At 70.6% G+C, this 52196-nt stretch carries 70 protein-coding genes and 1 tRNA gene (2 of these 71 only partly in view); 14 read left to right on the top strand and 57 right to left on the bottom strand.

Annotated elements, in window-relative coordinates; all coding sequences use genetic code 11:
* The 25 genes from AWQ70_RS05345 to AWQ70_RS05230 form a co-directional block, all read right to left on the bottom strand.
* Positions 1-499: the 5' portion of a peptidoglycan recognition protein family protein gene (locus AWQ70_RS05345; protein ID WP_067171228.1), read on the bottom strand. It extends 302 nt beyond the left edge of the window; only the first 499 of its 801 coding nucleotides appear in the window; it begins with the start codon at positions 497-499; its stop codon lies off the left edge, out of view.
* A complete protein-coding gene (locus AWQ70_RS05340; protein ID WP_067171225.1) occupies positions 496-1227 on the bottom strand; it encodes a DNA-methyltransferase in 732 nt (243 codons plus the stop codon). The genes AWQ70_RS05345 and AWQ70_RS05340 overlap by 4 nt, the downstream gene beginning before the upstream one ends.
* Before the next feature lie 133 nt (positions 1228-1360).
* Positions 1361-1672, bottom strand: coding sequence for a hypothetical protein (locus AWQ70_RS05335; protein ID WP_067171222.1), 312 nt, complete (start codon positions 1670-1672; stop codon positions 1361-1363).
* A complete protein-coding gene (locus tag AWQ70_RS41050) occupies positions 1672-3789 on the bottom strand; it encodes a glycosyl hydrolase family 28-related protein (protein ID WP_245646753.1) in 2118 nt (705 codons plus the stop codon). The genes AWQ70_RS05335 and AWQ70_RS41050 overlap by 1 nt, the downstream gene beginning before the upstream one ends.
* On the bottom strand, positions 3708-4223 hold the full coding sequence (locus AWQ70_RS05325) for a hypothetical protein (protein WP_067171217.1): 516 nt from the start codon (positions 4221-4223) through the stop codon (positions 3708-3710). The genes AWQ70_RS41050 and AWQ70_RS05325 overlap by 82 nt, the downstream gene beginning before the upstream one ends.
* Complete coding sequence (locus tag AWQ70_RS05320) at positions 4224-4676, bottom strand: hypothetical protein (protein WP_067171213.1); 453 nt, start codon at positions 4674-4676, stop codon at positions 4224-4226.
* Positions 4677-4678: 2 nt separating this feature from the next.
* Positions 4679-7069 (bottom strand): LamG-like jellyroll fold domain-containing protein, encoded by a 2391-nt coding sequence (locus AWQ70_RS05315; protein WP_067171210.1) that lies wholly within the window; start codon positions 7067-7069, stop codon positions 4679-4681.
* A complete protein-coding gene (locus tag AWQ70_RS05310; RefSeq protein WP_067171207.1) occupies positions 7066-10098 on the bottom strand; it encodes a phage tail tape measure protein in 3033 nt (1010 codons plus the stop codon). Before AWQ70_RS05310 ends, AWQ70_RS05315 begins: the two co-directional genes overlap by 4 nt.
* Before the next feature lie 36 nt (positions 10099-10134).
* Entirely contained in the window at positions 10135-10401 is a 267-nt protein-coding gene (locus AWQ70_RS05305) for a hypothetical protein (protein WP_245646752.1), read from the bottom strand.
* Between the two features lie 89 nt (positions 10402-10490).
* The gene (locus AWQ70_RS05300; protein WP_067171202.1) at positions 10491-10817 is read right to left on the bottom strand and encodes a hypothetical protein; all 327 of its coding nucleotides are present in this window, start codon (positions 10815-10817) and stop codon (positions 10491-10493) included.
* The gene (locus AWQ70_RS05295; RefSeq protein ID WP_067171198.1) at positions 10804-11148 is read right to left on the bottom strand and encodes a hypothetical protein; all 345 of its coding nucleotides are present in this window, start codon (positions 11146-11148) and stop codon (positions 10804-10806) included. The genes AWQ70_RS05300 and AWQ70_RS05295 overlap by 14 nt, the downstream gene beginning before the upstream one ends.
* A 1-nt stretch (position 11149) precedes the next feature.
* Complete coding sequence (locus AWQ70_RS05290) at positions 11150-11689, bottom strand: hypothetical protein (RefSeq protein WP_067171195.1); 540 nt, start codon at positions 11687-11689, stop codon at positions 11150-11152.
* 2 nt (positions 11690-11691) lie between these two features.
* The gene (locus AWQ70_RS05285; RefSeq protein ID WP_067171192.1) at positions 11692-12126 is read right to left on the bottom strand and encodes a hypothetical protein; all 435 of its coding nucleotides are present in this window, start codon (positions 12124-12126) and stop codon (positions 11692-11694) included.
* Positions 12123-12404 (bottom strand): hypothetical protein, encoded by a 282-nt coding sequence (locus AWQ70_RS05280; protein ID WP_067171190.1) that lies wholly within the window; start codon positions 12402-12404, stop codon positions 12123-12125. The genes AWQ70_RS05285 and AWQ70_RS05280 overlap by 4 nt, the downstream gene beginning before the upstream one ends.
* Before the next feature lie 10 nt (positions 12405-12414).
* Positions 12415-12783, bottom strand: a complete 369-nt coding sequence (locus tag AWQ70_RS05275; RefSeq protein ID WP_157529896.1) for a hypothetical protein — start codon at positions 12781-12783, stop codon at positions 12415-12417.
* Positions 12780-13331 (bottom strand): hypothetical protein, encoded by a 552-nt coding sequence (locus AWQ70_RS05270; RefSeq protein ID WP_067171185.1) that lies wholly within the window; start codon positions 13329-13331, stop codon positions 12780-12782. Before AWQ70_RS05270 ends, AWQ70_RS05275 begins: the two co-directional genes overlap by 4 nt.
* The gene (locus tag AWQ70_RS40165; RefSeq protein WP_067171182.1) at positions 13297-13539 is read right to left on the bottom strand and encodes a hypothetical protein; all 243 of its coding nucleotides are present in this window, start codon (positions 13537-13539) and stop codon (positions 13297-13299) included. Before AWQ70_RS40165 ends, AWQ70_RS05270 begins: the two co-directional genes overlap by 35 nt.
* A 2-nt stretch (positions 13540-13541) precedes the next feature.
* The gene (locus AWQ70_RS05260) at positions 13542-14804 is read right to left on the bottom strand and encodes a phage major capsid protein (protein ID WP_067171179.1); all 1263 of its coding nucleotides are present in this window, start codon (positions 14802-14804) and stop codon (positions 13542-13544) included.
* The gene (locus AWQ70_RS05255) at positions 14801-15568 is read right to left on the bottom strand and encodes an HK97 family phage prohead protease (RefSeq protein WP_067171176.1); all 768 of its coding nucleotides are present in this window, start codon (positions 15566-15568) and stop codon (positions 14801-14803) included. Before AWQ70_RS05255 ends, AWQ70_RS05260 begins: the two co-directional genes overlap by 4 nt.
* A complete protein-coding gene (locus tag AWQ70_RS05250) occupies positions 15568-17490 on the bottom strand; it encodes a phage portal protein (RefSeq protein WP_067171173.1) in 1923 nt (640 codons plus the stop codon). Before AWQ70_RS05250 ends, AWQ70_RS05255 begins: the two co-directional genes overlap by 1 nt.
* Positions 17490-17687 carry a hypothetical protein gene (locus tag AWQ70_RS05245; protein ID WP_067171170.1) on the bottom strand — a complete coding sequence of 66 codons (198 nt, stop codon included), beginning with the start codon at positions 17685-17687 and terminating at the stop codon, positions 17490-17492. Before AWQ70_RS05245 ends, AWQ70_RS05250 begins: the two co-directional genes overlap by 1 nt.
* Positions 17688-17698: 11 nt before the next feature.
* The gene (locus AWQ70_RS05240) at positions 17699-19468 is read right to left on the bottom strand and encodes a terminase large subunit (protein ID WP_067171168.1); all 1770 of its coding nucleotides are present in this window, start codon (positions 19466-19468) and stop codon (positions 17699-17701) included.
* Positions 19437-19892 carry a phage terminase small subunit P27 family gene (locus AWQ70_RS05235; protein WP_067171165.1) on the bottom strand — a complete coding sequence of 152 codons (456 nt, stop codon included), beginning with the start codon at positions 19890-19892 and terminating at the stop codon, positions 19437-19439. Before AWQ70_RS05235 ends, AWQ70_RS05240 begins: the two co-directional genes overlap by 32 nt.
* A 214-nt stretch (positions 19893-20106) precedes the next feature.
* Complete coding sequence (locus AWQ70_RS42355; protein WP_084516538.1) at positions 20107-20460, bottom strand: HNH endonuclease; 354 nt, start codon at positions 20458-20460, stop codon at positions 20107-20109.
* Between the two features lie 449 nt (positions 20461-20909).
* Entirely contained in the window at positions 20910-21290 is a 381-nt protein-coding gene (locus AWQ70_RS05230) for a hypothetical protein (protein WP_067171163.1), read from the bottom strand.
* A gap of 120 nt (positions 21291-21410) precedes the next feature.
* Between AWQ70_RS05230 and AWQ70_RS40405 the strand changes: the two genes are divergently transcribed.
* On the top strand, positions 21411-21803 hold the full coding sequence (locus AWQ70_RS40405; RefSeq protein WP_218004423.1) for a hypothetical protein: 393 nt from the start codon (positions 21411-21413) through the stop codon (positions 21801-21803).
* 14 nt (positions 21804-21817) lie between these two features.
* On the opposite strand, the gene AWQ70_RS05220 is transcribed toward AWQ70_RS40405, so the two are convergent.
* The 21 genes from AWQ70_RS05220 to AWQ70_RS37340 all read right to left on the bottom strand — a co-directional run bounded on the left by AWQ70_RS05220 (position 21818) and on the right by AWQ70_RS37340 (position 31906).
* Positions 21818-22051, bottom strand: coding sequence for a hypothetical protein (locus AWQ70_RS05220; protein ID WP_067171161.1), 234 nt, complete (start codon positions 22049-22051; stop codon positions 21818-21820).
* Complete coding sequence (locus tag AWQ70_RS05215; RefSeq protein ID WP_067171158.1) at positions 22048-22959, bottom strand: hypothetical protein; 912 nt, start codon at positions 22957-22959, stop codon at positions 22048-22050. Before AWQ70_RS05215 ends, AWQ70_RS05220 begins: the two co-directional genes overlap by 4 nt.
* A 97-nt stretch (positions 22960-23056) precedes the next feature.
* The gene (locus AWQ70_RS05210; RefSeq protein WP_067171155.1) at positions 23057-23587 is read right to left on the bottom strand and encodes a hypothetical protein; all 531 of its coding nucleotides are present in this window, start codon (positions 23585-23587) and stop codon (positions 23057-23059) included.
* Positions 23588-23801: 214 nt separating this feature from the next.
* Positions 23802-24320, bottom strand: coding sequence for a hypothetical protein (locus tag AWQ70_RS05205; RefSeq protein WP_067171153.1), 519 nt, complete (start codon positions 24318-24320; stop codon positions 23802-23804).
* Positions 24317-25021 carry a hypothetical protein gene (locus AWQ70_RS05200; RefSeq protein WP_157529895.1) on the bottom strand — a complete coding sequence of 235 codons (705 nt, stop codon included), beginning with the start codon at positions 25019-25021 and terminating at the stop codon, positions 24317-24319. The genes AWQ70_RS05205 and AWQ70_RS05200 overlap by 4 nt, the downstream gene beginning before the upstream one ends.
* A 15-nt stretch (positions 25022-25036) precedes the next feature.
* On the bottom strand, positions 25037-25384 hold the full coding sequence (locus AWQ70_RS05195; protein ID WP_067171147.1) for a hypothetical protein: 348 nt from the start codon (positions 25382-25384) through the stop codon (positions 25037-25039).
* Between the two features lie 18 nt (positions 25385-25402).
* The gene (locus tag AWQ70_RS05190; RefSeq protein WP_157529894.1) at positions 25403-25645 is read right to left on the bottom strand and encodes a hypothetical protein; all 243 of its coding nucleotides are present in this window, start codon (positions 25643-25645) and stop codon (positions 25403-25405) included.
* A complete protein-coding gene (locus AWQ70_RS05185) occupies positions 25642-26589 on the bottom strand; it encodes a hypothetical protein (protein ID WP_067171141.1) in 948 nt (315 codons plus the stop codon). Before AWQ70_RS05185 ends, AWQ70_RS05190 begins: the two co-directional genes overlap by 4 nt.
* Positions 26590-26628: 39 nt before the next feature.
* Complete coding sequence (locus tag AWQ70_RS38590; protein ID WP_067171139.1) at positions 26629-27234, bottom strand: hypothetical protein; 606 nt, start codon at positions 27232-27234, stop codon at positions 26629-26631.
* On the bottom strand, positions 27231-27413 hold the full coding sequence (locus AWQ70_RS05175; RefSeq protein WP_067171136.1) for a hypothetical protein: 183 nt from the start codon (positions 27411-27413) through the stop codon (positions 27231-27233). The genes AWQ70_RS38590 and AWQ70_RS05175 overlap by 4 nt, the downstream gene beginning before the upstream one ends.
* Positions 27410-27715, bottom strand: a complete 306-nt coding sequence (locus AWQ70_RS05170; RefSeq protein ID WP_067171134.1) for a hypothetical protein — start codon at positions 27713-27715, stop codon at positions 27410-27412. The genes AWQ70_RS05175 and AWQ70_RS05170 overlap by 4 nt, the downstream gene beginning before the upstream one ends.
* Positions 27712-28323, bottom strand: a complete 612-nt coding sequence (locus AWQ70_RS05165; protein WP_067171131.1) for a hypothetical protein — start codon at positions 28321-28323, stop codon at positions 27712-27714. Before AWQ70_RS05165 ends, AWQ70_RS05170 begins: the two co-directional genes overlap by 4 nt.
* 226 nt (positions 28324-28549) lie before the next feature.
* Positions 28550-28924, bottom strand: coding sequence for a hypothetical protein (locus AWQ70_RS05160; RefSeq protein WP_157529893.1), 375 nt, complete (start codon positions 28922-28924; stop codon positions 28550-28552).
* On the bottom strand, positions 28921-29634 hold the full coding sequence (locus tag AWQ70_RS05155; protein WP_067171125.1) for a hypothetical protein: 714 nt from the start codon (positions 29632-29634) through the stop codon (positions 28921-28923). Before AWQ70_RS05155 ends, AWQ70_RS05160 begins: the two co-directional genes overlap by 4 nt.
* Positions 29631-29843, bottom strand: coding sequence for a BldC family transcriptional regulator (locus AWQ70_RS05150; protein WP_281196840.1), 213 nt, complete (start codon positions 29841-29843; stop codon positions 29631-29633). The genes AWQ70_RS05155 and AWQ70_RS05150 overlap by 4 nt, the downstream gene beginning before the upstream one ends.
* Positions 29840-30139: a hypothetical protein gene (locus tag AWQ70_RS05145; RefSeq protein WP_067171122.1), complete on the bottom strand. Its 300-nt coding sequence runs from the start codon at positions 30137-30139 to the stop codon at positions 29840-29842. Before AWQ70_RS05145 ends, AWQ70_RS05150 begins: the two co-directional genes overlap by 4 nt.
* Positions 30136-30432 carry a hypothetical protein gene (locus AWQ70_RS05140; protein ID WP_067171119.1) on the bottom strand — a complete coding sequence of 99 codons (297 nt, stop codon included), beginning with the start codon at positions 30430-30432 and terminating at the stop codon, positions 30136-30138. The genes AWQ70_RS05145 and AWQ70_RS05140 overlap by 4 nt, the downstream gene beginning before the upstream one ends.
* Entirely contained in the window at positions 30432-30566 is a 135-nt protein-coding gene (locus tag AWQ70_RS41915; protein ID WP_281196839.1) for a hypothetical protein, read from the bottom strand. Before AWQ70_RS41915 ends, AWQ70_RS05140 begins: the two co-directional genes overlap by 1 nt.
* A 67-nt stretch (positions 30567-30633) precedes the next feature.
* On the bottom strand, positions 30634-31305 hold the full coding sequence (locus tag AWQ70_RS05135; protein WP_067171116.1) for a hypothetical protein: 672 nt from the start codon (positions 31303-31305) through the stop codon (positions 30634-30636).
* Positions 31306-31319: 14 nt separating this feature from the next.
* Positions 31320-31646, bottom strand: coding sequence for a hypothetical protein (locus AWQ70_RS05130; protein WP_067171112.1), 327 nt, complete (start codon positions 31644-31646; stop codon positions 31320-31322).
* Positions 31643-31906: a helix-turn-helix domain-containing protein gene (locus AWQ70_RS37340; RefSeq protein WP_084516535.1), complete on the bottom strand. Its 264-nt coding sequence runs from the start codon at positions 31904-31906 to the stop codon at positions 31643-31645. Before AWQ70_RS37340 ends, AWQ70_RS05130 begins: the two co-directional genes overlap by 4 nt.
* A gap of 146 nt (positions 31907-32052) precedes the next feature.
* Between AWQ70_RS37340 and AWQ70_RS05125 the strand changes: the two genes are divergently transcribed.
* From AWQ70_RS05125 to AWQ70_RS05115, 3 genes are all read left to right on the top strand, one after another.
* Positions 32053-32448, top strand: a complete 396-nt coding sequence (locus AWQ70_RS05125; RefSeq protein WP_157529892.1) for a helix-turn-helix domain-containing protein — start codon at positions 32053-32055, stop codon at positions 32446-32448.
* 94 nt (positions 32449-32542) lie between these two features.
* The gene (locus AWQ70_RS05120) at positions 32543-33058 is read left to right on the top strand and encodes a hypothetical protein (protein ID WP_157529891.1); all 516 of its coding nucleotides are present in this window, start codon (positions 32543-32545) and stop codon (positions 33056-33058) included.
* A gap of 5 nt (positions 33059-33063) precedes the next feature.
* Positions 33064-34641 (top strand): site-specific integrase, encoded by a 1578-nt coding sequence (locus AWQ70_RS05115; RefSeq protein WP_067171103.1) that lies wholly within the window; start codon positions 33064-33066, stop codon positions 34639-34641.
* Between the two features lie 30 nt (positions 34642-34671).
* Here AWQ70_RS05115 and AWQ70_RS05110 read toward each other — a convergent pair.
* Both AWQ70_RS05110 and AWQ70_RS05105 read right to left on the bottom strand, forming a co-directional pair.
* Positions 34672-34745: transfer RNA gene (locus tag AWQ70_RS05110), tRNA-Pro, on the bottom strand.
* 81 nt (positions 34746-34826) lie between these two features.
* Complete coding sequence (locus AWQ70_RS05105) at positions 34827-35729, bottom strand: metallophosphoesterase (RefSeq protein WP_067171100.1); 903 nt, start codon at positions 35727-35729, stop codon at positions 34827-34829.
* Positions 35730-35811: 82 nt separating this feature from the next.
* On the opposite strand from AWQ70_RS05105, the gene AWQ70_RS05100 reads away from it, so the two are divergent.
* The gene (locus tag AWQ70_RS05100; protein ID WP_067171097.1) at positions 35812-36267 is read left to right on the top strand and encodes a GatB/YqeY domain-containing protein; all 456 of its coding nucleotides are present in this window, start codon (positions 35812-35814) and stop codon (positions 36265-36267) included.
* Positions 36268-36418: 151 nt separating this feature from the next.
* Here the strand turns inward: AWQ70_RS05100 and AWQ70_RS05095 are convergent, their stop codons facing one another.
* Positions 36419-38641, bottom strand: coding sequence for a transglycosylase domain-containing protein (locus tag AWQ70_RS05095; RefSeq protein WP_067171094.1), 2223 nt, complete (start codon positions 38639-38641; stop codon positions 36419-36421).
* Between the two features lie 258 nt (positions 38642-38899).
* On the opposite strand from AWQ70_RS05095, the gene AWQ70_RS05090 reads away from it, so the two are divergent.
* Complete coding sequence (locus tag AWQ70_RS05090) at positions 38900-39196, top strand: WhiB family transcriptional regulator (protein ID WP_061253934.1); 297 nt, start codon at positions 38900-38902, stop codon at positions 39194-39196.
* Between the two features lie 30 nt (positions 39197-39226).
* Here the strand turns inward: AWQ70_RS05090 and bagB are convergent, their stop codons facing one another.
* Positions 39227-40378, bottom strand: a complete 1152-nt coding sequence (gene bagB / locus AWQ70_RS05085; RefSeq protein ID WP_067171091.1) for an ATPase BagB — start codon at positions 40376-40378, stop codon at positions 39227-39229.
* Positions 40379-40439: 61 nt separating this feature from the next.
* On the bottom strand, positions 40440-41444 hold the full coding sequence (bagA, locus tag AWQ70_RS05080; RefSeq protein ID WP_067171088.1) for an ATPase BagA: 1005 nt from the start codon (positions 41442-41444) through the stop codon (positions 40440-40442).
* Positions 41445-41665: 221 nt separating this feature from the next.
* On the opposite strand from bagA, the gene AWQ70_RS05075 reads away from it, so the two are divergent.
* The 5 genes from AWQ70_RS05075 (at position 41666) to AWQ70_RS05060 (ending at position 45072) form a co-directional block, all read left to right on the top strand.
* Entirely contained in the window at positions 41666-42610 is a 945-nt protein-coding gene (locus AWQ70_RS05075; RefSeq protein WP_067171085.1) for a slipin family protein, read from the top strand.
* 56 nt (positions 42611-42666) lie between these two features.
* Positions 42667-42819 (top strand): Sp36 family protein, encoded by a 153-nt coding sequence (gene sp36 / locus AWQ70_RS38585; RefSeq protein WP_157529890.1) that lies wholly within the window; start codon positions 42667-42669, stop codon positions 42817-42819.
* Complete coding sequence (locus AWQ70_RS05070) at positions 42819-43280, top strand: RidA family protein (RefSeq protein WP_067171082.1); 462 nt, start codon at positions 42819-42821, stop codon at positions 43278-43280. The genes sp36 and AWQ70_RS05070 overlap by 1 nt, the downstream gene beginning before the upstream one ends.
* A 137-nt stretch (positions 43281-43417) precedes the next feature.
* Positions 43418-44266: an NUDIX hydrolase gene (locus tag AWQ70_RS05065; RefSeq protein WP_067171079.1), complete on the top strand. Its 849-nt coding sequence runs from the start codon at positions 43418-43420 to the stop codon at positions 44264-44266.
* Positions 44263-45072, top strand: coding sequence for an MBL fold metallo-hydrolase (locus AWQ70_RS05060; protein WP_067171076.1), 810 nt, complete (start codon positions 44263-44265; stop codon positions 45070-45072). The genes AWQ70_RS05065 and AWQ70_RS05060 overlap by 4 nt, the downstream gene beginning before the upstream one ends.
* On the opposite strand, the gene AWQ70_RS05055 is transcribed toward AWQ70_RS05060, so the two are convergent.
* Positions 45069-45749: a Crp/Fnr family transcriptional regulator gene (locus AWQ70_RS05055; RefSeq protein ID WP_067171073.1), complete on the bottom strand. Its 681-nt coding sequence runs from the start codon at positions 45747-45749 to the stop codon at positions 45069-45071. The two genes, AWQ70_RS05060 and AWQ70_RS05055, sit on opposite strands and share 4 nt — an antisense overlap.
* Positions 45750-45831: 82 nt before the next feature.
* Here AWQ70_RS05055 and nth point away from each other — a divergent pair, with 82 nt between their 5' ends.
* Positions 45832-46551: an endonuclease III gene (gene nth, locus AWQ70_RS05050; protein ID WP_067171069.1), complete on the top strand. Its 720-nt coding sequence runs from the start codon at positions 45832-45834 to the stop codon at positions 46549-46551.
* Between the two features lie 91 nt (positions 46552-46642).
* A complete protein-coding gene (locus tag AWQ70_RS05045) occupies positions 46643-47335 on the top strand; it encodes an NUDIX hydrolase (RefSeq protein WP_067171438.1) in 693 nt (230 codons plus the stop codon).
* Between the two features lie 10 nt (positions 47336-47345).
* Here AWQ70_RS05045 and AWQ70_RS05040 read toward each other — a convergent pair whose 3' ends face one another.
* A complete protein-coding gene (locus AWQ70_RS05040) occupies positions 47346-47897 on the bottom strand; it encodes a HEAT repeat domain-containing protein (RefSeq protein WP_067171066.1) in 552 nt (183 codons plus the stop codon).
* A 71-nt stretch (positions 47898-47968) separates the two neighbouring features.
* On the opposite strand from AWQ70_RS05040, the gene AWQ70_RS05035 reads away from it, so the two are divergent.
* Entirely contained in the window at positions 47969-49153 is a 1185-nt protein-coding gene (locus tag AWQ70_RS05035; protein ID WP_067171062.1) for a MarP family serine protease, read from the top strand.
* Positions 49154-49175: 22 nt separating this feature from the next.
* Here the strand turns inward: AWQ70_RS05035 and AWQ70_RS05030 are convergent, their stop codons facing one another.
* The 4 genes from AWQ70_RS05030 to nhaA form a co-directional block, all read right to left on the bottom strand.
* Positions 49176-49688 carry a DUF309 domain-containing protein gene (locus AWQ70_RS05030; RefSeq protein ID WP_067171059.1) on the bottom strand — a complete coding sequence of 171 codons (513 nt, stop codon included), beginning with the start codon at positions 49686-49688 and terminating at the stop codon, positions 49176-49178.
* A 67-nt stretch (positions 49689-49755) separates the two neighbouring features.
* Positions 49756-50676 (bottom strand): alpha/beta fold hydrolase, encoded by a 921-nt coding sequence (locus AWQ70_RS05025; RefSeq protein ID WP_067171055.1) that lies wholly within the window; start codon positions 50674-50676, stop codon positions 49756-49758.
* A complete protein-coding gene (locus AWQ70_RS05020) occupies positions 50666-51181 on the bottom strand; it encodes a phage holin family protein (protein ID WP_067171051.1) in 516 nt (171 codons plus the stop codon). Before AWQ70_RS05020 ends, AWQ70_RS05025 begins: the two co-directional genes overlap by 11 nt.
* A 25-nt stretch (positions 51182-51206) precedes the next feature.
* Positions 51207-52196 carry the 3' portion of a Na+/H+ antiporter NhaA gene (nhaA, locus tag AWQ70_RS05015; RefSeq protein ID WP_067171047.1) on the bottom strand. It continues 210 nt past the right edge of the window, so only the last 990 of its 1200 coding nucleotides appear in the window; its start codon lies off the right edge, out of view; the stop codon is at positions 51207-51209.

Here is a 52196-nt window from a genome sequence, read left to right as displayed (position 1 = left end):
TCAGCGGCGGTTCTGGCGCCGGCGTCTGCTCCTGGTCGAGCGGCATACCGGCGTTGACCCAGGCCTGCAGCCGTGGCCCGGGGCAGCTGGTCGAGAAGAGCTGACCGTGGCCACGCTTCCGCAGCGCCCGTCCGGCCCGCCGACACGCCTCGTCATACAGGCCCCGGATGCTCTGCATCGCGGCCGCCGTGGGGTTGTTGCTGCCGATGAAGGCAACCCCGATCCCGATCCGGTTGTGGTCTGGGCAGTGCGCGCCGACGACGAGCCAGCCGCGGCCCTCGTAGATCGCGCCCTCCGCGTCGACGAGGAAGTTGTAGCCGATGTCGTTCCACCCGCGACCCGTGATGTGGAAGTCCTGGATCGCGCGAACTCGCTGCCCCTTCGGCCCGGCGGTGTGATGAACGACGAACTCCGTGCGGTCTGCCCAGCTGACCCGGACAACATCGCGAGCGTTGCGTGGGGCGCGGGCGCCCCAGCCCTCGCGCGTGATGATCTTCATGCGCTTCCTTCCTGTTCGACGGCCGCGGCGATCCGCTCCCGAGCGATCGCCGCGTAGTGCTCGGTGATCTCGCTGCCAACGAAGCTGCGGCCCTCGAGCACCGCGGCGACGCCGGTGGACCCGCTGCCGGCGAACGGATCCAGGACGACGCCAGCGGGCGGGCACACCTGCACGAGCTGGCGCAGGATGTCGACAGGCTTCTGGGTGATGTGGACACGCCCGCGGCCGCGCGGCTGTGAACCCTGCACCAGGCCGGGTAGATAGATCGGTTCGGCGTGCCGGTACGGCTGGCCGTTGCTGCCCCACAGCACGTACTCGCACTCGCGCCGGAACCCGTCGCGCTGTGGTCGGCTGATCGGCTTGCGCCAAGGAATGATGCCGCGCCAGGTCCACCCGGCAGCCTGCAGCGCGTCGGAGGTCGCGGGTAGCTGCCGCCAGTCGCAGAAGACTAGGGCCGAGGCCCCTGGGCGGCTGATGCGTAGGCATTCGATCAGGACGAGGGCGAGCCAGCGGGTGTAGGAGCGCTGGTCTCGGTTGTCGCCGGCGAAGTCTGCGAGGTCGTGGCCAGCGGTGCCGGTGACGTACTTCCCGCGCGCGCCCTGGGCGGTGCGCTCGGCGTTGGTGCGGCCGCCGCTGTTGTACGGCGGGTCGGTCAGGACGAGATCAGCGGAGCCGGTGGTGATGGTGGGCAGGACGGCGAGCGCGTCGCCATGATGAACGTGGAACAACGTGTCTCCCTGGGCCGCGTGCGCCCGGAGGTGATGGGCGAGCGGGTCGGTAGGGAGGGGGTCGGATGCGGTGGTGCGCCCTGGCCGTGGCCACCCCCCGAGGCCAGGCCAAGGAGTGAGCCAAGGAGCCCTCTTACGGCTTGAAGAAGGTGATCACCAGACTGGCCGCGGTGAGCATCAGGCCGATGATCGCGAGGAGCCGGCGATTCCGCTCGGCGTGCTCGTCCTTGGTGACGAACTTCTGTTGGCCCTTCCCGAGTTCGTCCAGTCGCGCCTCGTGTTCGGCGAGCTCGGTCTCCATCCGGCGGACGAGCTCGGCGTGCCGCGTATCGACGTACTCCAGGCGCTGGATGACGACGGCGTACTGGCCGCGGATCTCGGTAAGGCCGGTGACCACGACGACGCGTAGGTCTGTGAGCGCGGCCGCGAGGTCGGGGTCGGTCATTACGTGCTCGTGTCGTCGGTGATGAGCCCCAGGGTTGCCAACGCTGAAAGCAGGGAGGCGAGAGCGGCGTTGCCGCCCCGGGAACCGGAAACGCTCGGCTTCCAGACCGGTGCGGCTCCGAAGAATCCGACGCTTCCGCCGAAGGTGACATCGCCCCAGAACGCGGCCTGCTTGTCGAACGTCACGTTGCCGTTGAATTCGCTTCCGGCGTCTGTGTACAGGAAGCCGTTCAGGGTGACGCCGTTGGCGCCGTCGTTGAGCACGTTGGTGGTGCCGGCCGCCAGCTCCAGCCGAGTCGTGTTGCTGATCGCGTGCAGGTTGATGCCGATACTGCCGGCGTCGACGGTCAGCGAGCTGATCGCCCCGGCGAGCGGGGTGTTCTCGACCAGGCCGATGAGGTTGATCGAGTAAGCCCCGCCGGTGATCCAGTACGCGCGGCCGCGGCTGTTCAGGTCCCAGCACGAGATGATCGCGTGCCCGAAACCGCCGTCGATCTTCAACCCGGTTCCGCCTTCGGCCATCATCTCCGAGCCGCAACCGTTAAGCGTTACCGACTGGCATTTCTCCAGGAGGTAGTTCGTGGCTTGCCCTTCCGATGCGCAACCCACCAGCGCCGCATACGCCATGTTGAAGATGCGGAAACCAGCGACGCCGTTCGTGTTCGCGTAGCACGAGGTCATGGCGAGCGACGTGCCGGCGGGACCGTTTGGGACGCCGTGGAAGTTGAACCCGTAGCGGCCGTTCGCCTCGCAGTTGACCGACGCGAACGAGGAGACGATCCCGTTCGATATCTCGATGCCGTCCACGCCGAACGAATGGATGTAGACGTTCCGCATGTTGATGTACGGCGTGGCGTCCGCTGCGGACCGGAGCAGCCGGAGGCCGGTTCCCGTTCCCTCGCCGGGGCCGAACACCTGAAGGTCGTTCACGGTGATGCTGCGGACGTCGGTGGCCGCGAGCGCGTCGGCTGAGGTGGACGACTGGTAGAGGATCGTCGACCCGAGCCCCGCCCCTGTGAGTGTCAGCGAGGAGCACAGCGTGAGCGGGCCGGTGAGCCGGTAGGTCCCGGCCGGGAGGTAGACGGTCCCGCCTTGGGCCGGGACCGCGTCGATCGCGGCTTGGATGGCGGCGGTGTCGTCGGCCACGCCGTCGCCGGCCGCGCCGTAGTCGGTGACGATGTGCCAGCCGAGCTGCGTCCCGGGCGCGCCTGGGTCTCCCTGGGGGCCCTGCGGTCCCATCGGGCCTTGGATGCCCTGTTCGCCGGGGTCGCCCTTCGGCCCTTGCGCGCCACGCGGTCCTTCCGGGCCGGTGTCGCCCTTCGGGCCTTGCGGGCCGTCGAGGCCTCGCTCACCCTGCGGTCCCTGTGGGCCTCGCTCGCCGGGGTCGCCCTTCGGCCCCTGCGGGCCTTCAATACCGGCCGGGCCCTGATCGCCGGGGTCACCTTTCGGGCCTCGAGGGCCGGGATCGCCCTTGTCGCCATTCGGCCCCGGAATGCCCTGATCGCCGCGTGGTCCCTGGGGTCCTTCCGGTCCCTGGGGTCCTTCTGGGCCGGGCGGGCCCTGGTTGCCTTCCCCGCCGTGCTCGGCGACGTACTCGGCCACGTACTGCTGGGACGTGGCAGGTGTGCCGTCCTGCAGGACGAGCGGGCCGGTCAGGATGCCACCCGCCAGAGGGAGGTAGCCGTACGGCAGCTCGGGCGCCTCGCCGGGCAGGCTTACTCGCAGATCGCCCGCCCAGCGCGGCTCGGCCGACTCGGGCACCTTGATGAAGTAGACGGCGGAGGCCCCGGCCGCGACGTTGGCCATGACCCGGTACAGCGTGGGGCCGCGCGGCGAGACGATGTCGTCGTTGGGGACCAGGTCGGCCTTCCACGTCCCGCCCTCACCAATGGGTACGCACGTCCTGCCGACGACCTCGTGGCCGGTGGTGAACCCGGGTACGGCGATTCCGGCCTGGTCGACGAGGTCGATCGCGAGCTCGGCGCCGTACGGGCGGCCGCCGCCGGCCGCGGCCAGGGTGCCGATAACGGTTGTGGTCACGTTGACACCCACCGGATAGCGAAGCGTGTGCCTGTGGAGTCGAGCGTCTTGCTCCCGCCGGTCGTGTGCCGCACCCATGCCTGGATGTAGTCGCCCACCGACATCTGCAACGTGGTGCTCAGCTGCCCGGATAGGCGGTTGAGGGCCAGTGGGAACCCGCTTCCGGCCGCCCAGCTGACGTTGGCGTTCTTCGTGAAGCCGAGGAAGAGGATTCCGCTGCTCTGCCCACCGAAGATGAAGGCCGAGAAGTCGAAGTCGTACCAGCCGGCCGTCTGCGCGGTGTACCGGGTGTTGTTGGTGGTGTTGTCGTGCCCGCCGTCCCGGTCCAGGGCCTCAGAGCTCCACCGCACGACCGTATCGGTGTCATTCGCATACTGGCCCCCGTCAGGCAGCAGCACGGCCATGGGCGGGGACAGGAGGAAGTTGATCCCGTCCCGGACGTCGTTGTTGAGCTTGGCTGCTGTGACGAGTTCGCCGACCGTCCAGGTGCGCGGGGCGGGGAGCACAGCCACCTACGCCACCTGTCCTTGCATCCCTCGGCAGGACTCGCACATGTCCCGGCCGGCGAGGAAGCGGGGGCGGCAGTCGCTGCACGGCCAGAACTGCAGGGCGGCGGGCAGGCTCTCCAGGTTCACCGTCAGCTGGTCCATATGCTGCGGCCAGACCAGGCGGGCCGTGCGGCCCAGTCCTGCGCCCGCGCACTCCGTACACCAGAACCAGTCGACCCCCTGGGGGAGGTTGAAGGCGGCGCCGCACATCCATGGGCAGTCCGCGATCCAGCGCCCGTCATCCACCCGGGCGAACGCCGTAACCGTGGGGTCGTGGCCTGTTGGCCGAGGGACCGGAGGCTGACCGCCGAGGGCCTTGCGGGAGTCCGCGAGCTGCCAGTACGCCTCCCACGAGCGAAGTGGCGCCGGAGCCGGGAGCGCCTGTTCCAGAAACCGCAACTGCGCGCGAACTGCCACATTCACCATCCCAGGTAGTTGTTGTCGAGCGTTCCGTAGGCGGGGTCGTCCAGAATGAAGAGCGGCATCTGCCGCACTGGTGAGGCGTCGAACGTGACCCGCCAGGTGGAATCGCTGATCTCGTCTTGGATGCCCTCGCACCACAACTCCAGCGTGCTGGCCGATGCTTCGGGCGGCAGGCCGGACAGCCGCATTCGCTGGCCGATCTCGCTGCCGAGCAGTTGGGGCCACATGTCCAGGTGGTGGGCGTCCACAACGATCTGGCCGGCCCGCGGGTGTGGATGCCCGTAGGTCGCGACGGTGTAGGCGGCCCGGTCCAGCGCTTCGGTGTCGGTGTAGAGCAGCGTGTCGATTGAGCCGGTGTAGACACCGCCGCTCTCCTCGATCGACGCCTGGTCGATCACGCGGGTGGCCGTGCGCCCGGACCTGTTGACCGTCACATCGTTGACGAGCAGCTGGTCATCCATCGTGAACCCCAGTTCGCCGGCGCAGTCGTCCGCGGTGAGCACGATGGACGGCGGTCCCGGTAGTTGACGGCGGCCACGGCCGTGCAGGGTCACGGAATCATCGCCGGCGACGAATAGGACACCCGCCTCCGACACTGCGATGAGCTTCAGCGCCGCCAGCGGGCTCTGCTCGCGGTTCGGGTGGCGGTCCATCATGCTGGAGCCGGTGTCGGCCGATATCGCCGGGATGCCCGCCCAGGCGGCGATTCGTCGGGCCCGCGCGCCGGACAACTCGCCGGCGAATCCGTCGCGCGCGTTGCTCAGGGTGGAGGCCTGCGTCTGGGTCAGCACGCTGCGCCAGGCGCCCACCATCGCCAGAGCGCCGGACATGAGCTGGGGCGGGTCCAGCGCTGAGGCGGGAACGCCGCCTGCGCGCAGCCGCTTCAGCGACGGCCAGGTGGTGACGGTCGCCGCTCCACTGGTGTTGATGACGGTGTCGCCGTCCACGTACGCACGGATCGCCAACGTGCCGGCGGTGAACTGGAGTGTGACCACCACCAGGTGCAGGCCGGTGCCCAGCGGCGTGGCGGCGGTGGCGACATAGTCGCGGCTGGGGTGGCGGACGCCGACGGTCAAGGTGTTGTTGGACGGCTGGTAGTTGACGCGTACGTGCACGGTGTCGCTGCCGTCGTCGACGTAGAGGATCCGCTGGTCGGCGGTGACGTCGGTAGTGAACCGCACCCATGCGGCCAGGGAGATGCCCGCCACCCCGCCGAGCGGTGTGTGCAACAGCGGGACCGCCAGGAATTTGCCGACTGCACCGCTGCCGATCGGCGTGAGGAACGCGGTGGCGGAGTCGTCGGGTCCGCCTTCTTTGCCGAACACGAGCGCGCCGCCGTTGCCGACGCTTTGAATCACCATGTCCGGCTGGGAGGTGGCGGCGACGTTGCCGGCCTGGCTGGCGTTCTGTGGTTCGGACAGCGGGTACAGCGCGATCGGGCCGGTGGCGAGTGTCTCCTCCATCAGCGCCCCTCTGATCGTGGCGCGGGACAGGAGCTTTTGCCGGTCTGTCGCCGTGACCTGCGCGCGGCCGTGCCAGTTGTCCCAGGACAGCGGCCACCGGTCGACGAACCCGGTGAACCGGATGTGCTGGCGGCCGGGATCCATCCACCTCGAGGGCGCCGCCGCCCGCTCGGCCTGCCACGCGGAGGTGTAGATGACGGCCGCTCCGCTTGAGCTGGTCGTCGACACCAGCATGAGACGCGCCCATGCGGCACCCGCGGGCACGGTCGGCGAGTAGACGATCGGCTGCCAGGCCGTGGTGAGCGTGACTGCGGGGCCGGTCGTGTCCCCCAGCTGGCGGGCGGCCTTGTCGTACCAGCGGACCCGTAGCGCCATGGTGGCCGCGACGGTGTCGCGGCGGGCCTGGCACTGGAACGACCAGATGTCGCCAGGCTTGACGTGGAACGCCTGATCGGTCGGAGAGGACGTCGATTTCGCACCGACGCGCAAGATGGTGCCGTTGGACAGGGTGCTGGCCGCCCATCGGATCGAGCTGGTCTGGCCGGGCGGGAAGGTGTTCGTATCGATGGTCACGCTGCCCTGGCTGCCGGAGAAGAGGCTGGCGTCGCTCGCTGTGGCCTGGCCGCTGGCCAGGCGGTTGGGGCCTCCGGGCCAGCGGGCCCGCACGCGGATCATGCGGTTCAGCTTCACGTTCGGGTAGTTCGCGCCCGCGGCGTTGTCGGCGGTGTATCGGCCGTCCTCGTTGAACAGGGTGAGCGCCAGCGTGCCGGGGGCCACCTCGTCGAGCTCGTGGCTGCGGCGGCGGGAGATCCGGATCTTCTGGTCCCAGTCGACGTCGTCGGTGACGTCCTGCCACAGTGGCGTCCCGTCGTCGGGGTCCCGGGTGAAGGCGATCTCCACCGCGATCTGAGGCATGTCGATCATCGAGGCACCGCCGCCAGGTTCCCGAGGTTGAAGCCGCGTGCCTTGGCCTGGTTGAGCGCGGCGATCAGCAGCCGGAAGATGTCGTCCTCGCTCACCAGCGGGCGGCCGGCGAAGTTGACCTCGAGTGTGCCGCCGCCGATGCCGGCCCCGGCCTGCGCGAGGGCCAGGTCGTGCGGGCCGGTGGAGCGTCCGCCCACGGCAACGGTCGGAGAAACGGCGACCGCGGCGGAGGATGCCAGACGGTCCGCGGCCGCGGTCACCAGGCTTTGCCCGTCGTCCAGGCCGGCGGCGAGCAGGCGGGCGATGGACCGGCCGGAGTAGAGCGGGTTCCCCCACCCGGAGAAGGGGCCCTCCTTCGCCGGCGAGAACGGCAGGAATCCCTTGATCTTGTCCACGATGGCCGCGGCGGTGTCGCCGACCGCGCCGAGCATCGACTTCAGGCCGTCGATCAGGCCTTGGACGATCTTCTTCCCGGAGTCGACCAGCAGCGAGCCGAGGTTGCCGAGCGCGGTGATGATCTTTCCGGGCAGTTCCCGGAAGAACGTGATCACACCGTCCAGAGCCTTGCCGGCGGTGTCCTTGATCGAGTTCCAGTGCTTGATGATCAGGCCCGGGAGGGTCCAGTTCAGGAACATGTCCAGCAGCCACTTCACGGCGGCCTTGACGATGTCGACGATCCAGTCCCATACCGCCTTCACGGCTGCGGCGATCAGATCCCAGGCGGCGCTCAAGATGCTCGCGATGATCTTGAGGGCGCCTTCGACGATTCCGCGGATCGCCTTCCAGACGCCCTCGAAGATGTCCTTGATGCCCTGCCAGACCTTGTCCCAGTCGCCCATGATGATGCCGGTGACCACGCGGATCACGCCGAGGATCACCTGGAGGACGCCGGTGATGATGCCCTGCACGGCGGTCCACACGCCCTGGATGACGCCCCAGATCAGCTCCAAGGCCGTGCCGATGACGCTGACGATCAGATCCCACGCGGTCTTGATGACCGACACGATCGTGTCGCCGTGCTCCCGCCACACCCAGCCGATGAACTCGACGACCTCGGACACGATGTCGCTGATGGTGCCGACCACCTCGGAGATGAAGTCGCCGATGCCACCGAAGGTGTCGGAGAACTCCGAGCCGCCCTCGGTCATGCTGGAGAAGAAGCCGACGACCGCCTCGACCACGGGCCCGGCGGCGTCGATCAGCCACTGCCAGCCGCCCACGACGACGGGCCACAGGGTCTCGGTGAACCAGCCGGCGACGGCCATGGCCTGTTCCAGCAGCCACACCAGCGCGTCGATCACGGCCGGTAGCGCGGTCCCGCCGAGCCAGGACAGCACCGGCCCGGCCGCGTCCATGAGGCCGCCCCAGATCTCGACCACTCCGGGCAGGAACTCATCCTTGAACCAGGCGGCGATCGGCTTGGCGGCCTCGACCAGCCGGCCGAACCCGGCCGACAGCTTGGGCCAGATGCTGCTCTCGAACCAGTCGACGGCCTGGGTAGCGGCGTCCAGCAGCCAGTTCCAGCCGTCGATCAGGACCGGCCAGACCGTCTCCTTGAACCAGTCGACGGCCGGGCCCGCCGCCGAGACGATGCCGTCCCACAGGCCGGTAACCGCGTTCCGGAACGTCTCCGACCGCTGCCAGGCCTCATACAGGCCGTAGGCGAGCAGGGCGATGAGCCCGACCACCCAGCCGATCGGGCTGGCCAGCAGCACGGTGCTGAGCAGCCGGACGCCGGTGATGATCGATCCGATGGAGGAGACCGCGTGACCGGTGACGATCAGCAGCGGGCCGAGCGCGGCTACGGCCCCGCCGATGGCCACGGCCCACTTCATCGTCTCCTTGTCGGCCTCGCCGAGGGTGGACACCCACTCGGTGAGCTTGTTGACGGCCTTGGTCGCCCAGTCCAGGAGCCCGGTATCGGCGACGGCGATCATCAGGCCCTCGAAGGCCGACTGCAGGTTTTTGACAGCGCCGTTGAAGCCCTCCATCTGGACCGCGGCGATGTTCGCTGCGGTACCGCCGGAGTTCTCCAGCTCTTTCGTCAGGTCCCGCAGCGCGGCCGACCCTTGGGAGACCAGGGCCTGCATGCCGGGCCCGGCCTCCAGACCGAAGATCGTGAGCATGTCGGCGGTGCTGGCGCCGGACTTCTCCAGCTGGGTGATGATGTCGATCAGTGGCAGCATCTTGCCGCTGGAGTCGGCCACCGACACGCCGAGCCTGGTGAGGGTCTCTTGGACCTCGTTCGTGGGCTTCAGCAGCCGGCCGATCGCGCCGCGCAGCGCCGTACCGGCCTCCGACCCCTGGATGCCGGCGTTACCGAGCAGACCGATGGCGGCGCTGACCTCTTCGAATTGCAGGCCGGCCGAGGCTGCGACGGGGCCGACGTACTTGAACGACTCGCCCAGCATCCGCATGTCGACGTTCGTGCTGGTGAACGTTTTGGCCAGGATGTCGTTCACACGCCCCAGCTCGGCCACCTGCATGCCGTAGCCAGACAGGATGTTGGAGGCGATGTCGGCCGCGGTCCCCAGGTCGATCGCGCCGGCGGCCGCCAGGTTCAGCACCCCGGGCAGGGCGCCCATGATGTCGGTCGTTTTGAAGCCGGCCATCGCCAGGAAGCCCATGGCGTCGGCCGCCTCGCTGGCCGAGTACTGGGTGGTCGCGCCGAGCTCCTTGGCGAGGTCACGCAGCTGCGTGAACTCCTCGCCCGTCGCCCCGCTGATGGCGCGGACCCGGTTCATGCCGGCCTCGAAGTCGCCCGCCGTCTTGATGGCCAGGCCGCCGAGAGCGGCGACCGGCAGCGACAGGTGGGTGGTGACCGTCTGCCCGACACCGGTGACCGCCTGGCCGACGCGGGAGAAACCGCCGGCGAGCGAGTCGAACGCGCCGGCGAAACCGCGGCCGGCCTGCTCGCCCGCCAGTACGCCTGCGCTGGCCGCTGGCCCGACCAGCTGGTCGCGCAGCTGAGCGCCGATGCCCTTCACCGAGGGGATGACCTGCAAGGTCGCGTAGCCGACGCTCGGCACAGCACATCACCCCCGCTGTGAATTTGTGGATCGGTGTCAGGCGATCTGGCCGGCGACGATCGCGGCCTGGCGCGCCGCCGCTCGGCGCCGCGCGTCCGCCAGGCGCGCCTCACGCTCCGGTGAGGAAGCCGGCCGCTGCGCTGAGGGCTTGGGCCTGGCCGGGTGCGGCTTGCCCGTCAGCGCGGACCACACGTCCATGATCAGAAGGTCTGTCGTGGTGTGGCCGCTTTGGCCGACGGCGCGCGCGGTGGCCGAGTCGGCCGGAAGGTGCTTGAGCAGGACCTTGAACCTGCGCCAGGTCATCTCGCCGCGCAGCAGCGCGTCCAGTTGGTCGGCGTCGCGCGGGTAGTAGTGGGCGAGGTCAGCCTCGACGGCGTCGCCGTGGCGGCGGATCAGCTCGACGAGGCCGAGGATTCCCCCAGATCCGCGTCACTGTGCTTGCGGTAGGCCTCAAACAGGCCGGACAGGCCCTTGCGGGGCATCGGATGGGATCGGAACTCCTCCCACCGGTCGCCGAACGCGGCCTTCAGCACGACCTGCACCACCGCGAGGTCGCCCTGCGGAGCGGCGTCCAGCATGGGCCACACGTCCAGGTCTCGCATCGCCGGCAGCGTCCAGGGCTTCCCCTTGAAGGCGAACGTGAACGGCGCTCCGGTCGCCTCGGCGATCGCGGCGTCGAGGTTGAAATCGATCGTCGGGGGCGTGTCAGGCTTGGCCACTGGTCTGGTTCTCCTTCTGATGAACGGTGATGGTGCGGGCGGCGACGGTCAGGCGGATCGTGGCCACCTCCCCGTGCAGCACCACGTGGATCGGGTCGGCGTCGAGTACCTGGAGCGGCAGCGCGTGACCGTCCAGGAGCACGCGCCGGTCAGGGGTGAGGACGAGGTGGCCGACCTCGAGGGCAGGCTCGGCCGGCTGCTGCTGCTGGAGGGCGGCGGCCAGCGCCTTGACGGCCTTGGACCGCAGGTTCGCCGGCAGGGCCTCGCCATCGGCGATCAGCCCGAGTTGGACCGCCTTCGCGGTGATCTCCGGCTCTGCGAACTGGTACACCTCACTCGCCTGCGCCGGGCTCGTCTTCTTCGGTGTGCTGGCGGTCGAAAAGCACACCTGAGGAGTCGGGGAAGATCGTCGCGACGAGGGTGACCGCGGCCAGGTCCTCCTCGTTCTCGGTGATGTCGCCGTCGACGGAGACCTCGGCGTACCGCCGGGTGATCAGTCGCTTGATCTTGTCGCCCTCGCGGGCCTCGAACGCGAGCTTGACCGGGGTCGGGCGCGGCACGATGATCTGCGTCGCTGTCGAGCCCGGCCAGATCAGCTTGCGCGTCTGCTCGTTGTCCTCCAAAACGGTGAACGACCTGGTCAGTTTGAAGCGCGAGCGGGAGGTGCGGACCAGGATCCCGCCCCACGCGTAGTGGTCGGACACCTGTTCCTCACGCTTCTCGGTGAAGCCCTTGCCGCCGTCCAGGAGGCCGACCAGCCCCCAGGTGGCGGGGAACGGGTCGGTGACGCTGGTGGGATTGACCGCGGTCAGCGGGCCCACGTAGACGTCGGCGTCGGTCCAGATGGCTGCTGCCTCCGGGTTACCGGCCATGGCTACTCCTCACGTGTCGGGGCGACCACCTTTGGTCGCACGTTCGCGGCCACGGTGAACGTGGCGAGATCGATGGCGGTCAGCGGGTCAACCGCCGGGACGGGGCCGGTGAGCGGCCGCACGCCGCGGATCACCGGACCGGAGTGCACACACAGCAGGCCCTGGCACAGCTGCGCGAGGTCGACGGCGTCTTGCGAGGTGCGGTGCCAGACCGTGACGCGCACGGTGGCCCGGCTGTTGACCGGGTACTGCGGCAGGTCGACGTCGAGGGCGACGAGCACGAACGGCAGCCGCGGCCGCTCCGGGCCGCGGTCGACCGGCGGCCGCGCACCGTACGTCACGCCCTTGGCGTACGGCTCCGGCCGTCCGGCGAGGCCTGCGCGCAGCACGTCGACCGCGGCGGCGCGCGCGTCGCCGAACACCACGAGCGGCTTCACCGCGCGCGCACCTCGAGGCCGGCTGCGCCGGCGGCGCGGGTGAGCACGCCGTCGCGCGCCTGCCAGCCCATCCCGCGCCGGTCCTTGATCACCACTGCGGCGGCGCCGCGGTCGGTGGTGTAGGACTCCACCACGACCTCGGTCCGGCCGGGCAGCGCGGCGCGGACGGTCGCGGCGATCTGCCCGGCCAGGCCGTTGATGACCGCGTGTATCTCCGGCGAGGCGAGGACCTCACCGACGCCCTTGTGGTCCAGCTCGAACGCTGCGAAACCGGCCACGAGATCACCTCTATCCCTGGACGCGTTCGATGGTGAACTCGATGTGGTGCACGCCGCCGCCGAGCGGGTTGGGCCAGCGGGCGACCTCCCCGACGACCTCGAAGGTCAGGCCTTGCCACTCGATGCGGTCGGTCGCGAGCACGTCGGCGTCGGTGCCCGGGGCGGTGTAGACGCGCCAGTGGGTCATCCGTACGTCACGCCCGTCGCTGCCGATCTGCTCGTTGGCGACGAGCACCTGGGCGGACGGCTGGATGCACAGCCCGGACAGCTCGCGCCGTTCTGCGGCGGACCAGTCGGGGATCTGGTCGCCGTACCGGTCGGCCTGCCAGGCGGGCCGAACCAGGGTCGCCGTGGCGTTGAACATCTGAGGCCAGCTCATGCCCGGTCTCCGCGGTTCAGTGTGTACCGGGTGACGGCATCGGCCCATTGCTGGGTGACCCCGATGGCGGCCGCCGCGCCGTAGGAGACGGTCATCCCGCCCACCTGCATGCTGCTGACCCCGGGCACGGACCGGAACGCGGACTCGGCCTGGGCCAGCACGGCGGCCTGGATATCGACGGGGATCGGGTCGTACCCGTGGTCGTAGACCACCCGGACGCAGCGCAGCCGCCGCGGCCAGCACCCCCGCCGCCGCTCCAGGATGCCCTTCTCCGACCAGTCGAACTCGCCCTCCTCGAGGGCCTGGCCGTCGAGCTCGACCCGTGGGCGGGCGAGTACCGGAGCGGCGGGCAGCAGCAGGGAGGCGCTGCCGTCGCAGTCCAGCCACACCTCGTCGCTGGTGACGAGCGCGACCGGGTGGCGGACGTCGCCGATGAACCGGCGGGAGGCGTTCCGCAGGGCGTCCAGCATCCGCCGGTTGTCGGCAGGTACGCCGAGGGTTTCGGCGAGTTCTTCAGGATCGGCCAGCAGTCCCGGCGGGATCGGCATCGGTACCGCCCTTCGGACGCCGCTTGCGGCTGGTCTTCTCCGGCTCCGACTCCGGCTCCGGCTCCGGGTCGGGCTTGGGCTCCGGGTCGGGCTTGGGCTCCGGCTTCGGCTCCGAGGCGGATCCGCTCGGGGCTGTTTCGACCACGCGGGGCGCGTCCTCGATCCGGTAGCGCACCCCGCCGATGGTCACCATCTTGTGCTCGGCCATCGTCAGCTCCCGCCGCCCGCGGCCGGCTTGACGACGACGAGCCGGTTCGGCTTCCAGATGACCTGCGCGGCGCGCAGCTCGGCGCGGACGTAGGTCATGTTCTTCTGGGCGTAGTCCTTGTGCTGGTTGAACGCCATCACCGACAGGCCCTCGCGGTCCAGCAGCGCGATCTGCCGCCAGTCGCCCAGGATGCACGTGCCCGGCGCCAGCCGCTGCGACAGCGCCCGCGGCCGCCCCCAGCTGGTGGCGGGACCTGAGCCGAACGGGCCCTGCCCCATGAACCGGTCGGTGGTGTCCTGCAGCAGGTCCCACGCCTCGTCGTCCTCCGGGCTCATGAGCACCGCGGTGACCTGCCCGCCGGGCAGCGTGGTCACCTTCGTGATCGCGTGCCGGATCGCCTTGACCTGCTCCATCGCGTCCGAGCCGGGGGTGTAGGTGACCTCCTGCACGCCGGTGGTGTGCAGGAGGCCCTTCGGCTCGCCGCCGGTTCCGGTGCCGTTCAGCAGCTTGTCCTCGACCACGTAGTCGAGGGAGTACGCCAGCTCGCCGTTCATGTACGAGGCGAACGCGGGCGCGTCCGCCAGGAGCTGGTTGGTGACGTCGTAACCGTCGGCGTAGGTGTACACCTTCGCATCAGCGATGGTGGTCTTCATGTCGCTGACGGGCTTGAGTGCTCCCTCGGCGACGATTGCCGCGTTGCGGGTGACCTCCGTGACCTGTACGTACTCGAAGTTGCCGCCGGTCTGGCCGCGGCTGATGAGGTCCAGGATGGTGAGTGCCTGCCGGTCGACCATGTCGACCATCGGCATCCGGATGGGCTGGATCCGCGCCACCGTGGTGTCGAGGGTGGCCTTGCGGCGGGCGAACCAGTCGTCCATCGTGCCGACCTTGACGCGGCCGATGTTGATGGGCGTGCCCTGGCCGACCCCGCCCGGGTGCGCCTCGCGGAACGCCTTGTACGCGGCGGACTTGGTGAACTCCTCGCCGAACGACCGGGCCATCTGCCGGTCGGTCCGGTCGGCCGTCTTCAGCCGCGGCACGCCCTCGTCATCGTCGTCCGGCGCGTCGGCGTCGGTGTCGGCGAGCTCCTTGAGCATCTTCTGGGACGCGTCCGCCTTGGCGATCTTCACCCGCAGGTCCTTGACCTGCCCGTCGAGGGTGGCGACCTCCTCCAGCTCCTCGTCGGTAAGGTCGCGCTCGGCAAGGGCCTTGGCCAGCTCGGACGCGCGCGCCAGCGCGGCCTTCAGCTGCTCACGCAGTGTCATGAGTCTCCGTCCGTGATCGTCATCAGGGTGAGCCGTGCGGCTGCCTGGGCGGTCCGTGACTGCGGCCGATCGGCGGACGACGACTTCGGCGCGCGGGCCGCATCGTCGTTGTCGGCGGCAGGCGGCTGGCCGGCGTCGCGCGCGGGGGTCTTGGTGGGCCGCGCGTCCAGGACGCCGGTGATGGCGTCCCGGGCTCGCGCGAGCCGCTCATAGTGGGCGTCGGCCAGCGTCCGGCCGCCCTTGACCGCCTCGGCCAGCGTCGCGGCCTTGGCGGCGAGAAGTTCGGTCTCCTGGTTCGCGCCCACCAGGCAGGGGCCGACCTCGTGCAGCCGGAGCTTGCGCAGCTCGTAGTAGCTGCGGCCCTCCTTCGCGTCGACCCACGCGCCCTCGTCGATGTCGTAGGCGAAAGAGAACTGGGTGACGCGGCGGCCCTTCAGCAGCCGGTACACCTGCGCGGCCTTCGCGTTGGTGTCCAGGTCCTCGATCTGGGCCTTCACCACCAGGCCGTCGACGGTCTCCTCGGCCTCCAACACGGTGCCGATGTGGCTGAAGGGGTCGCGCCAGTCGTGCGACCAGATCACCGGGATCGGGTCGCCCTTGGCCACCCATCGGGCCAGGTCATCGGCGAACGCGCCCGGCACGACGACGTCGCCGACGCTGTCGATGTTGCCGAACACCGACACGAGCGCGACGAACTGGCCCTCGGCGAGCCCGTCGGCGGTGCCGGCCGCCTTGATGCGTGCGGGACACTCCTTGGTCAGCATCACTCGCTCCTCGAGTAGGTCAGATGGCACCGGCAGCGCGCGGTCTCCTTGGCGCCGGCCCGCCGGTCCCCGGGCCAGCGCGCCCCGTTGCCGAACACGTCCCAGATCTCGACGCTCGTGCCGGACAGGGCCGCGTGCGTCGGCCGGCTGCTACGGCCTCGCGCGTGCCAGGTCTTGCGGGCCAGTCCGGAGGCCTTGGCGGCGTCGTGGCCACCGAAGCCACGGAACTCCGTGCTGGCGGTCAGCGCGTGCAGCGCGGCGACCTCCGCCCAACCGGCCAGCGCGTCGCGGATCGCCTGATCCCCCTGATCGGCCGCCTCGGCGACCCGGTCATAGGTGGCCTGCTCGATCTCCGCGGCGTAGGTGGCGGCGGCCTTGGCCAGCCACGCCAACATCACCTCGGCCGACCAGCCGTCCGCCTCCGGGTTCCAGCTCGTGAGGACCTCCCACGCGCCGACCTGAGCGAGGCGATACCCCCACGCCAGCACGAGCTCGGCCAGCGCCGCCTCGCGCTCCGCGCGCTCGGTGCCCCACACCTCCGCCAGGTCGTCGGCCGCCTTCAGCTCCAGGCGGCGGGTGAGCTCGGCGGCCAGGCCCTCCAGGTGGTGGGTCAGCGCGCGCTCGAAGGCGTCCCGCTCGGCCGCGAACGTCCCGAGATCGTCAGGCCTCGCCGCCTTGGCGAGGCGGCCCGCTTTTGGGGGCGGCGCCGTGTCCCTCGGCGAGGCGAGCCCGCCCACCGTGACGTTCAGCGGCACCACGAGCTCGTCAGCGTGCTCGATCGCCGGCAGGTTCGCCCGGGCCCGGGCCTCCGAACGCAGCATCCACGGCGCGCCCACCGCGCTCGACAGGACGCGGGCCTGCTCCTCGAAGCTGCCGCGGAGCTTGGCCTCGATGTTGGCCTCGACGTACAGTGCGCGGCCGCCGGCGAGATCGGGCGTCAGCATCGCGTTCAGGACCTGCTCGACCGCGACAATCAGCGGGCCGAGCGCGTCCCGGTAGAGCATCTGCCGGTACGCCTCGATGTTGCTGTAGGTGCCCGCGCGGGCGCCGACCAGCTCCGGAGCGATGTGGTACGCGCTGGCCACCTCGGCGTCGGTCAGCCGACGGCCCTCGAGGTCCCCGGTGTCGCGCGGCGAGAACGCATTGACCACCTTCATGGTCATGCCGTCCTCGAGCACCGGCACGCCGCCCTCGCGGCCGCCCTTACGGATGAAGGCGCGCATGCTGGAGACGAAACGACCTCGAGCCGTGTCGTCCCACGACGGAGCATCAGCCGGACGCTCGATCACCGCCGGCACCCGGGCCCCGTTGGCCCAGACGGCCCGCCGGTACTCCACCGCTTCGCGGGCCTCGGCGAGCAGGTCCCGCAGGGTCTCCATCGGGCTCGTGCCGTTCGCGCCGCGCTGGGAGTACCCGTGGTCGTAGACGAAGCCGTCCGGGTCGTGCTCGTCGTAGTGGCCCTCGCGCGTCCAGATCGCGATCTTGGCGACCTGGTCCAGGCCGTCGTCGACGAACCGGAAACGCCGCGCCGGCACGCGGACGAGCTGCAACACGCCGGTGTCGGTGATCTTCTTGGCGGCGCACCACCGGTCGTAGATCAGCCAGTCGGCCAGGAGCGCGTGCCAGAGCCGGAACGGCACCATGCGCGGCGCCGGCGCGGCGAGCAGCCGCGCGAGCGGGTGGTCGATGACCCGCTGCCGGTCGAGGTCACTCACCCGCTCGTACACGTGCAGCGGCACGCTGGCGACGTTGCGCGCGACGAAGTCGACGACCTTCCGGACGCTGGGTTGGGAGCGCCACACGTCGTAGGCGCATCCGTCGTCGGCCAGGTCTGTCAGCGGGTAACCCGGGTCGACCACGCGGACGCCGGCGGCTTCCAGGTAGCTGCCCAGCTCCCCGAGACTCTGGAACGTGCGAGCCATCACGGCACCTGAGCCCAGGCGATGCGGGCCCGCTCGATGACGACCAGGCCGTCGATCGGCGTGCGCCGGTCCCCGGCGACGAGGGCGGTCTCGCGCAGGGTCAGCGTGCGCCGGTCGGCGCGCTGCAGCACGCCGTCGAGCGTCTCGCCGTCCAGCTGCACGATCAGCCGCCGGCCGACATGCCGTCGATAGCCCACATCGGCCCCCTTCAGATCACGATCAGTTCAGCGTTCTCATCGGCGTAGGCCGACGTCTTGACGGGCTCGCGCACCATCGCCTCGGCCATCGCGGTCACCATGGCCGCGACCGCGTCGATCTTCTCCGCCGAGCTCGCCTTGTCCGGCTTGACGTTCTCGCTCGGGTCCATGGCCACCGCCAGGTTGTCCACGCACCAGCGGGCGACTGGGTTCCCGCCGTGCCGGACCAGCGGCTCCTCCGCGCTGCCCTTCAGCAGCAGCCGCTGCAGCTCCTTCAGCGGCGGCGAGAGCGTGATGAAGCCCTGCCGGACCTTGATAAGCGGGGCGCCGGCCGCGGCCAGGTCGTTGGTGAGCTGCGTCGCGTTCCACGGGTCGAACCCGACCGACCGGACGTTGAAGGCGGACATGTCCCGGTCGATCTGCTGCCGGATCCAGTCGTAGTCGGCGACGTTGCCCGGCGTGGCGGTCAGGTAGCCCTGCCGCACCCACACGCTCGCCATGCCCGCGGTCCGCTTATCAAGGGCCTCGAGGTTGGCCTCCGGCGTCCAGATCCGCCACAGCACGTCATAGCCGCCGGTGCCGTCGTCGGGGAAGAGCCAGCAGAGCGCGGACAGGTCCGAGGTGCTCGCCAGGTCGAGCCCGCCGTACGTCTCCCGCCCGGCCAGCGCCGCCTCGTCGACCAGGCCGGCGTTGCGGTCCCAGGACTCCAGGCTGATGTAGCGGGTTTCCTGCTTGGTCCGGATGCCGAGGTGCAGCCGCAGGAACTTCGCCAGGTCCGCCGGCGACTGCCGCGCCTCGGTCGCGGCCCGCATCATGTACGCCCGGGTCGGGGAGATCCCGTACCCCGGGTTGGCCTTGCGCCAGGTCTCCTCCTGGAATGGGGCCTCGCCGTACTGGTCCTCCCAGTCCGCGCACCACACCACGCCGTACGTGCTCGCGTCGGTGAGCACGCCGCGGGCGAGCTGCTCGATCCGGCGCCGCTTGCGGTCGTAGATCGTGTTCCGCTTGCCCTTGTCGGCCGTCGTGATGATCGCGATCAGCGGCTGCGTGCGTGAGCCGGTGCCGGTCTCAATCGTCTCGACGAGTTCGGGGTCCTTGTGGACGTGCAGCTCGTCGATCACGCCGCCGTGCAGGTTCGCGCCGTGCTGGGCGTCGGCGACGGCCGCGACGACCTCGAAGTAGCTGCCGGACTTCGGATGGACGATCCGCTTCTTGAACGGCTTGACGTGCTTCTTCAGCGCCGGAGCGCGCTCGGCAAGCTGCTTGATCGGCGCGAAGACGAAACCCGCCTGACGCTCGTTGGTCGCCGCAGCGACGACCTGCGCGCCGCGCTCACCATCAGCCGCGGTGAGGTAGATCGCGATCCCGCCGAGCAACGTGCTCTTGCCGTTCTTGCGCGGCAGCTCCACGTACAAGCTGTTGACGATCCGGACGTAGTCGCCGGCGTCGTCATCCCAGCGCACCCACCCGAACACCGGCGCGAGGATGTAGGCGATCTGCCACGGGTCCGGCCGAAGCGGCTGCCCGGCCCACTGCCCTTGCGTGTGCCGGAGCATCGAGAAGGAGACGAGTACCTTGTCGACCCGGGCCGGGTCGAACCGGGCGCCGGGCACGGTCCGCGGCTCCGGTGTCTTCCACCGCGGCGGGCAGTCCGGCAGCGGGATACCGCGCGACAGCAGATACCAGGCGACCTCGGGCGAGAGCTTGAGCCGCTCGAGCTCCTCGGCGTCCGGCAGCTCGACGTCGGCGTCAGGCGAACGGGTTGTTGTCCTCCTCGCCATCGTCGGCCCCCTTCGCCACCGCCCCCTCGCTCGCCGGGGTCAGACCGAACTGGACAGCGAACGCGCGCAGCTCCCGGCCGGCGGACCGGGCGATCGCCACCGCGGGATGCGCGAGCAGCCCCTGTTTCGCCTCGATGGTCAGGCCCTCGCGCTGGATCGTCCGGGTGGCCTCGACGAACCGCGCCCACGTCTCGCAGTACACCGCGAGCGTCGCGCGGTCACCTTCCTTGAGCAGGTCCAGCCGGGTCAGCTCCGGGGCGACACGCCGCCACTCCGCGCGGGCCTCCCGAGTGAGCCACGTCGGCGGCTTGGGTGGCAGCCGCCGGAACGCCGGAGGCGGTGTGACCTTGCGGCCGCCGGAGTCGCGCCCCTCGGAGGTGCCGTTCAGCAGCTTCAGCGCGACTGGCCGCGGGGTGCGACCCATGGCAGACCCCCTATCGCTGATTCTGACTGGGGAAAAGCGGAATTACCGCGCCGGTGTCCGTTCCTCCGGGCGCGTGAAATCCGAACTCCCCTTCCCCCGGGAGTTCGCGGCGGGCGCCCCTCGGCGCGGCGGCGCCGCTGCTGAACGTCGCTGCGCTGACGCTGACGAAGCAGCCGCTCGTCTGCGCGATGCTGATGCTTCGCCTTGCGATCGTTCAGCGCTGTGCGCGCGCACGCGCGCTGCGATGGTCCTCAGCCGACTTGAGCTGATGACAAGGCGCGCACAAGCTCTGCAGGTTGCGGTGATCGAATCGCGCGCCGCCGTCTTCGAGCCGCACGATGTGATCGACCTCGTCAGCTGGCGCGCCGCAGCGGCGGCAGGTGGGCTCGGCTCGCAAATGCTGTCCCCGGACCCGGCGCCACCGGCGGGTGGAGCCGCCCGCCCATGCACCCTGCTTGCCCTGCCATGGCTTGCGCTGATGGTCGCCGCAGCGGCCGTCGCGCTCGGCCAGGGCCGGGCACGGGGGCGACTGGGGGGCGGTGCACCGGGACGGGGGGCTGACCGGCACGGGGCCCTCCTCTCCAAGCGGGGCCCGCTTCTCCCGTCCACGGAGGGCCTCTGAGGGCTACGCCGCCCCCGGGGGGCGGCGCGGGTGAGGCGGCAGGGGCCGCCGACCCCTGCCGCCCTCCCCCCTGCGATCTCCGGATCCACTTCCCCATGTCCCGGAAATACGAAAGCCCCGCACTGGCGGGGCTGGCTGCGGGCATACGTGTGTCCGCGGATCTTCAGCATGACAGGAGTGATCAGGGGCCGCAAGTCGGCAGGCCAGCGGTACGATGGCGGCTGAAACTCCTCTCGGAGTTTTCAACCTGCGGACCGGCGAGGTTCCGAATCAGAGTGCCCTTTGGGGCGCTCCGCCTCGCCGGTCCTTTTGTCTGCAGATGCCAGGCCGAGGCTCAAGAGCGGGAGACGGTGGGGCCACCGCCCCGAGCTGGCTGCCCGGGGCGGTGGGGTGGCTCAGTCCTCGTAGGGTCGGAGCCGGGATTCCGCGAGTTGCGCGAGGGACGTGATCCTGCTGAGTGCGTAGGACAGCGCCTCCAGTCGCCACCGGTCACGGCCGACGACTTCCGTGATCACGCCCAGATCGTGGGCGGTCAGCCACTCCAAGAGCAGCTTGTCCATGATCGACGCGGTGAGGGAGTCCAGGGGAAGGTCCCTCACCGCGATCCTCGCCCGGTCGATGGCGGCGACGGCGACCAGTCCGTCCCAGTCCTCCTCGTCGATCGGGGGGAGTCCGATCGGGAGGGGGAGCCAGCCGAGCAGCTTGCCGATGAGGACGTAAGCCCCCAGCAGTGCGTGGCCCAGCGCATCGAGCGGGTCCTCGTGGTGGTTGTCCACCGTGTTCTCCTCTCTTGAGTTTTCAACCTGCTTGCCGGTTCGGGGTCCGACCCCCTTGCCGACATCTCCATTATGGCATAAACCCTTGCGATCCTGCAATAGTTTTGCCATGCTGGATTCATGAGTAACGAGAACCTCAGCCACTCCCACGCCATGCTCAACGCGGCCCGACGCGTCGCCGTCGCCCTCGGCTACGACGACAGCGAAGCCGCCCGTCTCGCCCACGAGCTGGAACAGGAAGGCCGCGAGGACTGGAACACCACCGATCTGCTGCTGCTCGCCCTGGCCGAGCTTGCCAAGCGCGAACCCGAACGGCGTGACCTGGTCGGCGCGGTCGAGGCGGGCGAGATCCTCGGCGTCACGCGGCAGCGCGTCCAGCAGCTCGCGCAGCGCCCAGACTTCCCGAAGCCGCGATACGAACTCGCGGCCGGGAAGCTGTGGGCGCGCGCGGACATCATCGCGTTCGACAAGCGGTGGGACCGCCGGGCCGGGCGGCCTCGAAAGGCGCAGTAAGCCCGGCTGGCTGGTCAGCGTCGCGGGTCGTTGAGCAGGGTGAAGCCGTTGGCGTCGTCCTCGGTGAGCCGGGTCACGGTGAAGCGCCGGCCGGGCAGCTCGTTGGCAGGGAGGCCAGCCTGCTCAGCGATCCGCGCGGCGGGCACCCGCAGCGGGGCCGACTTGGGGTGCAGGTCGGTGACGAGCTCGGCCTGGTCGCCGACCGTGAGCAGGACAAGGACAGTGCTGGTCTGGTTCGACATGGTCATGCTGCCTTTCTCGGGCGTGTGCGGAGGAGTTTGCAGGTGGGGTGCTTACAGTCTTTCGCGCAGGCCGGGCCGAGCACCGCGAGAGGCTCGGCACCGGTCAGGAGGTCCAGGACATCGCCGACCCGGTACAGCGGGCCACGCCTGCCGCGGCCGCGCGCGGCGAGGCGGCCGCGGTGTGCCCATTGCCAGATCCGGGCGGGGGTGACCTCGTACCCGAACCCGGTCAGTGCCCGCGCGATCTCGGTGGCGGTACCGAGGTGATGGGTGGCCTGCCGCAGCAGCCACGTCTCGCGCGCCGCGGTGTCGTGCGTGGCGTAGCAGGCACGGCACCGGATGATCGCCGAGCCGTGGCGGGCATACAGGTCGGCATCGCAGCCGCCCACGCCGCACGGTCCGGCGTACCAGAGGCTGGGCGGCCGGTCGATCGCGCGCCGCGCGAGCCGTACGGCCTCGCGGATCTCGTCGACGGCTTCATCGGCGGTGGCCCGGCCGAGGAGCTGACGCTGGTGGCGCAGCAGCCAGACGGCCATCGCTCCCGGCGTGGCATCGCGCCGAGGGGGGCGGCCGAGGCTGATGTAGGTGCAGGTCTGGTGCTCGCATCTGGCCCGGCAGATCGGGCCTGCCATCGGGCGGATGCCGTCGGCGAGGTAGTGCGTCCACCCGGAGAGCGCGCTGCGCAGGACGTGCCGAGCCTCGCGCGCTCGCTGGTCCCAGGGGAGCGCCGTCTCGGCGGAGCGGCCGCCCGCGCGGTCGCCGAACACGTTCTGCCGGGCGAGAGCACGATCGAGTTCCATGGTGAGGCTGGGCACGTCGGCCAGGTCCCGTAGCGTGCCAGCGGCGCAGGACCGGCACACTTGCAGGTGGCCGGGCATGGTGCCGCTGCATGTGGGGCAGTGCAGCCGCGGCATGGGCAGCTCCTCCTGGGTTCCTGGGGCCGTCAGCGGAGGCGGCCACCTCCCATGATCGTCTTCATGTGCTGTGGTCGCGGGCGCCGAATCTACGTCATCATGTCCTCCGGGTCTCCCCGTTGAGGTGGGCGGCGAGGCCTCCGACGGCGGCTTCCGCGCGGGCTCGGTCCAGGCCGACGGTGCCGATCAGGTAGCGGCGGTACGCGGCGTCGAGGTCGACGGCAGCGAGTACGGCGAGCACGTTGGCGGCGTGGTCGCGGGCGTCATCCGGGTCCCACTGGCCCACGAGGCGGCCCGCGACGTACACCTCCAGGTAGCCGACGCCTCGGTGGGCCGAAACGCAGGGCTCGAGCTGGAGGGGCGCAGTAATCGTCGCGGTGTGCGGGGGCCGGTCGTTGCGGAGGTCGTGGAGGGCCTGGGCGACGATCGCCTTCGGGAGGCCGATCTTGACCAGTTGGGCGACCACCGCGGCGTCGTGCTCCGCGCGGGTAGCCGCCGCGTGGACGGCGGCGGCGTAGCGGAGCGCCGCCTCGTGGTTCAGAACGCGGGATTGGTCGTCGTCGTAGTGGATGGCGACGACGTACGTGCCGTCCGGTAGCAGGTCGGACTGGACCCAGATGGCGGTCATGATCTATTCCTTCGGGGTTGGTGACGGGGCGCGCTCGACCCTGGCAATGTCAGGAACGAAGTCGCCGATCTGGAGTGCCCGGGTGCCGCCGCTGTGCCCATGACAGACGGCCGCCCACGCGCCGAGGGCCTTGTACCAGCGCCAGCCCTCGGACGGCTTGCCGTCCCCGTGGCTGCAGGCCCGTCCGCCGGTCGGCTGGGGTGGTAACCGACGCTCAACCATCGCCGCCCCTGGGCTGCTCGCCGAGCGCCGCGGCAACATGACTCATGGCGGCGTGCCAATACGCCTCGTCCCAGGTGGAGCCCACGACGGCCTGGTACTCGGCGACCGCCTCGTCGTAGGTGTCCGGACGCTCAGGCAGGTTGGCCAACGCGCGGACGCACGCGATGGCGTCCTCGGCCTCCTCGGCGAGCTGTAGTGCTGCGGCCATCTCGCCTTCCTGGACGACCAGTGCTTCACGGGCTTCCAGAGCGTCAGCCTCGGCCCGCTCGGTGCGGCGGTACAGCCACGAGTCGATCGTGATGTCGCGCTCGGCCACGGCACGGGCCTCGTCCCGCTCGGCCTCGGCTCGCTGGGCAATGACCGGTGCGGCGATCGCGAGCACCCGGGCCACGTCCCCCTGGCAGACGGCGCACTCGGCGTCGTACCGGTGCTCGGTGTGCGCTGTCCAGGGCCCGGAGCCCCATGGGTGGGCGAGGACGGCGCGAACGGCGGCAGCTACGGATGAGGTCACCGGTCACCCCCGGACGGGCGCTCCGGATGCCCCTCAGGCAGCCAGCGCAGCTGCTCGCGACGCCGCGCAGCGATTGGGTCCGGCGGTACGAACCCGGCTGGGAACCCGACAGTCTGTGGGGTGCCGTCGTCGTGGACGAACAGGACCGCGTGGAACACGCCGAGGCCGGGGAACTCCCTTGATCGCTTGGTCAGGCCGACCAACGTCTCGCCGTTCCAGACCTGCACCCGGTCCCCATGGCGGGTTGCGGTGATGCCGAGGTCTGCCCAGCCGGCGACTGACTCGGCGCCGCCGGTGAACGCGTCGCTGCCGAAGAACTCGGCCAGCTCCTGCCTGCCGAGGTTTCCTCTGTCTCCATTGAGCACGGCCTCCTCCACCTCCACGCCGGGCAGGTGCGCGGCCAGGGCCTGATCGGCCTCGCGTAGGACGAGCGCCAGGGTGCGCTCGCTGGCCAGGGCGGTGGTGGAGCCGCCGTCGCGGGTGTGGATCTGCTGTTCGTACTCGGTGCGGCGGCGGGACCAGTCGGTGCGGGCGCGGGCGACGGCGGCCAGGCGGTGCTCGGCGAGGGCTCGCGCGTCGCGCTGCTGGTCGAGCTCGGCGAGCAGGATCAGGACCTCCTCGCCGGGGACCATGACGAGGCGGCCGGCGGCTTGCCTCCGTTCGATAAGCGTTCGAATTCTGGTGGTTAGTTCAGGGGACATGGTCTCTCTCGTTGGTCAGCGTCGGGTCCGGCGCCGCGCGCTCGCGCGGCGTGCGCCGATCCGGACGACGTTGGTGGGGAGTAGGCCCGGTAGTTCGGGCTGCGCGGGCCGGAGCTTGGCGCATCCGGACTTGCGGAAGTGTGGCTTGAACGTGTGTTCGTACGGGCTCGGCGGCAGGGCGCCAGCGCCGTCCAGGGAACGGGAGATCCACCGGCCGAGCCCGTTCTTCATCACGGCCTGGTTGCCGTCGGCGCTCGGCTGGGCGTCGACGGCGAGCCGCTCACCGTGCTCGGTGCGGGTCCACAGGATGCGCTCGCCGCATCCGTTCGGGCAGGGCGTCAGGTCGTGGCGGGTGGGCCTCATGGTCGTCTCTCAGGAGGGTTAGCGGCGGAGCTCGGGCGCGACCGCGTCGAGCGCGACGTCGGCCATGGCTTCGAGGTAGGCGGGGTCACGGGTGAGCTCGGGCCAGGCCCGGGCGAGCGCCGCGGTGATGCCCGCCCGGGCGACGTCGTACGGGTCGGGCGCCGGGCCGCCGACGACGGTGGTCCGGATGCGGCCACACTGCTCGACCAGCAGGTCGCCGAGCTGCACGAGGGGCATCCAGCGGGGACGGTGAGAGCTCATCTGTGCTTGCCCTCCGCTCGCACGCGCAGGGCGATCGCACGGCAGGCCGCGGCGCCGCTGCCGCTGCGCGTCGTCAGGTCGGCCGGGGCGGGCGGGCCGTCCAGGACGGTGGACGGCGCCCGCCACGGGACGTGATCCGGCTCGGGAGCCAGCAGCAGCTGGTCCAGCCGCCACCGGGCGAGCGCGGCCGGGTGGTCGCCCTCGCCGACGCCCTGGAGTGTCCGGGCGAGTTGCCGCGTGTCGTAGCCCTGCATCAGCAACGCCATGACCCGCGGTGCGAGATAGAACGGCAGGTTCTCCCGTGACAGGACGCCGAGCGCCATGTCGCCGTACCTGGGCGGGTACCGGGTGGCCAGGGCGAGGACCTGGCCCGGGGTGAGCCACATGTCCCCCTGCTCCTTCGGTGCCGGTAACGGCGGGAGCTGGGCGAGGCGCCGCAGCTCCGCGACGGTGGCCACCACCGACGGCTTGTGATCCTCATCGTGTGCAGGGAAGGGGTTAACCGGTTCTATGTGCGACTTTTCGGGAGATGTTGCGACCTGGTCCTCGGCGGCGTTGCCGCTGGTCGCAACATGTGCGCCCTCTGGCGAGGTGGTGGCCTGCTCGGCGGCCAGGGCCGCGTCCAGCAGCACCCATGCCTCGTGATCGGCGGGCAGGCGGCCAGGGGTGTCGGTGACGACGATCAGGTGTTGCCAGCTCTTGCCGCTCGGGCGGCGGGCCTGCATCAGGTAGCCGGCCTCGGCGAGCTGCCGGTTGCCCTGGCGCAGCTCGCCGACGCTCAGGTTGTAGGACGCGGCCAGCTCCTCCCGGCCGATGCCGGGAGGAGGCGGGCACGTCAGGTACCGCACGAGGAGGCCGAGCGCGGCCGTGCCGAGCTGGACCGCCTGAGTCAGCGCGGTCAGGACATCGCCGTGCGGGATCGCCAGCACCGCGGTGCCGGTCATGACCATTGTCATCGGGCCGCCCGCCGCGCGCCGGTCGCGCTAGTCAGGTTGTGCGGGATCGTGTCGGAGGGTCGGGGGTACGCCGCCGCCATCATGCTGAGCGCCTTTCAGGGGTGTTGTCGGGGCAGAAGTGGGGGGCGATGAGGTATGTCGGAGCCAGGCCTCGAGGCGGCCGCGTAAGCCGCGGCGTATGGCCCGGGCCTGGAAGCGGATCAGCTGCTCTTGGGATAGGAGCGCCTGGGCGGCGAGCTGGCCCCAGGACAGGCCGAGCGCGCGCCGCCGGGCGTCGACCGCGTCGTACAGCTCGTGCGGGGTCAGCTGGGGGCGCGGGCGGACGATCAGCCGCGCCGGTCGTGGATCGACCACGTAGCCCGCGCCGGTGAGCTGCCGGGCCCAGTGCGCGAGCGCGTCGCTCACGATCGGCCCGTCGGCCGCAGTGGCCGGCCGCCGCTCGTGCAGGACGGCGATGACGACCACGTGATCCCTGTAAGCGCGGGGACGGCCCACCGTGTAGGTGATGCCGCGGGTGCGGAAGAAGGGGGCCGTGGTGGAGAGGTGACGGTCCACCTGGTCGGCGAGCAACGTCAGCTCGGGACCGGTCAACAGGCGGCGTCGGGGCGCGGGCTGCGCGGTGGTCGTCGTCATGATGCCGCCCCTGCGGCGAGCAGCAGCCACCTGGCCACGAGCAGGAACACCGCGACCGCGCTGACGAACGCGGCGAGCACCGCGAAGACGTACAGCCGACGCCACCACAACCAGTGCCCCGCCAGCATGAGCGCGATCGCCACGATGGCGCAGACGGCGAGGAAGGCGAGGCTGCTCATTCGCTGCCGCCCGATCCGCGGCCGGGCGGCATGGGTCCGAACCGGTCCGCGAACCCTTCGGCGGCGAGGACGCTGAGCGTGCCGCCGCGGATGCGGTGGCTGAACCAGGTCAGGGCCTCGGCCCAGGTTTCAGCGTCGGGCGCCTGCACGGTGCGCAGGTGCTTGGCGAGGTCGGCCGCCAGCCGCGCGGACCAGTCGCGGCCCTCGGCCGTCCTGTCCGGCCCGGCGATGAGGAGCAGGGCGCGGCGGCAGACCTTGCACATGCGAGGGTCGGCCAGGTCGTGGGGGCAGGGGGCGGTCATGTCCTGCTGCCCGCGTGGACGACTCGGCCATCCCGTACGAGCGTCAGCCGGTGCGGACCCACCTCGATCCAGGCCTCCATCAGCGGGTCGTCGACTAGGCCGGGCGCGAAGCATCCCCCCGGGTAGGCCATCTCGGGGCTGTAGTGCACCAGCCGCAGGATCAGGCCGCCCTCGGCGTCGGAGTGCTCGACGACGTAGGTCTCTCCGCACTCGGGCAGCAAGCCGGTCGCCTCGTAGTGGACGTGCATCACGTCTCCGGGGCGGGCTGGGTACCACGGGGCCTGCTCGAGCGCGCGCTGGCCGAGCATGAGCGCCGCGACCTCACCGCCGAGATCCCGGCGGCGCTTGGCGACCTCGGCCTGCTCCAGCGGGCTCGTCTCCTCGCCGGGGCGGCCGAACAGGGCGGTGTAGATCCGGTTCGCGAGCATGTCGACCTGCATCGCCCATGGTGCGGGCGCGTGGGCCACGTTGTCGTCGAAGCGGCTGATGTTGCTGCCGGTGATGAGGTCAGCGGGAGCCACGTTGGGAACCGGCTGGCGCAGGGCTTCGGTGATGATCCGCAGGCGCGGGTCAGGACGACGCGCGGGGGTCGAACGGAGGTTGGACATCGGGTCTCCATACGAGAGACGGCGGCCGCCGCGTGGCGGCCGCCGGAAGGGGGCGAGTTGTTGGTGCTCTCCCGCCCGCCCGGTGTGAGCGGGCCAGGCGGGCGGGAGAGGATCACGGGCCTGGGTCAGGTCCAGGCGTCCGCACGGGGCGACGCGTCGGCGTGTGCCGGATCGAACAGGCGACGGAGCCAGCCGGTGCGCGGTTGGGGGCGGTGGTGGCGGCCCATCAGGCGCGGGCCGCCAGCTGAGGGTCCGGGGCCTCGCCCTCCGCCGTGGCCGCCGTGGTGGCGGTCGGCTGGGCCGGGGTCGCGACGGGGATGTACGGACGGGAGGGGTCGAGGTAACCGTGATCCTCGCCAGCCTTCTCGCCGGTGGCCTCGGCCTGCTGCTGGATGGCCCGCACGAGCTTGTCCAGCTGGACGCTGGCGGACTTGATCAGATCCCTGAGGTCGTCCGGGTCGGTGTACCAGTCGAGCTGGTCCAGGCCCTCGCCGAACGCGATCGCGACCTGAGGCCGCTCCTCCTTAACGTTGTGGACGGGGCCGGGGCGGGGGCGGCCGCGACGGGTCGTCCGCGTGAAGCGTTCCTGCATGACACTCATGACGTGCTCTCCGGGGTGGTGGGGGCGGCGGCGATGGTCTGGCGCCTGGGCTCGATCAGGACGAAGTGGACGGCCTGCTCGGCGAGCCGGCCGTACGCGTAGGCGGCGTCCGCGATGCCCTCGGCCTCGGCCGACGCGTCGTCCATCTCGCCGACCTCGTGGTCGGCGAGGTAGTCCTGAGAGGCCAGCTCCTCGCTGTAGCCCCGCAGGTCCAGCAGGCGAGACAAGGTCGTGTACGCGGCGGCCAGCTTCTCGGCGCCCGCGTAGCGGGCCTCGGCCAAGCCCTTGATCTCCAGACCGCCCCACTCCAGTCGACGGTCGTTGTTCAGGGGGAGCACCGGCCGGGCCGGGGTCTCGCCAGCCTGCACAAGGCGGATCGCCGAAGCGGCGCCAGAGGCGTACAGGAGTGCGGCTGTCTCGTAGAGGCCGTGCAGCTTGTCCGTGTGCTCGCGGTGGATCCGCTCGACCTCCAACACAGCCTTCGCGTGCGGCGCCCGGCTGGTGGGCTTGGCGTCCCAGCCGCGGGCGTCGGGGCCGGGCTGCCCGGTCACCTTGCCCTCGTGGATGTGGACGTGCTCCGTTGCGGTGCGCGAAGCTAGCCCGCGAGCGATCCAGTAGGCCGCCCGGTAGTGGCGGGCCGCCTCGCCGAGCGCGTACACACCGTCCGTGAGCTGGATGTACCAGGGCGGCGAGGTCTTCGTGACGCTCATGTCGTCTCCGATGTGGTGGGGAATGTGGGGGAGCCGCCGACGGACAGGAACGCGTCGACGTCCGTGCGGCGGTAGCGGCGGTGGCCGCCGGGGGTACGGATGAACGGGATGAGCCCGGCGGCGGCCCAGCGGCCGACGGTCTTGGGGTCAACGCGGAAGAGGACGGCGACCTCGCCGGGCGTCATCAAGTCGTCGGCGGCCGTGGTCACGAGTCGCCGCCCGGCGTCTGCTCGCCGGACGCCTGCGTGCGCTCGCCCCGCATCGTGGCGATCAGCGCATCGACGCGAACGTTCCGCTCGTCCTCCTCGGCGCGCAGCTCGCCGCTCAGCTCCTGGCGGGCCTTGTACAGGCGGGCGATCGCGTCGTCGATCCGCGCGATGGCGTCGTGCCCGGCGCCGACGTACGTCCGCTCGCCGGCAGTCTCCCGGTGGGTCCACGTGAGGTGGTCCCCACGGGCGACCGACAGCATCAGCGCCGCAGCGGTGAGGTGGTCGTGGACGCTCATTCGCCACCGTCCGCGTCGCTCGCGGCCGCCGGGGCGTGCGGGACGAACTCGCCGTTCTTCCATTCGTCCCAGCAGTAGTCGCGGCCCTGGTGGTGCCACAGCTCCGGTGGCGCGCTCCGCAGCCAGCGGCGGATGATCTCGCGGCCGATGTACTCGACGACCTCGCCGGCGTCACGGTCGCCGTGAGGGGCGGGGTTGGCCTGCGCGACGTGCCACAGCGTGGCCAGGCGCGTGTCGGTGAGCGTCTTCAGCTCGCTGGTGTCGATGTCGAAACTCACGGTGATCTTCGGCATCAGCTCTCACCGCCGGTCTGCGCGGCCTGGCTGGCGCGGATCCTGGCCACGGCCTCGCTGAGGCACAGGTCGAGGTACGCCAGGTCGGCGGGGTCGTGGCGCATGAACGTCTCCTCGTACGGCAGGATGTACATGTGATCGGTCCCTTCGGGGATCAGGGCCCCTGGCGTGTCCGCGCCAGGGGTCTGCTTTTTTGGCAGGTCAGAACGGGCCAGACACTGGGTCGGGCAAGGGTCGGCCGTGCTCGTCGGTCGGCACGATCGGGGCGTGCGCCCAGGTCGGGACCGCGTCCTCGACGGTCATCAGCGCGTCGTTGAGGACCGCCCACACGCCCCAGGACTCCTCCCGAGACACCTCGACCCGGCCGACGGCGGCGCGCGGGCGGGAGATCTCGACCGTGACCGGGGTGCCCTCGCCGGCGAACCGGGCCAGCACCGCACCGCCGCTCGGCGTGGGGATGCGGTAGAAGCGCGGCCGGTCGTCCGTCTCGTCGTCCGTCTCGTCGGTCAGGTCGACCGGGACGGGCATGGTGTCCGTCACGGGCGGAACGGACGGCGGCACGACGGCCTGGCCCGACTCGATGTCGTCGGCCGCGTGCTCCAGTTGCATCACGATCTCCGAGATCGGCCTGATGTCGCTCCAGCGGGTGAGCGCGCGGACGGGCTCGCTGCCATAGCGCAGGTGCTGGGCCAGAGCGGTCAGGCACTCGCCGGCGATCTCGCAGGCGTCCACATCGGTGGGGGCGAGGCGACCAGCGGCGACCGCGATCGCGACGACCACGGTGGGGCGGCCGCTCAAGGTGGGGTAGGTGGCCGGGGCGATGTCGGCCGCGCGGCGCAGGACGGCCGCGATGATGTTCGTGTTGTGGCCCATAGGGACTCCGGGGGTTAGGGGTTGCTGTAGCGGCGGCCCGGTTTGGCCACGAGCGGCACAATCTCGCCGCGACGCGGCCGCGGGGGCTCCGGGGGCGGGCTGGCCTTCTTGATCGGCTTGGCGCGCGTCTGGGTGGCCAGGTAGGCGACAGCGGCGCGGAGTTGGGCGTCGGTCCAGAGGACCTTGCGGCCGACGCGGGTGTGGGTGACCTTGCCGGTGCGGGCGAGGCGGCCGAGTGTGGAAGCACGGACGACCTTTTCGCCGCCGCTGATGCGGGCGGCGCCCTGCTCGTTGTTGTAGAGGCGGTACTCCGGTACCTCCTCCTCGACCATGGCGCTCACGGACTCTCCTGCTCCTGGTTTTCATCCACCGGCGTGGAGAGAAGCTCGTCGAGCTCGATCTGGAGCGCTCTGGCCATGGCGACCACGACGTGTGCCTGAGGCTTGCTCTTACCGACCTCGGCCCGGCTGACCTGGAAGACCGAGACAGGGGTGCCCTGGTCAGTGCATCGCTGGGCGAGATCGGACTGGTGGTATCCGCGCCGCTCTCGCCATTCCCGTAAGCGCTTTCGATCGAAAGGAAGGGTTGTCGGATGTGGCATGAGCGAACGCTAGCGCTAACAAGCCATGGAGCGCAAGCTAGCGCTAATCGCGTTCTCGGGTGTATATCGGCGAGGCGCACCTAAATGGCGTGCGCTTGTGTGCGCTAAGGTGTGCACGCAGACCCAGATCGGCGAGGGGACTGGATGTGACCGAGGACAGCCCCAGGCGTCGCCTGGCTGCGGCGATGGAGCAACGTCGGGTAGAGCTTCGCCTGCGATGGGAAGAGCTGGCCAAGCGGGCGCGAATGTCGACCGCCAACCTGCGCAGGCTGCGCAACGACGAGACTGCGACACTGACTCCGATGCGCATGGCCGATCTCGAAAGTGCATTCGAGTGGCAGCCGGGGACCATTCAGGCGATCTTGTCTGGCACGGACAGTCGCGTGGGTGTGGGGCCAGAGTTCGAGGTTGAAGAGCGCGAGATCGATCAGGGGCATGTCACCTTCGCAGTCCCGCCAGACCTGCCGGAAGGGGACCGACAGGCCATCGTCCGTTGGGCCGAAGAGATGGCCCAACGGCTGATGGGGCGCCAGAAGGGCTGACCTGACGGTTAGGTAAGTGTCACCAAAAGGTGAGACCCCTATGGCTGTTTGACCTATTTACAGGTCACTTGTCTCGTTCCAACAAAGTCCGTTGATGACGAAACGGACCTTCAGTGCCATGGTGACGCGTTACACGCTTATAGCGCGTAAGCACAAGTACCACCTTGGAAGGCACAAAAGCCCCATGGAAACCCCATACCGCTTTCAGCCCCCTCGCATTTGCTTCATCCCAGTCTCGGAATCCTGGCTCCTTCACCGCCGCGTGGACATGCCGGCCGCCGCCGTACACCTGCCCGACTGCATTGCCTGGCTGGTCGACGGCGATCTCATAGAGGAAGAGCTGTTCGAACCCCTTGGGAAGGTGGCTACCGAAGCGGCGAGCGTTCTCACTCCTCGTATCCCTCCCGCAGCCGAGCCTTGGGGCGAGTTCCGCTTCACCGCCGAGGACATCTACCCCGACGAACTGATCTGGCAGATCAAAGATTTCGGCTACTACATCCCCGCACCGAAAAAATTCATCCGGCCAAAGCTCATCCAGGCCGCATCGCTCGTCGGTACCAGGGACCTGCGCCGCTTCATCCCACCTTCCCCCAACCCGTCAGGAGCGTGAGGCCGATGGCCTACACCGAGGTACGCAACGGCAAGATCCGCGTCCGCTGGAAGCAGGCGAACGGCAAGTACAACGGCGGCGTCAGCATCAACGAGAAGACCGGCGAGCCCTTCCAGACCGAGGACGAGGCACGGCAGTACGGCGAAGATCAGGAGACGCTGATCCGGCTCGGCCTGCGCAAGGACCGCTCGAAGATCAAATTCGGTGAGTGGGCGAACACCTGGTATGCCGGGCTCGCCCTGGAACCGAGCACGATGCGGACCTACCGCAGCCTCCTGAGCGGCCATCTCATGCCCGTGTTCGAGGAGCGCTACCTCGACGACCTGGAGGACTCCGAGTTCGACCCGTGGGAGCGGTCGATCGTCCGCGCCGGCTACGCACCGCGCACCGCACGCGACGCCCGAACCCTCATGATCAACATCCTGGGTGACGCCGTACCGCGCTACATCGACGCGAACCCCGCGGCCAGGAAACGCGGAAAAGGCAAGAAAGGGCTGCGGCGCATCGAGGCGTACCAGCGCGCCGCGAAGGTCTGGCCGTCCCCGGGAGAGGCCGTTCTGGTCGCCGAGCGGGCCGCACTCGTCGCCGATGACTGGGACGTCTTCCTGATGTACGTCACGAAGGCGTGGACCGGGCTCCGCTGGTCGGAGATCCTGGCGCTCCGTCCCGAGTCGCTCCTGGACGGCGATGCGTTGGACGTCGACACGAAGATCTACGAGCTGTCCGGCTTCTACCTGGGGTACCCGAAGGACGGGAGCCTGCGGGTGATCGATGTCCCGCCGTTCCTGGGCTTGCTGCTGCGCGCCCAGGCGAAGCGCGCCCGCACCTGCACCTGCACGGGGCGGAAGGGGCGGCCACCGGTAGACGGGGACGAAGATGTCGAGTGGTGCGTCGGTGGCCGCCGCCGGTACTTGTTCCTCACCCGGGAGGGCGCGCACTACGGGCGCGGCTGGTCTTCGGCGACGATGCGGCCGGCAGCGGACGGCGTGTACCCGGGGCGGGAAGACAAGCGGTGGCCGCGGCCGCCGCGCCCGGTCCTGGCCGACACCGCGGTGTACGGGCCGTCGCCGGCGCGCGGCCGCGCCCAGGTCCTCGAGGGCGCATACGCGTGGCCGGGCCGCCCGGTGCACGTGCCGTGGCCGTACGCCGAGCCTGGGGTCGAGTTCGTGCCGCCGCGCGGCCGCGGCCGGCCGGACTATGCGAGCTGGCCGGAGGCCGAGCGGCCGCACCTGGTGACGTGGCTGCCGATCCGGCCGGGCCTGACCCCACATGGATTCCGCCACGGGCACCAAACGTGGATGGACGACGCCGGGATCAAGAAGGCGCTCAAGGTCGAACGCATGGGCCACGAGGACACCTCGATGTCCGGCCGGTACGGCCACGTGACCGAGGGCATGCGCGAGCAGCTGCGCGACGTGCTGCAGGCGCTATGGGAGAACGCGCTCGCCGAGCGGTTCCGGTTATGGCCGACGTCGCCCGTGCCGATCCTGGACGCCGCGCTCGCGCCGTGGCGGGAGGGGACCGCCAGAAAGATCGTCTCCCAGATTTCTCCCAGGAACAGCAGAAGGGCCTTGACCGGCTAACCGATCAAGGCCCTACCTGGTACTTCTGGGTCGGGGTGGCGGGATTTGAACCCACGACCTCTTCGTCCCGAACGAAGCGCGCTGCCAAGCTGCGCTACACCCCGGTGCTACAGAACTTGTCGCCCTGTTGCCTCGCAAAGTCTAGCGGACTTTGGTCGTGCTTGTGTCATCCGTCGACCGGGTGATCAGGAAGCGGTCCGCCGAGGGACGAGCGTGAGGAGGGTCGCCTCCGGCGGGCAGGCGAACCGGACCGGCGCGTACGGCGAGGTGCCGAGGCCGGCCGACACGTGCAGCCATGCGCTCTCGTGCCTGCTCAGGCCCTTGACCCGGGCCCGGTCGATGCCGCAGTTCGTCACCAGAGCGCCGTAGAAGGGGATGCAGAGCTGCCCGCCGTGGGTGTGCCCGGCGAGCAGGAGCTGGTACCCGTCGGTGGCGAACCGTGACATGTTCCGCGGCTCGGGTGAATGCATGACACCGAGCCGCAGGTCGGCGTCGGCCGGGGCGGGCCCGGCGATCAGGTCGTAGCGGTCGCGGTCGATGTGCGAGTCGTGGATGCCGCCGACGTGGACGTCCAGCTCGCCCACTTTGAGGCGGGCCGTCGTGTTGTTCATGTCCAGCCATCCGGCCGCGGTCATCGCGGCTCCCAGCTCGTCCCAGGGGAGGTTCGGGATGGTCTGACGGGAGTCGTTCTTGGACGTACGCCACAGGTACCTGGCGGGGTTCTTGGGGCGCGGCGCGTAAAGGTCGTTCGACCCGTAGACGAAGAGGCCGGGCCGGTCGAGCAGCGGTTCGACGGCCCGCATGTAGGCGGGGATCGCGTCGGGGTGCGCCAGGGTGTCGCCGGTGTTCACCACCAGGTCGGGCCGCAGGGACGCCAGGGAGCGCACCCAGCCGATCAGCCGGGACCGTCCCGGGGTGAGATGCAGGTCCGAGATCTGCAGGATCCGCACCGGCCGTTGCCCCGGAGCGAGCACGGGCACGTCGAAGCGCCGCAGCCGGAACCAGTTCCGTTCCACGACGGAGGCGTAACCGAGACCCGCCACGCCGAGGCCGAGCAGGGACAGGGGCACCGCGACAGCTTTCCTCACAGTGCCATCATGCCCGACGCGGGCGGCGGCTCAGCGGTTAACGAGGCGAGAACAGATCCGCCGAGGCGGCAAGATGGACCCTATGAGTGCGTTGAAGGACAAGCTGAAGGCCGATCTCTCGGCTTCGATGAAGGCCCGCGACGAGGTACGCCTCCGGACCATCCGCATGGCCCTGGCCGCCGTCAACGTCGAGGAGGTGGCGGGGAAAGAGGCCCGCGAGCTCTCGGACGAGGAGATCGTCAAGGTCCTGACCCGTGAGGCGAAGAAGCGTCGCGAGGCGTCGGAGGCGTTCGCGAACGCCGGCCGCGCCGAGCAGGCGCAGGCCGAGCTGGACGAGCAGGCCGTCCTTGAGGAGTACCTCCCCGCGCAGCTTTCCGACGACGAGCTGAACCGTCTCGTCGACGAGGCGATCGCGGAGAGCGGCGCCGAGGGGCCCAAGGCGATGGGGCAGGTCATGAAGGTCCTCAACCCCAAGATCGCGGGAAGGGCGGAGGGCGGCAGGGTCGCCCAGGCGGTCCGCGCCCGGCTCGCCGGCTGAATCGAACCACCCCGGTCGTCCCGACCGAACGGCAGGAGCATCCGAGGCCGTGGACGCGCCGCGGGCCGGCGGTGAGAACCGCCGGCCCGCGACCACGATGTCCCGGTCGGTCCGAGAAGGACTCGAACTCGGGACGCCGTCCTGCTACGGCTCAGTCGCCGAGGATGAGCGGGCCGCCGTCGTCGTTCCAGCCGCCGCGCCCGTTGCCCCGGTCGTGGCCGCCGCCGTTGCCGCGGTCGCCGCCCCGGTCGCCGCCACGGTCGTCACGTGCGGGACGGCGCGGCGCGCACTGCTGGGTGCATCCGCCGAACCGCGACATGTCGGGCCCGACGAACGACGAGGCCGGTACGCCCTTGAGCGCCCCCAGCATCGTGTCCTTCCAGATCGGCCCCGGGATGGTGGCGCCGAACACCGAGCCGTAGGAACGCCCGCCCATGACCTGACCGCTCAGCGGGTAGCGGACCGGTCCACGAGGGTCGCCGAGGCTGACCGCTCCGGCGAGGTCGGGCGTGTACCCGGCGAACCAGACGGTGCGCGACTGGTCGCCGGTGCCGGTCTTGCCGGCGGCGTCCCTGCCGATGCCGCCGACGCCGCGCATCGTGCCCTTGGTGAACACGCCCTCCAGGATGTAGCTGGTGGCGTCCGCGATCTCCGGCTCGACGGCCTGCTTGCAGTCGGGCTTGAACGAGGTGACCTTGCCGAACCGGTCGACGATCTCCGTGATCGCCATCGGCGCGCAGGCCTTGCCGCGCGCGCCGAGCGTGGCGTACGCCGACGCCACGGTCACCGGGTCCATCTCGTTGAAGCCGAGGGTGAAGGTCTGGAACTCGCGGAGCTTCTGGCCGTCGGCCCGCTTGATGCCGAAGTCCTTGGCCGTCTTGACGACGTCGCAGAGACCGACCTTCCGCTCCAGGGTCATGAAGAACGTGTTGACCGACCCCCACGTGCCGGTCTGCAGGGTCTCGAACCCGCCGTTGCCGCCCTCGGAGTTGTGCTGGGCGACGGTGGGGTCGCCGACGTTCTCACCCTTGCAGTTCTTGAAGTCCGAGTACCCGTTGGCCTGGAAGGTGCCGCCGACGCTGAAGCCGTCGTTGAACTTCATGCCCTCCTTGAGGGCGGTGACCAGGGTGAACATCTTGAACGTGGAGCCGGCCTGGAAGCCGGTGCCGCCGCCGTGCAGGGCGTCGGCCACCACGTTGTACGACATCTCGTTCTTCTTGTGGTTGGTGCCGAACTTCCGGCTCGCCGCCATCGCGCGGATCGCGCCGGTGCCCGGCTCGACGAGCGCCTCGGACGCCACGGGCTTGTCGGACGCGTGGACGTACTTCTTGATCGCCTTCTCGGCGGCCTTCTGCATGTCGCGGTCGAGCGTCGTCTTGATGGTCAGACCGCCCCGGTTGAGGAACTCGCGCCGGGCCTTCTCGGTCTTGCCGAACTGCTCGTCGTGCAGGATCTCGTTCTGCACGTACAGGCAGAAGTACGGGAACTCGCTCTCCTCGCACCCGCCCGGGATGGGCTTGTCCTTGTAGCCGAGCTTCTTGGATTTGGCCTTGGCGGCCTCTTCCGTCGTGATGATCTTCAACTCGGCCATGCGGTCGAGCACGACGTTGCGCCGGGAGAGCAGCCGGTCGCGGTACGCCTTGCCCAGGTTCGGGTCGGTGTTGTTCGGGTTCTGTACGGCTCCCGCCAGCGTGGCGGCCTGGACGAGGTCGAGCTCGGAGGCGTGCTTTCCGAAGAAGCGCTTGGCCGCCGCCTCGATCCCGTAGGAACCGGCGCCGAAGTAGGCGATGTTGAGGTACCGGTTGAGGATCTCGTCCTTCGAGTGCTTCTTCTCGATGGCCATCGCGTAGCGGATCTCGTTGAGCTTCCGCGAGAACGTCGGCGCGATGGCGGCGTTCTTGTCCTCTTTGGTCTCGGCCTTGTTGAAGATGACCTGCTTCACGTACTGCTGCGTGATCGAGGAGCCGCCCTGGGTGACGCCCCCCGAGGTGAGGTTCTTGATGAGGGCGCGGCTGGTGCCCTCGAGGTCGAGCGCGCCGTGCTCGTAGAAGCGGAAGTCCTCGATGGCCACGATGGCCTTCCGCATGATCGGCGCGATCTTGTCCAGCGGGACGGACTCGCGGTTCTGGAAGTAGAACTGCGCGATCTGCTTCCCGCCCGCGTCGAGCAGAGTGGTCTTTTCGGGAAGCGGAGGCTCGTCGAGGTCCTCCGGAGCGATGTTCAACTCTTCCTTGACGGACTTCACCGTGATGCCCGCGCCGCCGACAGCCGGTAGCGCGATGGCCGCCGCCAGCACCCCCGCCGCGCCTGCGGCGACGAACAGCCGCAGGACGGTACCGAGCGCCGTTGCCTGAGCTTTGCCTTGAGCTTGCACGTTACCAAGGGTACGCGGGTCGCGGCACTCGATCGCTACCGGAGGCGCCCACTTTACTGTCGACCCTGACCGGGAGGACTAGTCATTCCCGGCCACATGGCCTGACATGACCATCCGGGAAATTGGTCCGCCCGGGTCTGTCGGCCCGATCGTCATCTTGCGTACGTTCTCCTCTGCGGCAATGCAACCAGGAGGCTCGACGCCCGCGCCCGTCGGCCGAAATGACGACTGACCACCTTAAGGGGAGTGGGGTCGAACATGTGGATCACGGATTGGACCTCCCGTGCCGCCTGTCGAGGTGCGGATCCTGACGCTCTCTTCGTGCAGGGCGCCGCGCAGAACCGGGCGAAACTGATCTGCCGGGGATGCCCGGTCCGTACCGAGTGCCTCGCCGATGCGCTGGACAACCGCATCGAGTTCGGGGTGTGGGGCGGGATGACCGAGCGGGAACGCCGCGCGCTGCTGAGGCGCCGGCCCGATGTGAACTCCTGGCGCGACCTGCTGGAGTCGGCCAAGGAAGAGTACGAGCGGACCAACGAGCTCATCGCCGGGTGAGCCGGGGTCGCCCCCTCCCTCCTCCGCCCGTCACGTGGCGAGGAGTCCTCCGATCTCGCGCAGCCCGTCCAGATCGTGCACGTCCTCGGCCATCGCCGGGACGTGGGCGATCGGCACGGTCGGGTGCGCCGACATGAAGTGTTCCTGCTCACGCTGCTCGCGGGCGGCCAACTGCATCCGGCCCGCGTGCAGCCGCAGGACGGCGGCGGCCAGCTCGTGCTCGCCACGGGCCTCCAGGTCCTCCGCCGCCGCGGTGCTCCGGGCGGCGGACAGTGCGGACGCCGGCGAACGGTGCAGGCGGTTGATCACGAGACCGGCCAGGGGCATGCGCTCCTCTGCCAGCCGTTCCACGAAGTACGACGCCTCGCGGATCGCGTCGCGTTCCGGCGTGGCGACGACCACGAACGCCGTCCCGGGCGCCTGCAGCAGCTTGTACGTCTGCTCGGCGCGCTGGCGGAAACCGCCGAAGACGGCGTCGAGCGCCGAGACGAACATCTGGATGTCCTTGAGCACCTGGGCGCCGAGCACCTTGGTCAGCGCGCCGGCGACGATGCCGAAACCGGCGTTGAGCAGCTTGAACGCGCTCCTGCCTCCGGCCTTGGCCGGGGCCATGAGGACGCGGATGAGCCGTCCGTCGAGGAAGCGGCCGAGCCGTTCCGGCGCGTCGAGGAAGTCGAGCGCGGATCGGGACGGCGGCGTGTCGACGATGATCAGGTCCCAGTCGCCGGACCGGCGGAGCTGGCCCAGCTTCTCCATCGCCATGTACTCCTGGGTGCCGGAGAAGCTCGACGACAGCGACTGGTAGAAGGGGTTCGTCAGGATCTGGCGGGCGCGCTCGGGGTCGGCGTGCGCTTCGATGATCTCGTCGAAGGTCCGCTTCATGTCGAGCATCATGGCGTGCAGCTCGCCCCGGGAGCCGTTCCCCGAGCCGTCGGGGGAGCCGACGCCCTTCACGCGGCGGGGCACGTTGTCCAGCTCGGTCAGCCCCATGGACTGGGCCAGCCGCTTCGCCGGGTCCACGGTCAGCACGACCACCGAGCGCCCCCGCTCGGCCGCGCGCAGCCCGAGGGCCGCCGCCGTTGTGGTCTTGCCGACGCCGCCCGAGCCGCAGCAGACGACGATGCGGGTGTTCTCGTCGTCGAGGATCGCGTCGATGTCCAGAACGGGCGCCGTCTTGGTCACAGCTCAGCCTTTCCACGTCGGGACGCATCGGATCGGAGCCGGCCGCGCCGCAGGAGAGGGGTCATGCGGCGCCCTGCGCCCGGATGGACTCCGCGAGCTCGTACAGCCCGGCAAGGTCGGCGCCGTCGGCGAGCAGCGGCAGCTCGTAGCGGGGCGTGCCCGCCTTGGCCAGGGACGCCCGTTCCCGCTTCTCCAGCCGGGTCCGGTGGGCGTGGTCGAGGACCTCCTCGGCGAGGGCCTGGGCGATCGCCGACGCGTCGGCGGGCCCGCCGGCGAGACCGGCGGCCTTCAGCCCCAGCGCCAGCTCGGCGTGGTCGAACCGGTTCTTGACCGCCGCGTCGAGCACGGGCTTGGGCAGGCCGACGGGGCGGACCATGTTGATGAAGACGCCGCCGACCGGCAGCCCGGCGGCGTGCAGTTCGGCGACGCCGTCCAACGTCTCCTGGACCGGCATCTCCTCAAGGAGCGTGACGAAGTGCACCGCCGTCTCGGGCGAGGCGACGACGCCGCGCACCAGGTCGGCGTGGTTCTTGACGGGGCCGACGCGGGCCAGCCCGGCGACCTCCTGGGTGACGTTGAGGAACCGGGTGATCCGCCCGGTCGGCGGCGCGTCCATCACGATCGCGTCGTAGACACGCCGTCCGGATCTGTCGCGGCGGCGTACGGCCTCGCTGGTCTTGCCGGTGACGAGGACGTCGCGCAGGCCCGGGGCGATGGTGGTCGCGAAGTCGACGACCCCCATCCGGGTGAGCGCCTTGCCCATCCGCTTGAGGCCGTAGAACATCTCGAGGTATTCGAGCATGGCCTCTTCGGGGTCGATCGCCAGGGCGTACACGTCGCCGCCGCCGGGCGCGACGGCGATCTTCCGCTCCTCGTACGGCAGCGGCGGCAGGTCGAAGACCTGGGCGATGCCCTGCCTGCCCTCGACCTCGACGAGCAGCACCTTGCGGCCGCCGGCCGCGAGGGCCAGGGCCAGGGCGGCGGCCACGGTGGTCTTGCCCGTGCCGCCCTTTCCGGTGACGACGTGCAGGCGCACGCCGTCCCAATCGGTGTCCCGAGAGCTCACGGCTCCTCCTCGCCGGACGGCGCGGAAACGGCGTAGGCGACGCCGTGGCGCCGGGTCGTTCGCTCGCTCCGCTCGCTCACGGTTTGAAGGCTACCCAAAGGTCACATGTCGATTTCGCGGAGGCCGTCCGTTGTGAACCCTTGCGGTACGGCTTGCGCGTCGATTGGGTTGGGGGCTGACGTCACCGCTTTTTACACAATGGAGTGAAAGGGGGAGCGGGCGTGGAGTCGGTCGTGTTCGCGCTTGTCCTGTTATTGGCGATCTTCGTGCTGATCGTGCTGGCACGCAGCGTCCGGGTCGTCCAGCAGTTCGAGACCGGCATCGTCTTCCGTCTCGGGCGCATCCAGTCGAACGTGCGTGGGCCGGGAGTCCATCTGGTCGTCCCCGTGATCGACCGGATGCAGAAGGTCAACATGCAGATCGTCACGATGGGCATCCCCGCGCAGGAGGGGATCACCCGTGACAACGTGTCGGTCCGGGTCGACGCCGTCGTGTACTTCCGGGTCATCGACCCGATCAAGGCCGTCGTCAACGTGCAGAACTACCTCTTCGCGGTCTCGCAGGTCGCCCAGACCTCGCTGCGCTCGGTGATCGGCCAGTCGGAGCTGGACCAGCTCCTCTCCGACCGCGACGCGTTGAACGCCCGGCTCAAGGCCGTGATCGACGAGCCGACCGAGGGCCCGTGGGGCATCAGGATCGAGCGGGTCGAGATCAAGGACGTGGCGCTTCCCGAGGGCATGAAGCGGTCGATGTCCCGCCAGGCCGAGGCCGAGCGTGAGCGCCGGGCCCGCATCATCACCGCCGACGGCGAGTTCCAGGCGTCCAAGCGGCTGGCCGCCGCGGCGAAGGAGATGTCGTCCGACCCCGCCGCGCTGCAACTCCGCCTGCTGCAGACCGTCGTGGAGGTCGCCGCGGAGAAGAACAGCACCCTCGTCATGCCGCTGCCCGTGGAGATGTTGCGCTTCTTCGACCGGATGGCCCCCGAGGCGGCCAAGGCCCCGGCCGCGCCCGAGGAGCCCGAGCCGGTGGACGAGGCCATCGAGGAACTGCCCGCCATCGAGCCCCAGGCCTCCGTTCCCGGGCTTTCCGGCCTTCCCGGTACGGCGGACGGGGCGGACCGCGCTCCGACCGTCCAGAACCCCGTCTGGAACCGCGACACCCCCTGACGGTTGGACGATCGGCCCCCGGGGCGTGCCGGGGGATCCATCGCTAACCTGGCCCCATGACCAAGTGGGAATACGTCACGGTGCCGTTGCTGACGCACGCGACGAAACAGATTCTGGACAACTGGGGCGAGGACGGCTGGGAGCTGGTCTCCGTCATCCCGGGGCCGAACCCCGAGCAGCTTGTCGCCTACATGAAGCGGGAGAAGTGATGACCAGCCCCGAAAAGCGCATCGCCGACCTCGGGCTGACCCTGCCCGAGGTGGTGGCGCCGCTCGCCGCCTACGTGCCCGCCGTACGCACGGGTGACTACGTGTACACCTCCGGCCAGCTCCCCATGGTCGGCGGCAAGCTCGCCGTCACCGGGAAGGTCGGCGCCGAGGTCTCCGCCGAGGAGGCCGCCGCCCAGGCGCGGATCTGCGCGCTGAACGCGCTGGCTGCGGTGAAGTCCGTCGTCGGCGACCTGTCGAACGTCGTCAGGATCGTGAAGGTCGTCGCCTTCGTGGCGAGCGCCCCCGGGTTCACCGGCCAGCCGCAGGTGGCCAACGGCGCCAGCGAGCTGCTCGGCGAGATCCTCGGAGACGCCGGGAAGCACGCGCGCAGCGCCGTCGGCGTGGCGGTCCTCCCGATGGACGCTCCGGTCGAGGTCGAGCTGATCGCCGAGGTCCGCTGACCTCTCCTCGTACGCGGTGCGAGATCGCGCGCGGGGTGTCCGTTCCCGGGTGCCCCCGCGCCCCCCGCCGGATGTACCCGGCGTTTCCGTACACGTCATGATGGGGTGGCACAGAGGCGCTACCGCGTGGAGGGTGTATGGCGATCCCGCTTCCAGGAGAGATCGGGCGACGGGCGCGGGACGTCCTCGCGGGGCGCGTCCCGGTCGTGCCGGCGAGGGACGCGGCCACCGTGGTGGTCCTCCGTGACGATCCGCTGGAGGTCTACCTCCTGCGCAGGAAGGCGACGATGGCGTTCGCCGCGGGCGCCTACGTCTTCCCGGGAGGGTCGGTGGACCCCCGGGACACCGATCACGCGGTCGCCTGGACGGGCCCGTCGCCGCGCGAGTGGGGCGAGGCATTCGGCACCGACGAGCGGACCGCGCGCGGGCTGGTGTGCGCCGCCGTACGGGAGACCTTCGAGGAGTCCGGGGTGCTGCTGGCCGGGCCGAGCGCGACCACGGTCGTGGCGGACACCACCGGCGACGACTGGGAGGCCGACCGCCTCGCGCTGATCGCCCGCGAGCTCGCGTTCGCGGAGTTCCTCGACCGCCGCGGCCTCGTGCTGCGCTCCGACCTCCTGCGTCCGTGGGCGCACTGGATCACGCCCGACATCGAGACCAAGCGGTTCGACACCCGGTTCTTCGTGGCCGCGCTCCCGCCGGGCCAGCGTACGCGCGACGTCGGGGGCGAGGCGGACATGGTCGTCTGGATGCCGCCCGCCGCCGCTCTCGCCCGGGCCACGGCCGGTGAGATCTTCCTCATGCCACCGACATTCAGCACATTGACCGACCTGTCCGGTTTCGAGACGATCGACGACGTGCTGTGCGCGGAGCGCGTGTTCAGCACGGTCCAGCCGTCGGCGGCCGAGGTGGACGGCGAGATGGTGCTGATCGTCCCCGATCCCGCCGGCATGGCGGCGCGCGGCGACGGAAGCGGGGAGAGATGAGCGGCATTCCGATCCCGGTCGAGGACACCTCCGGCGTCTCGGGCATCGACGGGTCCGGCACCGCGCACGCCACCGCCCTGCTGGCCCCGAACCCCTCGCCGATGACGCTGGACGGCACGAACACCTGGGTCGTCGGGCGGGCGGAGACCGTGATCGTGGTGGACCCGGGGCCGGACCACGACGCGCACCTGCGGCGGGTGGCCGATCATCTGGCCGGACGCCGGGTCGCGGCCGTGCTGCTCACCCACGGCCACGACGACCACAGCGGGGGCGCGCGGAAGTTCGCCGAGATGGTGGGCGCGCCGGTCCGGGCGCTCGATCCGCGTCACCGGCTGGGCGACGAGGGGCTCGGCGACGGCGACGTCATCGACCTGGACGGCCTGGAGGTCAGGGTGGTCGGCACCCCGGGGCACTCCTCCGACTCGCTCTGCTTCTGGCTGCCGGAGGACCGGGCGATGCTGACCGGTGACACGATCCTGGGCCGGGGCACGACGGTGATCGCGCCGGACGGCCACCTGGCCGACTACCTGCGGAGCCTGGACCGCCTGCGGGCCGGGGCCGAGATCCTCGCCGCGGAGGCGCTGCTGCCCGGTCACGGACCGGTCCTGGCCGATCCCGTCGGCGTCCTGGACGGGTACATCGCCCACCGGCGGCGGCGTCTGGACCAGATCCGCCAGGCCATCCGCGACGGGGCCGGGGACGCCCGGCAGATCGTCGAGATCGTCTACGCGGACGTGGACCGCGCGCTGTGGCCCGCCGCCGAGATGTCGGTGGCGGCCCAGCTCGATTACCTCAAGTCGCTCTAGCGGGAGCGGTTGTAGAGCCGCTCCATGTCCAGGATGACCACGGCCTTGGCCTCGATGCGCAGCCAGCCGCGCTGGGCGAAGTCGGCCAGCGCCTTGTTGACCGTCTCGCGGGAGGCGCCGACGAGCTGGGCCAGCTCCTCCTGGGTGAGGTCGTGGTGGACCCGGAGCCCGTCCTCGGTCTTGCGGCCGAAACGGTCGGCGAGGTCGAGAAGCTGCTTGGCCACCCGCCCAGGCACGTCCGTGAAGACCAGGTCGGCCAGCACGTCGTTGGTACGGCGCAGCCGCTGGGCGAGGGCGCGCAGCAGGTGCAGGGCCACCTCGGGCCGGCCGGTCAGCCAGGGCCGCAGGTCGTCGTGGCCGAGACCGGCCAGCCGCACATCGGTCAGGGCGATGGCGGACGCCGTACGCGGGCGGGGGTCGAACAGGGAGAGCTCCCCGAACATCTCGCCCGGGCCCAGCACGCTGAGCAGGTTCTCCCTGCCGTCGGGCGCGGTGCGGGCGAGTTTGATCTTCCCTTCCAGCACCACGTAGAGCCGGTCGCCGGTCTGGTTCTCACTGAACAGAATCTGTCCCTTGGACAACTCGACCTCGGTGACGCTGGTCCGCAGTGCGGCGGCGCCCTCACGGTCGAGCGCGGAGAACAGCGGCGCCTTGCTCAGTACGTCTTCGGTGCTCACGGTGCCTCCTTGCAATGGTCGCGCTCGGTCGTTGGCGCCGTGCAAGCCATTGTGACCTACACCGTCCGCGTACTCTTAGGGGGTGCCCCGCAAAGTCCAGACGGCTGGGGAGTCCCGGCTCGCTCTCGTTCGCCGCGCGCGGCGGATCAACAGAATCCTGGCGGAAACCTATCCTGACGCTCATTGCGAACTCGACTTCGCCAACCCCCTTGAACTGCTGGTCGCCACGATCCTCTCGGCGCAGTGTACGGACAAAAGGGTAAATATGGTTACTCCGGTGCTTTTCGCGAAGTATCGGACACCTGCCGACTACGCCGCCGCCGACCGGACGCAGATCGAAGAGATCATCAGGTCCACCGGGTTCTTCCGCGCCAAGGCCAACAGCATCATCGGCATGGCCCAGGCGGTCTGCGACCGCCACCACGGAGAGGTGCCCGGCACGCTCAAGGAGCTCGTCGCCCTCCCCGGCGTCGGGCGCAAGACCGCCAACGTGGTGCTGGGCAACGCGTTCGATGTCCCGGGCATCACCGTGGACACCCACTTCGGGCGGCTGACCAGGCGCTTCGGCTGGACCACGTCCACCGACCCCGTCAAGATCGAACACGAGGTCGGCGACCTGATCCCCAAGTCCCAGTGGACGATGCTCTCGCACCGCCTGATCTGGCACGGCCGCCGCGTCTGCCACGCCCGCCGGCCCGCCTGCGGCGCCTGCTCGGTGGCCGCCCTGTGCCCCTCGTACGGCACGGGCCCCACCGACGCCGCCGAGGCGGCCAAGCTCGTGAAGGAAGGCCCGTTTTCCTGAGCCGCCGGCCCGGGCGGTGACCGGCGGGAAGTTCCCCCGCCTTCCCGCGGTTGTACGGCTCGCGCGGCTCGACCTGCATTCGGAGGAGACATTGGTTCCCGGCTGGCTGACGGACCTGGCGGCGGAAGCCGTACGGAACCCGGTTCCCGAGGTGCTGCGGCCCCCGGGCGACGGAGCGGGCAGGCGGGCCGCGGTGCTCCTGCTCTTCGGCCAGGGGCCGTCGGGGCCGGACGTCCTGCTCATCCAGCGCAGCTCCAACGGCCGCCGGCACGCCGGCCAGCCGGCCTTCCCCGGCGGCGGCGTGGACCCCGGCGACGACGGCCCGGTGGGGGCGGCCCTGCGGGAGGCCCAGGAGGAGACCGGCCTCGATCCGGGCGGGGTGGAGGTCGTGGGCACGATGCCCGAGCTCTACGTGTGGCGCAGCGACAACCGGGTGACCCCCGTCCTGGGGTGGTGGCGCACGCCGTCCGCGGTCCACGCGGCCTCGCCGGACGAGGTCGAGTCCGTGGAGCGCATCCCGATCGCCGAGCTGGTCGATCCCGCGAACCGGCTGCTGCTGCGCTACCCGGGAGCCCGGGCCATGCCGGAGGAGGATCCGTCCCGCACGTACGCGGGCGAGCCGGCGGGCGCGCCCGCGTTCCGGGTGCGCGGCCTGCTGGTCTGGGGCTTCACCGCGGGCGTCCTGGATCGGGTGCTCGCCATGTCCGGCTTCGCGCGGCCCTGGGACCTGTCGCGCGTCGAGGACCTGCCGCCCGACGTCCTGAGGCTCGCCGCCCGGGGCTAGAACGGGGTGGTCACCGCTGGTCGGGCTCCGCGTCCCGGGAAGGGGAGGCGCGGTGGTCGCCGACGAGGCTGATCCCGAGCGTCGCCCAGTCGGCGACGTCGTCGTCCGGATCGCCTGCCAGCAGGCGCAGCGCGGCGACCCCGGCCGGGTCGGGCGGGATTCCCATCACGTTCGGCAGCGCGTACGCCGCGCCGTACCGGACGGAATGCTCGGGATGCGAGGCCAGCTCGATCACCGAGGGCAGCGCCCGCGCGTCACGCAGGTGGCCGAAGGCGATCAGCACCGAGTACAGCACGCGCGGATCCTGCTCGCTGGCCGCGAGATAACGCAGGATCGGGAGCGTCTTGTCAGCGAACGGCCTGTCCCGGCCGAGCTCGCCCAGAATGTCCACCCCGAGGACGCGCTCCGCGGTGGTGTTCGCGGCGCACAGGCGTCTCGCCAGAGTGAAGGTCTCCAGGTCTCCGCGCTCCTGGAGCACGGCTATCGCCTGCCAGCGCACCGTGCCGTCCGGGTCGCCGTCGGCCAATGCGATCTGGATCAGTTCCTCGACCGGTCCCCCCATGACGTCACGATATCGAGCGGCGTCGAGGAAGGTGTGCACGATGACGGGCGTGGCTGGATACCGTTGAATCTGTGCGCGGTGATCTCCTCGACCTCATCCTGATCGGCTTGGTGGTGGCCTTCGCCGTATCCGGATACCGGCAGGGCTTCATCATCGGGGCGTTCAGCTTCGTCGGCTTCATCGGCGGCGCCGTCCTCGGGATGTTCATCGCGCCCCCGATCGCGGGGGCGATCGTGAGCGGCGACACCGAGCGCGCGCTGCTCGCCATCGTGATCGTCTTCCTCGCGGCGACCATCGGCCAGTTCGCGTCGTCCACCGTCGGCGCGGTGGTGCGCAGCCACGTCACCTGGGAGCCCGCCCGCGTGGTGGACGCCTTCGGAGGCTCGCTGGCCAGCGGGCTCTCGGTGCTGCTCATCGCCTGGCTGCTCGGCTCGCTGATCGTCTCCATGGGCTTCCCGCTGCCCAAGGAGCAGATCAACGGCTCGGTCGTCTGGCAGGCGGTGGACGAGGCCATCCCGAACGGCGTGCGCGCCCTGCAGAAGCCGTTCCGCGACTTCGTCGACTCCTCGGAGTGGCCCGAGGTGATCACGTCCATCGGCGGGCAGAACGTGCCACCGCCGGACGAGGGCGTGCTGAGGGGCAGCCCCGGGCTGACCCGGGCGCGGCGGGCGATCGTGAAGATCCAGGGGACCGCGCCGAGCTGCCGCAAGCGCATCGAGGGCACCGGCTTCGTCTACGCGCGCAACCGCATCATGACCAACGCCCACGTCGTCGCCGGGGTCAGCCAGGAGTTGCGGGTCACCGACTCGGGCGGGGCCCAGCACAGCGCCCGGGTGGTTCTGTACAACCCCGACCGGGACATCGCCGTCCTCTACGTTCCCGGGCTGAACGTGACGCCGCTGCGCTTCGACTACACGGCCAGGAGCCGCGACAACGCGATCATCGCGGGATACCCCAAGGGACACGGGTTCACGCCGCTCGCCGCCCGCATCCGGATCAAGCAGCCCGCCGAGTCGTACGACATCTACAACCGGCACAAGGTCGAGCGCGAGGTCTACGCGATCCGCGGCGTCGTGCAGCCGGGCAACTCCGGAGGCCCGCTGCTCAGCCCCGAGGGCCGCGTCTACGGCGTCATCTTCGCCGCCGCGACCGACCAGGCGGAGACGGGGTACGCCCTGACGGCGGACGAGGTCCGTCCCGACGCCGACGACGCCAGCGCCGCCCTGGCCCCCGCCAACACCCAGGAGTGCGACTGAACCTCGGGGGCGGGCCGGAGGCTCAGGCTCCCGGCCGTGGGGCCTCGCGGACCAGGCCGCGCCGGATCTCCTCGATCGCCGCGCCGGGTTCCGCCGCCCCGGTCGCCAGCCCGGCGACGATCGCCTCGGCGGCCCCGGCCACCCCGTCCAGATCCAGCCCGTACGGCACGGCGCCCGGCGGCAGAGACCGGCCGTGGGCGGCGGCGCGGGCGGACCCGCGGGAGAGCAGGGCGGCGGCTCCGGAGAGGTTGCCGCGCTGAAGGTGGGTGAGGCCGACGCAGATCTGGGCCAGCCCCTGCCAGAGCTCCCGCTCGCCGCCCGGACCGGTCTTCCAGCGGGCTTCGAGGACCTCGTGCGCGTGGAACGGGCGTCCGGCGGCGAGCAGCCGCGCGGCGTCGGCCAGCGCCTCCTCGGCGCTCGGCGCGTAGTCGTCGGGGACGCGGGGCACGCCCTGGGCGCCCCGGGGCAGCGGCCTGCCGTACTCGTCCCGGGGGCGGGCGTTGCGGGGACGGCCCGCGTCGTCACGGTCGCGCATGATCCCTCCAGAGCGCTCTTGTGTCCGGGAGCGGCCGGGTGGCCGCCGAGGGCGGCCGGCGGTCCGGCTAGTGGTCCGGCTCGGGGTCGGCCAGCCAGGCGATCAGCTCGGCGTCGAATTCTTCGGGGCGCTCCTCGTGCGGGAAGTGCCCGGCGCCTTCGAGCATCCGCCACCGGTACGGCGCGGCCACGAACCGGCTGGACCCCTGGGCCGTACGCGGCAGGATGCAGGAGTCGAGCGAGCCGTGGAGCTGGAGCGTCGGCGCCTCGACCTCGGCGCGCATCTGGCGCGCGTAGCGCAGGCCGTCCGGCCGGAGCTGGGAACGGCCGAACCAGCGGTGATATTCGAGCGCGCAGTGCGCGACGCCGGGGATGCGGAACGCGTCCCGGTAGGCCAGGGCGACCTCCTCGGACGGCCAGCCCGGCCCCGACCACTCGTCGAGCAGCCGCCCGACGAGCGCGCCGCCGTGGGCGGTGAGCCGCCGCTCGGGAAGCGCGGGCAACTGGAAGCCGAGGCTGTACCCGCTCGCCCTGAGTTGCCCCAGCGGGTCGGTGACCAGGGACGCCCGCAGCCGCAGCGGATGCGGCGCCGCGACCGGGACCAGCCGGCGCACCACCTTGGGGTCGAACGCCGCCATGGTCCAGGCCACCAGGCCGCCCCAGTCGTGGCCGACGACGGTCGCGCCGGCCTCGCCCAGCGCGCGGATCAGCCCGGCGGCGTCCATGGCCAGGGTCGGCAGGTCGTAGCCGCGCGGCGGCTTGTCACTCGCGCCGTAGCCGCGCAGGTCCACGGCGACCGCGCGGTAGCCGGCCGCGGGCAGCGACGCGAGCTGGTGCCGCCACGTCCACCAGAACTGCGGGAACCCGTGCAGCAGCAGCACCAGCGGGCCGTCACCCGCCTCCACGACGTGGAACCGGGTGCCCCCCGCGTGCACCGTGCGATGCGTCCACGGCCCGTCGATCTGGACCAGGGACTCGTCAGCCGCCATGGCCCGACGACCCGCTCACCGTCTCCCGGTGCGCGCCGATCTGCCCGGCCGTCGGCCCGGTGTACGGCTTGCGCGGCGGGGCCGTCTCCGGGAACAGGCTGAAAGTCTCCGCGCCGGCCTCGGCCGTCTCGCCGCCCTCGCCGCCGCCCTTGAGGCTCCTGATGGTGCGGGTCGTGCGCCGCATGCGGGTCAGGCCCTTCAGCCGGCGATAGCCGACGAAGACCAGCCCGCCCGCCACCACGAGGTAGAACACCGTGACGATGAGGAACGCGAGCCACTGGGCCAGCCCCGCCGCCACCAGCGCGTACGCGATCGTGAAGGAGGCGAGGATCAGGCACAGGTGGCCCATGAAGGCGGCCGCGCCGAACAGCCCCGCGGCGGTCCCGGCGCGCTTGGCGTCGAACTTCAGTTCGGCCTTCGCCAGCTCGATCTCCGAGCGGACGAGTGTCGAGATGTGCGTGCTCGCCTGGGCGACGAGCGCGCCGAGCGATTCGTCCTCGGGCATCAGCGTTCTCCTATTCTGCGAACCATCAAACATCATTCCGTGCCCGCCTGCGTACACGGACGTGCAGGAGGATCGCGGCCAGCGCCGACGCGACGAAACTCGCGACCAGCACCGCCGTGGTGATCCTCTCCATTCCGGGATAGGCGCGGTCGCCGATGAGCAGCGCGACCGTGAAACCGATCCCGGCGAGTACGGACACGGCCGCCAGGTCGCGCCAGTACAGGTCCTCGCTGATCCTCGCCAAGCCCAGCCGGACCGACAACCAGGCCCCGCCGAACACACCGAGGAACTTGCCCACGACCAGCCCGATGATGACGGCGAGCGTGATCCTCTCGGTGAGGACCGCGCCCAGCGACTGGGGGTCGAGCCGGACCCCGGCGGCGAAGAAGGCGAACACGGGAACCGCGAAACCGGCCGAGATCGGCCGGACGAAGTGGTCGGCGCGCTCGGCCGGCGAGCCGTCCTCGTCCTCGGAGGCGTGTACGCGGGTGAGCAGGCCGCAGATCACCCCGGCGACCGTCGCGTGCACGCCGCTCTCGTGAACCAGCACCCAGGCGGCCACGCCGAGCGCGACGTAGAGCAGAGGGCCGCGCACCCGCTTCCACTGGAGGAGTCCGTACAGGGCGAGGACGGCCACGGCGCCGAGCAGCGGCGCGAGATGCACCTGGTCGCTGTAGAAGACGGCGATGACGCTGATCGCGCCCAGGTCGTCCACCACGGCGAGGGTGAGCAGGAACGCGCGCAGCGCGTCGGGCATCGCGGAGGCGGTCACGGCGAGGACGGCCAGAGCGAACGCGATGTCGGTCGCGGTCGGGATCGCCCAGCCCCTCGCGGCGCCGTCCACGCCCCAGCTCACCGCGAGGTAGAGGAGCGCGGGCACGATCATGCCGGCGACGGCCGCGATGATCGGCAGGGCGGCGTCCCGGAGGTTGGACAGCTCGCCGTGGACGAACTCCTCCTTCACCTCGAGACCGGCGACGAAGAAGAAGACCGCGAGCAGGCCGTCGGCGGCCCA

Source organism: Microtetraspora niveoalba (assembly GCF_001570405.1).
Taxonomy (GTDB): domain Bacteria; phylum Actinomycetota; class Actinomycetes; order Streptosporangiales; family Streptosporangiaceae; genus Microtetraspora; species Microtetraspora niveoalba.
The sequence above is the reverse complement of the archived record's forward strand: the minus strand, read 5'-3'. Positions and strand labels throughout refer to the sequence as shown.

Bases quoted from the DNA above. Each gene is read 5' to 3' on its own strand.
- AWQ70_RS05215 (WP_067171158.1), bottom strand. From the start codon at position 22,959: ATGCCGCGGCTGCACTGCCCCACATGCAGCGGCACCATGCCCGGCCAC.
- AWQ70_RS05315 (WP_067171210.1), bottom strand. From the start codon at position 7,069: ATGATCGACATGCCTCAGATCGCGGTGGAGATCGCCTTCACCCGGGAC.
- AWQ70_RS05190 (WP_157529894.1), bottom strand. From the start codon at position 25,645: ATGAGCTCTCACCGTCCCCGCTGGATGCCCCTCGTGCAGCTCGGCGAC.
- AWQ70_RS05155 (WP_067171125.1), bottom strand. From the start codon at position 29,634: ATGAGCGTCACGAAGACCTCGCCGCCCTGGTACATCCAGCTCACGGAC.
- AWQ70_RS05220 (WP_067171161.1), bottom strand. From the start codon at position 22,051: ATGACCATGTCGAACCAGACCAGCACTGTCCTTGTCCTGCTCACGGTC.
- AWQ70_RS05090 (WP_061253934.1), top strand. From the start codon at position 38,900: ATGTGGATCACGGATTGGACCTCCCGTGCCGCCTGTCGAGGTGCGGAT.
- AWQ70_RS05200 (WP_157529895.1), bottom strand. From the start codon at position 25,021: ATGTCCCCTGAACTAACCACCAGAATTCGAACGCTTATCGAACGGAGG.
- AWQ70_RS05065 (WP_067171079.1), top strand. From the start codon at position 43,418: ATGGCGATCCCGCTTCCAGGAGAGATCGGGCGACGGGCGCGGGACGTC.
- AWQ70_RS41050 (WP_245646753.1), bottom strand. From the start codon at position 3,789: ATGGGTGCGGCACACGACCGGCGGGAGCAAGACGCTCGACTCCACAGG.
- AWQ70_RS41915 (WP_281196839.1), bottom strand. From the start codon at position 30,566: ATGTACATCCTGCCGTACGAGGAGACGTTCATGCGCCACGACCCCGCC.
- AWQ70_RS05060 (WP_067171076.1), top strand. From the start codon at position 44,263: ATGAGCGGCATTCCGATCCCGGTCGAGGACACCTCCGGCGTCTCGGGC.
- AWQ70_RS05175 (WP_067171136.1), bottom strand. From the start codon at position 27,413: ATGAGCAGCCTCGCCTTCCTCGCCGTCTGCGCCATCGTGGCGATCGCG.
- AWQ70_RS05025 (WP_067171055.1), bottom strand. From the start codon at position 50,676: ATGGCGGCTGACGAGTCCCTGGTCCAGATCGACGGGCCGTGGACGCAT.
- AWQ70_RS05195 (WP_067171147.1), bottom strand. From the start codon at position 25,384: ATGAGGCCCACCCGCCACGACCTGACGCCCTGCCCGAACGGATGCGGC.
- AWQ70_RS05235 (WP_067171165.1), bottom strand. From the start codon at position 19,892: ATGGGTCGCACCCCGCGGCCAGTCGCGCTGAAGCTGCTGAACGGCACC.
- AWQ70_RS40165 (WP_067171182.1), bottom strand. From the start codon at position 13,539: ATGGCCGAGCACAAGATGGTGACCATCGGCGGGGTGCGCTACCGGATC.
- AWQ70_RS05160 (WP_157529893.1), bottom strand. From the start codon at position 28,924: ATGAGTGTCATGCAGGAACGCTTCACGCGGACGACCCGTCGCGGCCGC.
- AWQ70_RS05185 (WP_067171141.1), bottom strand. From the start codon at position 26,589: ATGACCGGCACCGCGGTGCTGGCGATCCCGCACGGCGATGTCCTGACC.
- AWQ70_RS05335 (WP_067171222.1), bottom strand. From the start codon at position 1,672: ATGACCGACCCCGACCTCGCGGCCGCGCTCACAGACCTACGCGTCGTC.
- AWQ70_RS05305 (WP_245646752.1), bottom strand. From the start codon at position 10,401: ATGACCTGGCGCAGGTTCAAGGTCCTGCTCAAGCACCTTCCGGCCGAC.
- AWQ70_RS05210 (WP_067171155.1), bottom strand. From the start codon at position 23,587: ATGACCGCCATCTGGGTCCAGTCCGACCTGCTACCGGACGGCACGTAC.
- AWQ70_RS05030 (WP_067171059.1), bottom strand. From the start codon at position 49,688: ATGCGCGACCGTGACGACGCGGGCCGTCCCCGCAACGCCCGCCCCCGG.
- AWQ70_RS05100 (WP_067171097.1), top strand. From the start codon at position 35,812: ATGAGTGCGTTGAAGGACAAGCTGAAGGCCGATCTCTCGGCTTCGATG.
- AWQ70_RS05040 (WP_067171066.1), bottom strand. From the start codon at position 47,897: ATGGGGGGACCGGTCGAGGAACTGATCCAGATCGCATTGGCCGACGGC.
- AWQ70_RS37340 (WP_084516535.1), bottom strand. From the start codon at position 31,906: ATGCCACATCCGACAACCCTTCCTTTCGATCGAAAGCGCTTACGGGAA.
- AWQ70_RS05270 (WP_067171185.1), bottom strand. From the start codon at position 13,331: ATGCCGATCCCGCCGGGACTGCTGGCCGATCCTGAAGAACTCGCCGAA.
- AWQ70_RS05275 (WP_157529896.1), bottom strand. From the start codon at position 12,783: ATGAGCTGGCCTCAGATGTTCAACGCCACGGCGACCCTGGTTCGGCCC.
- AWQ70_RS05135 (WP_067171116.1), bottom strand. From the start codon at position 31,305: ATGGGCCACAACACGAACATCATCGCGGCCGTCCTGCGCCGCGCGGCC.
- AWQ70_RS05165 (WP_067171131.1), bottom strand. From the start codon at position 28,323: ATGTCCAACCTCCGTTCGACCCCCGCGCGTCGTCCTGACCCGCGCCTG.
- AWQ70_RS05240 (WP_067171168.1), bottom strand. From the start codon at position 19,468: ATGGCGAGGAGGACAACAACCCGTTCGCCTGACGCCGACGTCGAGCTG.
- AWQ70_RS40405 (WP_218004423.1), top strand. From the start codon at position 21,411: ATGAGTAACGAGAACCTCAGCCACTCCCACGCCATGCTCAACGCGGCC.
- AWQ70_RS38590 (WP_067171139.1), bottom strand. From the start codon at position 27,234: ATGACGACGACCACCGCGCAGCCCGCGCCCCGACGCCGCCTGTTGACC.
- AWQ70_RS05070 (WP_067171082.1), top strand. From the start codon at position 42,819: ATGACCAGCCCCGAAAAGCGCATCGCCGACCTCGGGCTGACCCTGCCC.
- AWQ70_RS05290 (WP_067171195.1), bottom strand. From the start codon at position 11,689: ATGGCCGGTAACCCGGAGGCAGCAGCCATCTGGACCGACGCCGACGTC.
- AWQ70_RS05255 (WP_067171176.1), bottom strand. From the start codon at position 15,568: ATGCTGACCAAGGAGTGTCCCGCACGCATCAAGGCGGCCGGCACCGCC.
- AWQ70_RS05020 (WP_067171051.1), bottom strand. From the start codon at position 51,181: ATGCCCGAGGACGAATCGCTCGGCGCGCTCGTCGCCCAGGCGAGCACG.
- sp36 (WP_157529890.1), top strand. From the start codon at position 42,667: ATGACCAAGTGGGAATACGTCACGGTGCCGTTGCTGACGCACGCGACG.
- AWQ70_RS05170 (WP_067171134.1), bottom strand. From the start codon at position 27,715: ATGACCGCCCCCTGCCCCCACGACCTGGCCGACCCTCGCATGTGCAAG.
- AWQ70_RS05140 (WP_067171119.1), bottom strand. From the start codon at position 30,432: ATGCCGAAGATCACCGTGAGTTTCGACATCGACACCAGCGAGCTGAAG.
- AWQ70_RS05115 (WP_067171103.1), top strand. From the start codon at position 33,064: ATGGCCTACACCGAGGTACGCAACGGCAAGATCCGCGTCCGCTGGAAG.
- AWQ70_RS05145 (WP_067171122.1), bottom strand. From the start codon at position 30,139: ATGAGCGTCCACGACCACCTCACCGCTGCGGCGCTGATGCTGTCGGTC.
- AWQ70_RS05120 (WP_157529891.1), top strand. From the start codon at position 32,543: ATGACGAAACGGACCTTCAGTGCCATGGTGACGCGTTACACGCTTATA.
- AWQ70_RS05250 (WP_067171173.1), bottom strand. From the start codon at position 17,490: ATGGCTCGCACGTTCCAGAGTCTCGGGGAGCTGGGCAGCTACCTGGAA.
- AWQ70_RS05260 (WP_067171179.1), bottom strand. From the start codon at position 14,804: ATGACACTGCGTGAGCAGCTGAAGGCCGCGCTGGCGCGCGCGTCCGAG.